This is a genomic window from Mesorhizobium sp. W016 (genome assembly GCF_054719485.1).
This window is the reverse complement of record NZ_JBTTIF010000002.1, coordinates 3,151,414-3,205,197: the sequence shown is the minus strand read 5'-3', so window position 1 is coordinate 3,205,197 and position 53,784 is coordinate 3,151,414. Positions and strand designations below refer to the sequence as shown.

The window sequence follows — 53,784 nt, the reverse complement described above, 5'->3', positions numbered from 1 at the left end:
CGTCTTGCAATTCGGGATCGGTAAGCACTCGCTCGCGAGGCGTCTCCTCAGTCGGTTTCGAGACTCCGTCACACGGCGACACGGCAATGACGTCCTCGTCGACCAGCCAGCCAAAGAACTTTCGCAACGTCGCAAAGACCCGATTTGCCGTGACCGGTGATCCGCGGGCGACGATAGCTTTTAAAAGGTCCTTCACGTCGCGCTTTGAAACGTGAGCAACGTGGCGGTCGCCTAGAACCGGGTTGATCTCGGCTTTGAATTGCCGCTCGACCTCGGGCCATGACCGGTTCTTTTGGGCCTTGCACCATCCTTCCACAAAGGCGGCGCCTTGCTTACGAACCAGATCGCGTTCCGCTTCGGCCTGCTTGTCGGCCAATGCTTCTTCGGAAACCGGCTTGGCGGCCTCAATAGCCGCCTTCTTGGCCTTAGCCGGGTCCACCCCCTCGGACACCGCCGTTAAAGCGCGCAAAGCTGCCACCCTGGCCTCGCCGAGCGTATGGCCCTGCCCCAATGCCGGGCCGCCAACCGGCGCGTCCGATAGTCGGGCGTGAAGCACATGGCCGATGGTCAGCTTTTGGGATTTGCCACCAAACCGATATCGAAGCGCCCACGATTTCGCGCCGCTCGATTGGATGACCAGATAGAGGCCACGACAGCCGCCGTCGGGGATCTCCCGCCGGCCGTTTGGGTCAGGCTTGGCGGCCTCGACGGCCTTCGCTGTGAGCACGCTTGCCATGGTCAAATGCCCTTCCGGGTAACGAGGGGTAACGCATTTGGTGCGTTTGACGGCGTTACCCGATGTTAGTATCATTCGCAGACATATCGCTCAACGCCTTGCATTGCAAGGCATACGGCGCGCTCTTGTGATGTGGATTGTTAGGCTTTGGGAGCCATGAGATTTGACTGGGGGTCAAGGGGTCGTCGGTTCGAATCCGGCCACTCCGACCATTTTTAGACAGGACTTGCCCCCAAAGGTCCTGCTTCTCAAATCACCAACATTCATCCTTGGCACACATCGACCCATTCGGCGCCGACAATCTGTGCCATGCGCTCAGGGCTGAGCCTTACAGCGGCGTTGGTGGCGCCGGCCGCGGGCACGACTTCATCGAAGGCGCGCAGCGAGACGTCGCAATAGACCGGCAGCGGCGCCGGCAGGCCGAATGGGCAGACGCCGCCGACGGGATGGCTGGTAATCGCGACAACCTCGTCGGCGTCAAGCATGCGCGGCTTGCCGCCGAAACGGTCCTTCAATTTGCGGTTGTCGAGCCTCGACATGCCGCCGGCCACGATCAGCATGGTCTCACCGCCGACGCGCAGGCAGATGGTCTTGGCGATCTGCGCCGGCTCCACGCCATGCGCCTCAGCCGCCAGCGCCACCGTCGCGGAACTCGCTTCGGTGACGAGCACTTCGACATCGGGCGCATGGGCAGCCAGGAAGGCGCGCACGGATTCAAGGCTCATCTCGGCATTGTCCCATTCGAAAACGGTTAGCGTTCACACTGGATAGCTTCACGCTCGGTCGGCGGCAACCTCCCCGCCCCTCGACGGCTGCAGCGATACCAGGCCAGGCGGGTCGCGCCGCATGTCGGCAACGCAAGGCGCATCCCCCGTGCGGGAGATGTGTTCGGGCTGCTGCCTTGGTAGGTCGCAATGGATCAGGGCCGGCGCTGATGCTGTGCTCCCACGACCAACCGGAGAGATCATCATGCTCAAGCTCGCCTCGGCTCTGGCGCTGCTGCTTATCGGGACGGCGCCGCTGCTTGCCGACGACATGCCGATGAACGCGGACGCCATCAAATGGGGTCCTGCTCCTGCTGTCCTGCCCGCCGGCGCGGACATGGCTGTCATCGCCGGGGACCCCTCGAAGGATGGCATCTACGTGCTGCGGTTGAAGCTGCCGGCCGGCTACAGGACTGCGGCGCACAACCATCCCACCTCGGAATATGTGACGGTGATTTCCGGCAATTTTCATATCGGCATGGGCGACAAGCTCGACGAGACCAAGGGCATCGAACTGACCGCCGGCGGCTTCGGCGTAGCCCCACAGGGAATGAACCATTACGCCTGGACGACAAGCGCTACGATCGTCCAGGTTCATGGCGAGGGGCCGTTCGCGATCACCTACGTCAACCCGGCGGACGATCCGAGCAAGAAGTGACATTCGCCGTTGGGCGAATGCAACAAGCCCGCCAGGGCAAACCATGGCGGGCTTGTTGAACGACGCTTGGCCGTTGTTTATGAAACGGACCGGTTTTCCACAGGCGCCGTGGGCGCCGGGGCATCGATCAGGGCCGTTTCCGGCAATTGCAATGCTGCGGCGATCCGGCGAAGTTTCGTCGGATCGGTGTCCTTGCCGCTCTCTATGTCGGCAATCTCGCTGGTCGACAGACCGCAGGTCAGGGAAAGCTCTTCAATACTGTATCCCTTTGTCTCCCGGATGGCTTTGAGGCCGGGGTGCTCGAGCGCAACGTCGGCCGCCAGCCTGGAGAAGGGTTCGTGTTTTGCAGTTTGGGGCATTGGCAACTCCATGGGGCTAAAGAGTTTTGGATCAAATGATAGGGTGTTGCCTGAGAGCCGGGACAATGCCCGCTTGACGGCGATTTGCCAAGGCCCAAACCGACCGTCACAGCTTCGTGAACCGGCGTCAAAACCGCAGGCGCCAGGGCACATATAGGATCTCCGCCCCGATCTCCCAATCAAGTTCTTTTGAAGGGCCGCACGCCGAAGTGTTCAGCGGTTTTGCGCCGCTCGCGCGTTAGCCTGATGTTGCTGGAAGCCGCATCGGGCCAGCTTTTCCCAAGAGGATCAGATCCATGACATTCAAGACATCAGCCATCGTGCTCGCCACGATTTCAGGCCTCGCTGGCGCGAGCATGGTCGCGGCGCAAGCCGCCAAGGCCGTGCGCATTCGCGGCACGGTGACCGCCTTTGCCGGAGCGACGCTGACGGTGAAGACCCGCGAAGGCGCTACCGACGCCATCGCGCTGGCTGAAGGGTGGAAGATTTCCGGCGTCGCCAAGGCGGATGCCGGGGATATCAAGCAAGGCGATTTCCTCGGCATTGCCTCTGTTTCGAAGGCCGATGGCGGCAGCGGCGCGCTTGAGGTGGTGATCTTCCCGGCCGCGCTGAAGGGCGCCGGCGAAGGCGACCGCCCGTGGGATCTCGAGCCCAACAGCCGGATGACCAACGGCACGGTCGCCGATGTCACCGAGATTGCAGGTCGCACGGTGACGCTGACCTACGACAATGGCCAGAAAAAGCAGATCGCGATCCCGCAGACGACGCCGGTGGTGACCTTCGCGCCGGCGACGCCCGCCGACCTCAAGCCTGGCGCTGTGGTGTTCGTCAACGCCGAGCGCGGCAGCGACGGCAAGCTGACCGCGGGCCGGGTCGTTGTCGGCACCAACGGCGTCATTCCGCCGATGTAGGTTGCCGACGAAGCCGCCAGACACAATCCAGAAACAAAATTCTACAGTCCGGAAAAACTGTCGAAAAGTTCGGAGGCGATAGTCATGACTGCGGGGTTCACCGGCACCGATCTTGCTCGGTGACGGCCAAATTCAGCCCGCGCAGAAAAGGAAACGAAGTCATGAAGAAGTCCCTCCTGTCGGCTCTCGGGCTGGCTTTTGCCCTGGCTGTCTCTCTGCCCCTCATCGGCGCCAGCAGCGCCGACGCAGCACCGCTGCACAAGAAGCATCACCACCATCATCATCATCACAACAAGCATCACCGCCATCACCACCACCACCACCACCACAACAAGGTGGAGGCCAAGAAGGCCTGACAGGGCCGACTTGCCCAACGGGAAGGCTGGCCCTGGAGTCCTCGCCAAGGCCGCCTTCCCGTTGGTTTTTGCCAGGCGACACGTGGAAAAGCTGAAGGCAGGATTCGATGGCGCCCATGCGCCAGAATGCGAGCAACCACAGCGCACCCAACGAACGTATCCGGCGCAAGGCCGACAACACAGCGGTAGCCAGTTGCAGGACACCCCGGGTCTCTCAATGCCGTCGGAACCCGCTAGGACGGCGCCGCGAACGCGAGCACTATTGCGATCAAAATCAAAAGCGGCCCCATCCATTTGAAATGCTTCGCGACCTGCAGCCACCATGGCTGCTGACCTTGCTGGGCCTGAAAAGGACTTTGGAGCAGCCCAAAACCAACGCCTGTCATCCACAACCCAGCGCAGAACATGATGAACTCGTCGATGTAATTTGCGACCACGCCCGTCTCCTCCGCCGGTACCTTTGGACTGGCGTTATAGTCGCAGCCGGGAGTGGCAGAAAGCGCGGTGCCAAGTGGCGGCAATGACTGCTGCCGCCACCTGACAAGAGCCGGGGGCGGACTAGGTCTTGGCTGGCCATTTGGGCACGCCACCGTGTGACCTTCGCATGGGATGCCGCGCTGCTACGTCAGCGCCCTTCACGCGAAATGCATGATCGATGCCGGCCCCGCCAGGCGCCGTCCGTTGGCGAAGGTTAAAAATCGACGTCGCGAAAAAACGCGAAGAAAATTCGAACCACGCATGAACCTTTGCTTTGGAGGCCGCACTAACCGGCATGGACGCCGAGAAGGCGATCCCAACACAGAAGGACGCCATGGTGGCGATCCTCGATCCAGAGAAGGAAATGCTCAAATGACCAACTTCAAGCGCATCACGCTCGCCGCGGCCCTCATCGTCTCGGCCTTCGGTTCGGCTTCCGTTCCGACCTCGGCTTTCGCCAACGGCACGCATCCCACGGGCGACGGCGGCGCGGTTTGCAAGGGCTCCGGTCATTGCCTGGTGCTCTCGATCGAGTGCAAAGGCACCTATACCGACGCCACGGACAAGAATGGCACTGTCTATGGCAAGTGCAGCCAGACCGCGCAGGTTTCGCCGCAGGCCAAGATCAAGCTCGCCAAGTAATCGGCCGGAGATCAGGGAAATGGCGGTCGTCCGCGGGACGGCCGCCATTTTCTTTTTGTTTTCGTGAATTGTTTTAGCGCCGGCTGAGCAACAAGCTGGCGAGAAGGCCGACCACGACCAACCCAACAGCAGCGGCTGTTGCCGGACGATCGCGCGCCGTCTTTTCGATCGCCCTGCCCTGCTTCCTGATCGCCGGCAGCGCATCGCTGACAAGGTCGGCAAGCTGCCCATAATAGTCCGAAGCGGCATCGCGCCCGTCCTCGTAGTAAGCACCGCCGCGTTTGGCCACGACTTTGCGCAACGCGGCGAGCTCTTTGGAAAGGGTCGCGACCTGCTTTTCGAGATCGAGATCGGAGAGGGTCGAAAGCGATACCATGATTGTTTTTCCTTCTTTTGAGAGAAGGCCAAACGCATGGCCGCAGAACCGGTTCCGGTCTGCTTGCCCGAGGGCAGCTGAAAGGTTAGCGCACCTGGTCGAGCAGGCGCTTGCACTCCAGGAGGTCAAACAGCGCCTCCTGCAGCAAGGCCCGGTTGTCGCGCGACAGTTTCGATGCGCCGGGCTGGACCGGACCTTCCTCCTCGGTCTTGCCCAGGCCGAAAAAGCGGCGGCTGGGTTTTACCTTGGGCTGACCGACCAGCATCTCGTCATCCATGCCGCGCGGCTGGGCGGCTGGCGTCAGCGGCACCTGATCGGCCTGCCTGCGCTGCGAGATCGCTTCGACGGCAGCCATGTCGCCATTGCCGATGGCGACCAGGAAATGGTTGCCGTTCTCGCGCAGCAGTTTCTGCACGCCCTTGATCGTGTAACCCTGGTCGTAGAGCATGTGGCGGATGCCCTTGATCAGTTCGACATCCTGTGGCCGGTAGTAGCGGCGGCCGCCGCCGCGCTTCATCGGCTTGATCTGGTTGAAACGGGTTTCCCAGAAGCGCAGCACGTGCTGCGGCAGATCGAGATCCTCCGCGACCTCGCTGATGGTGCGGAAAGCGTCGGGGCTCTTGTCCATGGGCGAAATCCTCACGCTGGACGGCGATCCGGCCCAGTCTACCGAATCGGGTATCATTTCAGCGGTTTATGAAACAATATTCAAGCCCGGCGTCAAAACGGCCCGGCGTTTTCAACCGAAGCCTGCGGCAGAACCTATTTGCCGCCCTTGGCCTTGCTGTTCTGGTGCGAGCGCAGGATACGGCTTTTCAGCACGTTCGACGACTTGAAGGTCATCACCCGGCGCGGCAGGATCGGCACTTCCTCGCCGGTCTTGGGATTGCGGCCGATGCGTTCGTTCTTGGAACGGACGTGGAAGGTGGCGAAGGACGACAGCTTCACCGTCTCGCCGCGTACGATGGCTTCACAGATTTCGTCCAGCACCGCTTCGACGAGTTCTGCCGATTCAGTGCGTGACAAGCCGACCTTACGGTAAACAGCTTCGGCAAGGTCGGCGCGCGTAAGTGTCTTTCCCCCCATGCGACCGTCCCATCAGTTCAAAAAACATAAATCGATACAGGTAAAGGCAGAGCCTAAGTAATTGATCCGGCAAGGTCAAGGACCGAAACCGGACCGTTCGGCACTTACCAGCGAACGAGAACCGCGCCCCAGGTGAAGCCTCCGCCCATCGCTTCCAGGAGCACGAGATCACCCTTCTTGATGCGACCGTCGGCGACGGCCACCGAAAGCGCCAGCGGCACGGAAGCAGCCGAGGTGTTACCGTGCAAATCGACGGTGACCACCACCTTTTGCTCAGCAATCCCGAGCTTCTTGCCCGAAGCGTCAATAATGCGTTTATTGGCCTGATGCGGCACGAACCAGTCGAGGTCGTCGGCGGTTATGCCGGCCTGCGAAAACGTCGCCTCGATGACATCGGTGATCATGCCGACGGCGTGCTTGAACACTTCGCGGCCTTCCATCCTGAGATGGCCGACCGTGCCGGTGGTCGAGGGACCGCCATCGACGAAAAGCTTGTCCTTGTGGGCGCCGTCGGAGCGCAGGCTCATCGCCAGCACGCCACGGTCGGCAATGCCGCCGGTGCCCTCATCCGCTTCCAGCACCAGCGCGCCGGCGCCGTCGCCGAACAAGACGCAGGTCGAGCGGTCGCTCCAGTCGAGGATGCGAGAAAAGGTCTCCGCGCCGATCACCAGCACGCGCTTGGCGAGGCCGCCTCTGATGTAGAGGTCGGCGGTGGTCACCGCATAGACGAAGCCCGAGCACACCGCCTGCAGGTCGAAGGCAAAGCCGTGATGCATGCCGAGCCGGTTCTGGATCTCGACGGCGGTCGCCGGAAAGGTGTTGTTGGGCGTCGAGGTCGCCAGCACGATCAGATCAATGTCGGCAGGCGTAAGACCAGCATTGTCGAGCGCTGCGCGCGCCGCCGCCTCGCCCAGCGACGCCGTCGTCTCGTCATCGGCGGAGATATGACGCTGGCGGATGCCGGTGCGCTGGGCGATCCACTCGTCCGAGGTCTCGACCATGCCTTCGAAATCGGCATTCTTCATGATGCGGCGGGGCAGCGCAGCACCGGTGCCGCGCACGACTGATCTGATCAAAGCTCTTTCCTATTCCTTTTCGTCGACGGTGGCGTCGGATTTCCTGTTTGCCTGGGCATGCGGGTTGCGCGCATGGAACAGGTCGAGATCGGCCTCGATGCGGTCGATCAGATTGTTGCGCACCATGTCGTAGCCAAGCTCGATGGCCGCCGCGAAACCGTCCGAATCGGCGCCGCCATGGCTCTTTACCACGATGCCGTTCAGACCCAGGAAAACACCGCCATTGGAGCGGCCCGGATCGAGCTTTTCGCGCAGGCGGTCAAAAGCGCCCTTGGCGAAGACATAGCCGATCCTGGCCATCAGCGTGCGGTTCATCGCGGCGCGCAGATAGCCTGAGATCTGGCGCACAGTGCCTTCTGCCGTCTTGAGCGCGATGTTGCCGGCGAAGCCCTCGGTGACGACCACGTCGACCGTGCCCTTACCGATGTCGTCACCCTCGACGAAGCCGTGATAATTCATCGAGGCCATGTTGGCCTCGCGCAGCATGCGCCCGGCTTCCTTGACCTCTTCCTGTCCCTTGATCTCCTCGACGCCGACATTGAGCAGGCCGACTTTCGGCCGGTCGATGCCGAACACCGAGCGCGCCATGCCGGTGCCGAGAATGGCAAAGTCGATCAGCTGGTGCGCATCGGCGCCGATGGTGGCGCCGACATCCAGCACCACGCTCTCGCCGCGCATCGTGGGCCAGATCGCCGCGATCGCCGGACGATCGATGGTCGCCATCGTGCGCAGGCAGAACTTCGACATCGCCATCAGCGCGCCGGTATTGCCGGCCGAAATGCAGGCCTGCGCGCTGCCACTCTTGACTGCTTCGACAGCCTTCCACATCGACGACTTCCAGCGGCCGTGGCGCAGCGCCTGGCTCGGCTTGTCATCCATCCTGACCGCGACTTCGCAATGGTGGAACTCGCTGACCTCGGCCAGTTTGGGAAATTTGGCGAGTTCGGGGCGCACCAATTCCTCGCGCCCATATATGACGAAGCGGATGTCGGGACGCCTGACGGCGACCGTCATGAGTGCCGGGATGACCACGTTTGGCCCGTGATCGCCACCCATGGCATCGATGGAAATCCTGATCACGCGGTCTTTATCTCACTAGCTTGGGCCAGGGCACATGGCCCGCGAAAGAAATACTAAACTCGCGAAATTCGGGGGCTCGCGAAGGTTCGGCGAAAATAGCGGTTTTGGGCTGCCGCACAACCGGCTTTTCTCCGATCGCTTCGTGTTTTAGGATTTTCCAAGCAAGGATCGCAGCTTTTGCTGGAATTCATTCTCGACGGGCTCGTCCGGGCCGGCGGCATCGAGAGAGGCGCCTGCCTTGCGCGGATAGGGATCGATCGCCAGCCCGAAGAACTGTTCGGCGAGCGCGCCGACGTCGATCGTGTCGCCGGAGAATGTTTCCGGGCCGTCTGGCCCGTCGGCGTCGAGCAGGATCTCGCCGCCGCCTTCGAAACCTTGCCGTCCGAGTTTGGATTGTTCGGGCAAGAACAGCGCCTCGACCTCCTCGTCGATATGGGCCGCGACCGGCTCAAGGGTGACGATGCAGGCCTGGGTGATATCAGCCTCGACGCGGCCGCTGACCTTGACGCCATTGCGCTTCCACGGCGCCACCAAAAGCTCAGCACGGTAGTTTTCGACCGAAAGCAGCTCGTGCTCGCGCGCAAGCATTGCGCGCTGCGCGGCGTCGGCGTCGATCACCACCTGCAAACCTTTGTGCGGCAGGCGGCCGACATTGGCCGCGAATGAGACCGGGCTAGGCGTGTCCACATGTTTCATCTTGGTCTCCCCTCCTCACTCCGCTTTCGCGACGGGAAACGCCACGGCACCGGAAACGATCGATTCGGACGGCTGTGCTTCAAGCTGCCTGGCGGCATCGATTACATAGGACGCCAGCGGCAAGGCTTGCGGCCAGGCGCCGGCATCGGGTCTGACATTGCGCGCCAGGGCGGCAGCAAGCGCGTCGCGGTCGCTGCGTCCCAGCGCGTCGTCATAGGCGGCGGTACGGCCGTAGAACATTTTGGCCAGCCTCTTCATGCGCTTGGGCACGCCGACATCGCCAACGCCCAGTTCCCGCAGCGAATGCTCGACATCGAGAAAGAACTCGTCGATCAGCACCTGCGCGACCTCTTGCGCGACGCCCTCTTCGCCGCGCAGCCGGTGCTGAAACAGGAACATGTGCAGCGACAACATCTCGAAACGGCCGAGCGGCGTATCCGGCACATTCCAGTGGGAATAAAACACGGTCTGCCGCGCCGCCGCCACGATTTGTGCGTAAAGCGCCTCGGTGATAGCGCGGTTGGCGTTGCGTTCGCGGCCAAAAAGGCGCTGGAACATTGAGGGTGGTCTCCTGGGGACCGATTGTTTGAATGGGCCTTGTTGCATCGGCAAGCAAGCTGGTTTACCGGTTTTGCCGCCCAGCGCAAGTTGCGGCCAGCTAATGGAGTTGTTGTTGCGCGCGCTGAAATTCAAGTCGACTTTTCTGCCTGGGGCCACCGCCGCGGTTTCGCTGGTGCTGGTGGCTTCCGCGCTGTCGGGCTGCAATTCGTCCAAGATGTTCGGCGACCTTAACCCTAGCGAGACGCTGACGCAGGGCTATGTTATCGACCAGCAGGCGGTCGATTCGGTGCCGGTGGGCTCCAGCCGCGAACAGGTGCTTCTGGCGCTCGGCACGCCATCGACGAAAGCCACCTTCGACAATGAGGCGTTCTATTACATTTCGCAGACGCGCAAGCGCTATGTCGCTTTCGACAAGCCGCGCCTGGTCGACCAGAAAGTGCTCGCGGTCTATTTTGGCGAGGACGGGCGCGTCACCCAGATTGCCAATTACGGTCTGAAGGACGGCAAGATTTTCGACTTCATCTCGCGCACCACGCCGACCGGCGGCAAGGACCAGAACTTCCTCAGCCAGATCATCAAAGGCGCCAGCAAGCTGGCGCCCCCCATTCCTGGCGGCGGCGCCTAAGAAGCGACCGCCTTCCTTAGATTTTTGCTTCCCCCGAAGCGACACCATCTCAGGCGACCAAAAGCCCGCGGGAGCGATCCTGCGGGCTTTTGTTTTGAGGTCATGCGGCCGCAACACCCGTCGCGCTTTGCCGCGCGTGGCCTGTTCGGCCGCCGGGCTCCAGCGAGGCGCGGTGCACAGCCGCACTCTGCCGCGCTTCCGAAGGCGTCATGCCGAAATGCCGGCGGAAGGCGTGGTTGAAGGTCGAGAGATCGCCGAAGCCGGCGTCGAAGGCGATGGCGCCGATGGTGCGGTGTGCCAGGCGCAGGTCGGCTAGCTTGCTGCAAACCAGCGCCAGCCGCCGGCCAAGCACGAACTGCGACAGCGAGGTACCCTCACCCTCGAACAGCTTTCTGATATAGCGCGCGCTGACGCGGTGGCGCCCGGCCAGGGCGTCCGACCCGACATCGCCGGAAGCCAGATTGCTTTCGATATCGGCTTTGATGGCGCGCAGCCGCGCGGCGCGTATGCCGCGGCCTGCGGCGACCTCAGTGGCGTCCTGCGTTGCCCCGACCACGACCGCGACAAGGTCCTGTATGTGCTTGGCGGCAAGCCAGCGCAATTCGGACGCGGCCAGGTTCGGCTCCTGCATCAGCAGACGGACATAGCTGGTCAGCAGCAAGAACTTTTCGCCCACGCATGACATCGGCGTCATCAGGGCGGCGTCCGCATTCGCAGCCATGGGCCCGAGCGCTGCCTTGGGGATGGTGATGAAGAGATGATGCGACATCGCCCGCTCGATCACATGCGGATCAGAGGAGGACAGAAGGATTGCCTGGCCGGCCTCGATGCTGGCCTCGCGGCCGAGATGCGAGAAGGTGGCAGCGCCCTCCAGACACATGAAGAAAATGTAATCATCGGTCCCCTTGGCCATGGCGCGGGAACGGATGGTGCGGAAGGCGGTGGTCCTCGAATCGGCAATGCCGACGCCCGGCAGCCGCAGGATGGTCGCGTCGACGGAGAGCTTTTCCTCCGTGACGTTAAAATCCATGTCGGTCACCATCCGGCGCAACAGGTCGCAATAGACGTTTCGCCATTCCGCTCGCGGCCACATGGAGGTCGAAAAGCGCGCATGCGCAAACTCGGGGGGTCGAATAGTCATGGGGTACTCCCAAGCGATTGTCTTCATTTCACTGTCGTTCGTAGTCGAGGCTCGTTCCATGAACGGCCTCTCATTCCGACGGCGGCAATCGGGGGGCAGTGGATGGCTACAATGATTTGCGCACTTGGACAAAAGACTATTTACGAAGCTATGGATGAGCTTAGTTCATTCATGCTAAGAAACCCAGGGGCAAGATAGGGTAACGGCAGATGACAAGACGGCTTCCACAACTGGAATCCATTCGGGCTTTCGAGGTCATTGCCCGGCTGGGCAGCTTCAAGCGCGCTGGCGATGAGCTGAATGTTACGCCAAGCGCGCTCAGCCACCGCATCGCCGATCTCGAAGCCGATCTCGGCGTGCTTCTGTTCACCCGCCATGTCCGCCGCGTCGAACTAACGCTTGAAGGCGAAAGATTGTCCGCGGGCGTGAGACGCGCACTGCTGGAAATCCAGAGCACGATCGCGAGTGTCGCGCGCAACGAGCGCACGAGGCTGAGGGTCACCGCCATTCCTTCGCATGCCGTGCGCTGGCTGGCCCCGCGTCTGCACAGGTTTCGCAAAAAGCATCCCGAAACAGAGATCGACATCAATGCGGATCTTGCAGTCGTCGACCTTTCGCAGCGAACAGTCGACATCGCATTGCGCTTCGGCGGCGGACACTATCCGGCCGTCGAGACCGAATGGCTGATGGCTGATGCGATCTTTCCTGTCGTCAGTCCCGACTATCTCGCCGCCAACGGCCCGGTCAGAGACCAGCACGATGTGCTGCGACTGTTTCGCATCCTCGACACGACGGCCGAAAATGACGAGAGCGGCGCCAATTGGCGCCACTGGTTCGAGAGAAACAATCTGCCGCTGGATACGGTTGGCGACGGCATGAATCTGAACGGCACCTTGCTGGCGGTCGAAGCGGCGGCCAGCGGTCTGGGCGTCGCTATCGCGAGGAAGTCGCTGGTCGAGAGCGATTTGCGCACCGGCAGGCTCGTGCGCCTCCTGACAACGGACATACCGACGAACTGGAACCACTACGTCGTCGTCCACCCGTCCATCTCCGCCTGGGAGCCTGCCAGATCGTTCATCAACTGGCTGAAGGCGGAAGCCGGCGACAGCGCCGGCGCCGGTTGACCTCGGCGGCCGTTTGGGAACTCTCCTCGGGAGGTCAGCAGAAGGTGCCCCCCGGTGCTCACGGACTCATTGCACCGGCCGGTTGCTCATCCTTGCGGCCCGACTGGTTCGCGGCCTTGGCGGCAAGCGCTGCCGCCATCTGGCTCTCCAGCTCGCGCAGCTTGGCGTCGAGTGTCGCCATGCCGCCCCAGCCGAATCTCGCGCGGTACAGCGGTGCGACCTCGGGCGTCAGGAATTCGACGAGGGTTTCGTCCTCGACCCAGACCTTGAGCACCTTGAACAGGCGCGCATCGATCAGCTCGCTATGCCAGCCCATGCGGGCGGCAATGCCCTGGATGGTTTCGGTCGAATTGGGCGTGCTGAGCAGCACATGCGAGCCGGAGCGCAGGCGCATGTTCGGGTCGAAGCCGATGCCGAGCGGCGCTTGCTGGTCCAGAACCGTGCCGCACGGTAGGATTTCGATCAGCGAGCCGAAATCGTCGCCGAGGCAGACAAACCATGCGCCCTCAGGAAATGGCGGCGACGGCGCACGAACCGCGGTGGCGACAAGCATTTCGGCAAGGACGCTGGCGACGGCCTGCGGATCGCGGGCGTTGAATGAAGCGTGATGCAGCATGGCAATACTCCTGTTTTCAACGGCGGCGGCCGGCAGAAGTGCCGACCCATGCCGCGGCGTTCCGCAAAAACTGAATCACCGGCTGAGCGTCAGGATGACCGCGGCAAACAGGCAGGCGTATTCGGCCAGTCCAAGCACAAGGCGCAAATTGTGGTTGGCCGCCCAGCTGTCGCGCGTCTGCGCCCAATCATCGGGGATGGTCACCGGCGTCCAGCTCTGCACCTGTTTGTTGAGCGGCACCTGACGGCTGACGGTGAAGCCAATGTCGATCACCACCAGCGCCGCGGCGACGATGGTCAGGATGCGCGGCAGGCCGGCATCGACCGCAAACATCGCCATCGCCGCGATCAGCACCAGCGTCGTCAGCCTGACTAACGGCATCACCCGGGTAAACGTCCGGTCGCGCATCTGATGCATGGCCATGTACTGGCCGGCGGTAAGATCATCGATGCGAAAATCGTGGATTACACCCGAGACGTAGATGCCGGCAATAATTCCAGCCAGCGCAAGCGAAGCCGCCATCAAGAAAATGTCCATGTCTTTTCCCTGCCCGAATGTCGTTTCCCTGGCCAAAATCGCCGCAGAGGCGAGCCCGACACCGCGTCGATCGCAATGTCCTGGCCAATGGCCGGGGTATTAAAGCAGGCGAACGGTCCGGGCTTGGGTAGGATGGAACGATGTTTTGGGCAATGCGGCCCTCCGATTGCGTCGGAAACATCAAGTGCGTGAGATCGAAGCCTATCAGCAAACCTTGACGCGTACTTGCCAGCGACCGGTCAAATTCGTATCAGACCGTGCTGGCCAATGGCGCATCACGCTGAATTGGGAGGAGCATCCGTGCCGGAAAAAACCCGGACAAAACCGACAGGCTGGATGGCGACCGGAACGGCTGACGGCCAGGTGGTCACGCCTGACTGGATACCCATCGAGCCGGTGGCGATCGATGGCGTGAGGGTCAAGGAGATCAGGCCGGTCGCAACCTCCACCGGCTATCTGACCGAGATCTTTCGCGAGGAGTGGGAGCTCGATTCGGAGCCGGTCGGCCAGGTCTTCCAACGGACCTTGTATGCCGGCGCGGTGACTGGCTGGCATGCACACGCGGTGACCACCGACCGGCTGTTCTGCTGCGTCGGCAGCGTTCGCATTTCGCTGTTTGACGGACGCAAGGCCTCGCCGACCTTCGGCGCCGTCTGGCACAAGATTATCGGCCCGTTGCGCCCGGCGGTCGTCATCATTCCACCCGGAATATGGCACGGTGTTGTTTCGCTCGGAGCGGAGACGGCGGTGCTGCTCAACCTCGTCGACAAGGCCTATGCCTACGATCAGCCCGACCATTGGCGCCTGCCGCCAGACACTGACCACATTCCCTACAGACTGGTGTAGCGTGGAAGCATCGGCGCAGCGCGATCAGGCCGGCGGCGAACCGCTGGTCTCGATCGTGATCGCGACGCACAACCGGCCGGCAGCACTGCGGCAGGCATTGACCAGCGTCATGCGCCAGACGTTGCAAGGCTGGGAAGCCTTGGTCATCGGCGACGATTGCAGGCCGGATACGGCGGCCGTTGTCGCTGAATTTGACGATGCCCGCATCGTCTACATCGATCTTCCTGTCAATTTCGGCGAACAGTCCGGTCCCAACAATATCGGCTTTGCCAGGGCGCGTGGCCGCTTCGTCGCCTTGCTCAACCACGACGATCTGTGGTTTCCCGACCATTTGGCGGCGATGACCGGCTGGATCGACGCCTCGGGCGCCGACGTGGTGCTGGCGCGCGGTGCCGTCATCCAGCCGCCGTCGGCGGCCGGCAATCCTGTCAATTCGATCTTCGGGATCGGCAAGGATGGTTTTTACGACCCCGTCACGACGGAAGGATTTGGCTCGGCACACATGTTTCGCCGCGCTTCGTTCAGCCTGCTCGGACCTTGGCGACCCGCCAGCCAGTGCTTTTGCGAAAGCTCGCAGGACTGGCTGTTTCGGGCATGGCGAAAGGGCGCGGTGATCGCGACGATGCCGCACCTCACGGTGATCAAGTTGCATTCCGGCATACGCAAGGGTTCCTATCTCGGCGACAATGCGCAGGAACAGAAGGATCTTCTGGATGCCATGCAGACGCCAGACGCCTTGCGCGTGAAAATCCTTGGCTGCGCGGGCGAACCCATTCGCCTGGCGGCATCGAGTTATCTCAGGCGCAGGCTGATGGCGGCTCTTGGCATCCATCCCCGCGCCCGCGCCTTCCGCCGCAAGTATAAGCGTGGCGCCTTCCTTGCCAAGCTGCGGCGCCTGCGTGGCCTGGCGCCGATGCCTGAGCGCGAACCTGGCGTGAGCGAATTGCTCGATCGCTACAGCAAGCGCGGCGATGCCGGGACCGAGCCGGATGAGGGTTGACTGCCACCAGCGTAAATCTCAAACAAAAACCCGCGGGATCGCTCCCGCGGGTTTGTTCCTGAAGCAGTGGCGTTGCCTTAGCCGTGCGCGAGCACGGCCAGCAGCAGAAGCGCCACGATGTTGGTGATCTTGATTGCCGGGTTGACCGCCGGGCCGGCGGTGTCCTTGTAGGGATCGCCAACCGTGTCGCCGGTGACCGAAGCCTTGTGCGCTTCGGACCCCTTGAGGTGCTTGACGCCGTCCTTGTCGACAAAACCGTCCTCGAACGACTTCTTGGCATTGTCCCAGGCGCCGCCGCCCGAAGTCATCGAGATGGCGACGAACAGGCCGTTGACGATGACGCCGAGCAACGAGGCGCCGAGCGCCGCAAAGGCGGACGCCTTGGAGCCCGAGATCAGCTGCACGCCGAAATAGACGACGAGCGGCGCCAGCACCGGCAGCAGCGAGGGGATGATCATTTCGCGGATCGCCGCCTTGGTCAGAAGGTCGACGGCGCGGGCATAGTTTGGCTTGGAGGTGCCGGCCATGATGCCCGGATCCTCGCGGAACTGCTTGCGCACTTCCTCGACGATGGCGCCGGCCGCACGGCCGACGGCCGTCATGGCGATGCCGCCGAACAGATACGGGATCAGACCGCCGAAGATCAGGCCGGCTACGACGTAGGGATTGGAGAGGTCGAAGGAGACATCGCCCATGCCCTGGAAGTACGGATATTTGTCGCCATTGGCGGCAAAGAACTTCAAATCGTTCGAATAGGCCGCAAACAGCACCAGCGCGCCGAGGCCGGCCGAACCGATGGCATAGCCCTTGGTCACCGCCTTGGTGGTGTTGCCGACCGCGTCGAGCGCGTCGGTGGAGTGGCGCACTTCCTTGGGCAGGCCGGCCATTTCGGCAATGCCGCCGGCATTGTCGGTGACCGGGCCGAAGGCGTCGAGGGCGACGATCGTGCCGGCAAGGCCGAGCATGGTGGTGACCGCGATCGCCGTGCCGAACAGGCCGGCGAGCTGGTAGGTCGAGATGATGCCGCCGACGATGACGATTGCCGGCAGTGCGGTCGATTCGAGCGACACCGCAAGTCCCTGGATGACGTTGGTGCCGTGACCGGTCACCGAGGCCTGGGCGATGGAGTTCACCGGGCGCTTGTTGGTGCCGGTATAGTATTCGGTGATCACCACGATAAGACCGGTCACAACGAGACCGATCAGGCCGCAGATGAACAGGTTCTTGCCGATGATGGTCATGCCGGCGACGGTGCCGACCTCGCCCCAGCCGACGGTTGCCGAGGTAGCGACACCGAGACCGACGATCGACAGCAGGCCGGTGACGATCAGGCCTTTGTAGAGGGCGCCCATGATCGAGCCGTTGGAACCGAGCTTGACGAAGAAGGTGCCGACGATCGAGGTCAGGATACAGGCGCCGCAGATCGCGAGCGGATAGAGCATCGCCGCACCCAGAGCGGCGGTTCCGCCGAAGAAGATGGCAGCCAGCACCATGGTGGCAACGACGGTCACCGCATAGGTCTCGAAGAGGTCGGCGGCCATGCCGGCGCAATCACCGACATTATCGCCGACATTGTCGGCGATGGTGGCCGGGTTGCGCGGATCGTCTTCGGGAATACCGGCTTCGACCTTGCCCACGAGATCGCCGCCGACGTCGGCGCCCTTGGTGAAGATGCCGCCGCCCAGACGGGCGAAGATCGAGATCAGCGAAGCGCCGAAGCCGAGCGAAACCAGCGCATCGATGACGATGCGGTCATTGGGCTGCAGGCCCATCGGGCCGGTCAGAATATAGTAGTAAATCGACACGCCGAGCAGCGCCAGGCCAGCCACCAGCATACCGGTGATGGCGCCCGACTTGAAGGCGATGTCGAGACCGGCGGCGAGGCTGTTGGACGCAGCCTGCGCGGTGCGCACATTGGCGCGCACCGAGACGTGCATGCCGATGAAACCGGCGGCGCCCGAAAGCACGGCGCCGATCAGGAAGCCGACCGCGGCGGTGATCGAAAGCAGCCACCAGGCGAGCACGAGCACCACCACGCCGACGATGGCGATGGTGGTGTACTGGCGCGCCAGATAGGCCTGCGCGCCTTCGCGGATGGCGGCGGAGATTTCCTGCATGCGTGCATTGCCCTGATCGGCTGCAAGAACCGATCGTGTCGCCCAGATGGCGTAAAGGATTGAAAGCAAGCCGCAGGCGATGACGGCAGAAATGATGGTCATTGCCGAATTTTCCTCGATTGATGGCCCAAAAGAACCCCTCCCTGGGCCGTTGGTGCGGGGAGCGGATAAGCCTAGGCGGAATCCGTCCTTCGCAGCGGTGTATGCGAAACAGGGCTCGGAACGTCAAGATATTGTTCGGTTTTTGCCCCGCTTTCAGCCAAAAGGTTTAGGCCACAACATTCCCATTGCCGATGCCCTGCTATTAGATCGATTGAAATGACGCCGCGTCAGTCAATGCTTTGCCCGCAGTCCAGCGAAGGTCAGTCGCCAGTCTCCTGCCCCATCTTGCGCGCCGTGTAGCGCTCGATGGCGGACAGTCCGTCATAGATCAGCACCGCCAGCGCCGCGACGATCAGGCCGCCTTGCAGGACGAAGGCGAGATTGTTGGACAGCAGGCCGGCGATGATCACCTCGCCCAGCGTCTTGGCGGCAACCGTCGAACCGATCGTCGCCGTGGCCAGGCTGATCACCACCGACAGCCTTATGCCGCCCAGAATGATCGGCGCGCTCAGCGGCAATTCGACCTTGATCAGCCTTTGCCAGCCCGTCATGCCGGCGCCGCGCGCGGCCTCCATGATGTTGCCGGGCAGTGTCGTGAGGCCGGTCAGCACGTTCTCGAAGATCGGCAGCAGGCCGTAGAGAAACAGCGCAATCAGCGTCGGCTTCTCGCCGAAACCGACGGCGGGCACCGCCAGCGCCAGCACCGCCACCGGCGGAAAGGTCTGGCCGATGTTCACCAGACTGCGCGACAGCGGCAGGAATTCGGCGCCCGCCGGCCTGGTCACCAGGATGGCAAGCGCCACGGCAACGATGGTTGCGGCGACGGTAGCGATCAGCACGGTCCTGAGATGCAGCAGGGTCAGCGTCAGCAGGCTGCCCTGATTGTAGATCGCCGGCGCATTGTTTTCGGTCAGCGGCTTCAACAGCGGCTCGAACCAGCCGGGATTGGTGACGAAGGCTATGAGAAGCACCACCAGGGCAAGCCTGAGCAGCGAAGGCAGCCAGGCTTTTAGACCGGCCCCTTTCATGCCGGCCTCGCCGCGCGCTTCACCAGCCCGTCGAGGGTGACGCGGCCGAGCAGCTTGCCGTCTTCGCCCTTGACCGGCAGCGCCGGCCGGCCCGACCACAGAAGCTCGGCCAGCGCGTCGCGCTGGCTGGCGTCGCCTGGGATCGCCTCGCCTTCGGCAGTCCCCTTTTCCACGGCGTCGCGCACGCGGCCGAGCGACAAGAGCCGGAACGGCTTTTCGCTGGCGCCGACCAGGGTTTCGACGAAGGCGTTCGCCGGCCGCGCCAGGATCTCTTCCGGCTTGGCGTATTGCACCAGCTTTCCGGCATCCATGACGGCGATCTTGTCGCCTATGTGGACCGCCTCCTCCATGTCGTGGGTAACGAGGATGATGGTGGTGCCGAAGCGCTTCTGGATTGCCAGCAGGTCCTCCTGCGCCTTGGTGCGGATGATCGGGTCGAGTGCGCCGAACGGTTCGTCCATCAGAAGCACATTGGGCTCGGCGGCGAGCGCGCGGGCGACGCCGACACGCTGCTGTTGCCCGCCGGACAGTTCGTGCGGGTAGCGCGGGCCATAGGCCTCGGGGTCGAGCTGGTAGAGTGTCATCAACTCATCGACGCGGGCCTTGATGCGGTCCTTGTCCCAGCCCAGCAGGACCGGCACGGTGGCGATGTTCTGCGCAACGGTGCGGTGCGGGAACAGGCCGTGGCCCTGGATAGCGTAGCCGATGCTGCGGCGCAGCTCGTAGCCGGGCAGCGTGCGGTTGTCGTTGCCGTCGAGCTTGATGACGCCGGCGGTCGGCTCGACCAGCCGGTTGATCATTCGCAGCAGCGTCGTCTTGCCGGAACCGGAGGTACCGACAATGACGCAAACCGTACGCGGCTCGACGACCATGGACACGTCGTCGACCACGGTCGTCGCGTCATAGCGCTTGGTAATGCCTTCGATCTCGATCATGCCGTTTCAACCCTGCGCCTGGTGGCGGTCATCTCGATTACTGCGTCGAGGATGATGGCCGCGGCGAAGGCCAGCGCCACCGTCGGCACGGCGCCGAGCAGCACCAGGTCCATTGCGGTCTGGCCGACGCCCTGGAAGACGAAGACGCCAAAGCCGCCGCCGCCGATCAGTGCGGCGATGGTGGCCAGGCCGATGTTCTGCACCAGCACGATGCGGATGCCGGTGAGGATCACCGGAAAGGCCAACGGAAACTCGACGCCGAACAGGCGCTGGCCATCGGTCATGCCCATGCCGCGCGCTGCATCATTGGCCGCGCGGGGTACGCCGGCAAGCCCGACCACGGTGTTGGCCACCACCGGCAGCAGCGAATAGAGGAACAAAGCCACGAAGGCGGGCGCGGTGCCGATGCCTCTGATACCGAGCGCTGCGGCACCCGGAACATGCGCGGCGACCCAGCCCAGCGGCGCGATCAGCAGGCCGAACAGCGCGATCGAGGGTATGGTCTGGACGATGTTGAGCACATTGAGCACGCCGGCCCGCAACCGTTCGACGCGGTGGCACAGGATGCCGAGCGGCAGGCCGACGATCACCGCCGCCGCCAGCGACCCCAGCGCCAGCGTGATGTGCTTGGAGCCTTCGGCCCAGAAACTATCGGCGCGGTTTGCATATTCCTTGAGGATCGACAGGCTGTCCCACTGCCCCGATATCAGCAACAAGCCGATGGCCAGCGCCGCGAGGACGAGCACGCCGACGCGGGCCGGTGGCGACAGATTGAGCCTGGTCAGCACGTCGGCGAGCAACAATGTGAAGGCAAAGATCAACAGCCAGAACCCGGAAGCCGGCGAGATGCGGGCGAAGGTGTTGCCGGCCGGCGTCAGGAAGGTGCCGGCGACACCGATCAGGATGGCAAGGGCGGCGAGCGCCACGACGCTTGCGGCCAGGCGCAGGACAAGCGGGGTTTTCAGCAAGGCAACAATTGCGGCCACGACGACGATCGCCAGCAGTAGCGGCCCGACTGTGGCCGGCAGCGCCTCCAGGATCGAGCGCGCCTGACCGGGAACGATACGATTGGCGCGGAAGGTGGCGAACGGAGCCAGAAACGCCGCATAGGCAACGATCGCCGCGATAACCATGCCGAGCTTGTCGAAACGCAGGGTCATGGATGCCCCTCATGAGGAGCGATTTTCCACGTTGCGCAGACTACGCTGGTGATCGGTGCAAGCCGACGCGAAGTCCGATCTCCCCCCTTGCGGGGGAGATGGCCGGCAGGCCAGAGGGGGGTGTGAAGGATCGTCAGCTCTCGAGCGTCGGCCTGTTCGGAAGCAACCCTGTCGAGGCACGCACCTGCTACCGGTTGTGAGGTCGGCGGGACAGCACCCCCCTCTGTCCTGCCGGACATCTCCCCCGCAAGGGGGGAGATCAGCAGCTTCCAGAGAGGGGTGTCTCGCACCAGCGTCACGATCAGCTATGCGCTGACTACTTCAAAAACCCGTTCTTCTTCAAAAAGTCCTCGGCGACACCCTTGACCGGCTCGCCGCCGACCTGGACGCGGCCGTTGAGTTCCTGCAGCGTGACGAGGTCGAGCTTGGCGAACACCGGCTTCAACAGCGTCTCGATCTCCGGATGCTCTTTCAGCACCGCTTCGCGGATGATCGGCGCCGGCTGGTAGACCGGCTGCACGCCCTTGTCGTCGGCGAGCACGACCAGGCCGGACGGCGCGATGCCGCCGTCGGTGCCGTAGACCATGGCGGCGTTGGCGCCGTTGGTCTGGTTGGCGGCAGCACCGATTGTCGCGGCGGTGTCGCCGCCCGAAAGCGTGATCAACTGCTCCGGCTTCAGCGTGAAGCCGTAAGTGGTCTGGAACGCCGGCAGGGCTGCCGCCGAATTGACGAACTCAGCCGACGCCGCCAAAACCACCGTGCCGCCGCCGGCGACGTATTTGCCGAAGTCGGTCAGGGTCGCCAGCTTGTTGGTCTCGGCAACCTCCTTGCGCAGCGCGATCGCCCAGGTGTTGTTGGCCGGTGACGGCGACAGCCAGACGATCTTGTTGGCGTCATAGTCGAGCTTCTTGGCGGTCTCATAGGCCTTGGCGGCATCCTTCCAGACCGGATCGTCGGCCTTCTCGAAGAAGAAAGCGGCATTGCCGGTGTACTCGGGATAGATGTCGATCTCGCCGGCGGTGATCGCCTTGCGTACCACCGGCGTGCCGCCGAGCTGGATGCGGTCGGTGGTCTTGATGTTGTTGGCGTTGAGCACAAGCTGGATGATGTTGCCGAGCACGCCGCCCTCGGTGTCGATCTTCGAGGAGACGACCACCTGGGCATTGGCGGAGGCGGCCGTGATGCCGAGCGCCAACGCCGCGCCGGCCAGAATCTTGACTGAAAACATTGTGAAAACCCCTTGCTTTGGACCGAAATGCGGTGGCCGCATATGAGCATGGCTTCAACGCCCCGTCGGGGCACACGGTTTCATAACAATGGGTACAGACGCAATAATTTTGTGCGGTCGCCGCGATTCGGTCGGCGCCATGCTGACAGGTCGTGCCAAGCCAAAGATAGAACCGGATCAGGCGCGGGCTTTGCGCGATCCGGTCAGTTTGAGCGCGCCAAGGGCGACGAAACACAGGGCGACGACCGGGAAAACCAGCCAGTTCAGCATCTCCCAGCCCCAGGCATTGTAGATGGCGCCCGACATTAGCGAGGCGAAGGCGACGGAGCCGAACAGGACGAAGTCGTGGAAGCCCTGCACCTTGCTCTTTTCGGACGGATGGTAGCTGTCGGCGACCATGGAGGTGGCGCCGATGAAGGCGAAATTCCAGCCGAGGCCAAGCAGGATCAGCGCCGTCCAGAACTGCCACAAATGCAGGCCGGACAATGCCACCGCGGCGCAGCCGATGAGCAGGACCAGGCCGGTGGCGACGATGCGTTCGGCGCCGAAGCGATGGATCAGCGATCCGGTGAAGAAGCTCGGCGCAAACATCGCCATCACATGCCAGGAAATGCCGAGCGTGGCGTCGTCTGTCGACAGGCCGCAGCCGACCATGGCCAGCGGCGCGCCGGTCATGACGAAACTCATCAGCGCATAGCTGCCGACGGCGCAAAACAGCGCCGCGACAAAACGCGGCCGGGTGACGATATCGGACAGCGGCCGGGCGTCGCTTGACGCGACTTCCGCGTGGCCGGGAGCCTTGGCCGGGATGCGCAGGAATGACAGGATGATGGCGCCGGCCGCCGCCAGAACCGGAATGGCCACGAACGAGCCGGCAAACATCACCGGCGCCAGCAATTCGCGGGTGAAGATGACGATCTGCGGCCCGAGGATCGCGGTGATGACGCCGCCGGCCAGCACGAAGGAAATGGCGCGCGCCTTGAATTCGGGCGGAGCATTATCGGCGGCGGCGAAGCGGAACTGCTGGACGAAGGCGCCGCCGACGCCGATCACCAGCAGCGCGAAAGCGAACAGCCAGAAGCTGGCGTGGAACAGTGCCAGCGTGGAGATGACGCCGCCAAGCGCGGTCACGATGGTGCCGGTCATGAAGCCGCCGCGCTGGCCGAGCCAGCGGATGATGGCCGCGGCCGGCAACGCGCCGAGCGCCACGCCGATGTTGAAGCCGGTGATTGGCGCCGTTGCCAGCGACTTATCGGGGCCAAGCAGATATTGCCCGGCCAGCCCGCCCATGGAAATGGCAATCGGCGCGGCCGAACCGATAATCGCCTGCGACGTCGCCAGGATGATCGCCGTGCGGCGCGCTTCCCTTGCTGCGCCGGGGACGGTGCCGGTCACAATGCGTCCTTGCCGCGCCCCTCGCCCCGCACCCGGCGCGACACACGGTCGAGCACGGCGTTGGTCAGCTTCGGCTCGTCTTCCTCGTAGAAGGCCTTGGCGATGTCGACATATTCCGAAACGATGACGGCCACCGGCACGTCGTCGCGCTTCATCAGTTCGTAGACGCCAGCCCGCAGGATGGCGCGCAACGTCGAATCGAGTCTGGACAGCGGCCAGTCTTCCGTCAGCGCCTGGCGTATAATCGGATCGATGGTCGTCTGGTTCTCGACGACGCCGGCCAGGATGGCGCGGAACCACTGCGCGTCGGCCTCGCGATAAAGCGCGCCGTCGACTTCCTTGCCGAGCCGGAACGCCTCGTATTCGGCGGTGATCTCGAAGACGCCGCTGCCGGCCACGTCCATCTGGTAAAGCGCCTGCACGGCGGCCAGACGGGCGGCGCCACGCTTGTTGGCGTGGCGTATCGCGGGCTGGCCGGGCGAAGCGGGTTCGCTCACGATTGCGCTCCCAGCTTCTCTTTGAGCGCGATCATGGTCAGCGCCGCGCGCGCGGCAAAGCCGCCCTTGTCACCCTCCGAGCGCTTGGCGCGCGTCCAGGCCTGCGCGTCGTTCTCGGTGGTCAGGATGCCGTTGCCGATCGCAATCGCTTCCTGGACCGAGAGATCCATCAGCGCGCGACTCGATTCATTGGCGACGATGTCGAAATGATAAGTGTCGCCGCGGATGATGGTGCCGAGCGCGACAAAACCATCATAGTCCTTGCCGCCCTCGCCCATGCCGTCGAGCGCAAAAGTGATCACGGCTGGAATTTCCAGCGAACCGGGAACGGTGACGACGTCATAGGTCGCGCTAGCTTCGTCGAGCGCGCTCGTCGCGCCGTCGAGCAGCGCGTCGGCAAGATCGTCATGAAAGCGCGCCTCGATGATCAGAAGGTGGGCCTTCTTCTTCGGGCGAATGAACGCTTTGCCGTGTTGGGATGTGCCAGCCATAAATGTCTCCGGGGGTAGCCGGTGACTTAGGCTGAAGCCGGTTTGATCGCAAGCGGAAGATTGCTGGAGGCGAAGCCTGGCCTAGCGCGTCTTTGGGCTGGGCGTCGGTAGCGGGCACTCGCTGCAGAGGCTTTCAGCCCAGACGAGAACAGCTTCGTGATCCACTACACGACCCCCGACTACATCGGCCATTGCTTCGCGCGTAAGCCGCTTTTTCTGTTCGATTGTGAGTCTTGCGGCCATCAAAGCCCCTCTTTCGCCGCCTCGACTAGGCGCGCGGCGTAGCGGGCCATGGTGTCGATCTCGAGGTTGACCTTGTCGCCGACCTTGCGCTCGCCCCAAGTGGTCACGGTCAGCGAATGATGGATCAAAAGCACGTCGAAACGGGTGCCCTCGACCTTGTTGACGGTAAGCGAGGTGCCATCAAGTGCGACCGAGCCTTTTGGCGCGATGAATCTCGCCAGTTCGCGCGGCGCCTCCAGCGTAAAGCGCACCGCATCGCCCTCTTCCTTGCGTTCGACGATTTCGGCCATGCCATCGACATGGCCGGAGACGATGTGGCCGCCGAGCTCGTCGCCGATCTTCAGCGCCCGCTCCAGATTGACCCTGGTGCCTGATTTCCAGCCCGACGCCGTGGTCAACCTCAGTGCCTCTTCCCAGGCTTCGACCTCGAACCAGCGGGCGTTCGAGCCATCGTCGGGCAAAGCCGTGACCGTCAGGCAGACGCCGCCGCAAGAGATCGAGGCGCCAATGGCGATGGTCGCGGGATCATAGGCAGTGTCGATGCGCAGGCCGACACCTTCGCTCAGCGGCTTGACGGCCGCGACGGTGCCGATATCGGTGACAATTCCGGTAAACATCGATGCTGATCCCTAGAGGTCCCTTATCCATTCCGCATAGACATCTTCCCCGAAGCGCATCTCGCGCAATTTGCGGAAGCCTGCCGGGATATGGTTGGCGTCGACGGGCGATACAATGCCGCCCTCGCCGATCGCTTCCGGCCCCTGGAACAGCACGATGCGGTCGATCAGTCCTTCGGCGAGGAAGGCGCTGGCCACCTTGGCGCCGCCTTCGACCAGAACGCTGGCCATGCCGAGCGCGCCGAGATCCTCGAGCAGTTCCGGCAAGGCCACGCCGCCTTCATGGGTTTCGGTGCCGATGAAGCGCACACCGGCACGCTCCAGCACCGACCGCCGTAGCGGATCGGCCCCCAGGCTCGCGGCGACATAGAGCGGCACTCGGTCGGTGCCGGAGACCAGCTTCGAGGCTTCCGGCAGCCTGATCTGGCGGTCGAGCACGATGCGCGCCGGCGAGCGGTTCTCCAGCCCCGGCAGCCGCACGGTGAGCGCCGGATCATCCTCCAGCGCCGTGCCGATGCCGACCAGTATGCCATCGGCTTCGGCGCGCATCAGATAGACTTCGCGGCGGGCGATATCGCCGGTGATCGCGACCTGGCCGGCGCCGTGCCTGCCGATCTTGCCGTCGCTGGAAAGCGCAAGCTTCAGAATCACTTCCGGGCGCTTTTTCAGGGACCGAATCAAATAGCCGGCCATCTGCTCGGCGGCTTCCTCGGCCAGCACCTTTTCGACCACTTCGATGCCGGCGGCGCGCAGGATGGCATAGCCTTTGCCGGAGACGCGCGGATCGGGATCGCTGGCGGCGCCGACGACCCGCGCCACTCCGGCATTGACCAGCGCGTTGGCGCAAGGCGGGGTGCGGCCATGGTGGGCGCAGGGCTCCAGCGTGACATAGGCGGTGGCACCGCGGGCCAACTCGCCGGCTTCAGCCAGCGCCTCGGTCTCGGCATGCGGCCGGCCGCCAACAGCGGTGACGCCGGTGCCGACGATCATCGGCCCGGCGCCATCGTCGCGAACGATGATGGTGCCGACCGAAGGGTTGGTCGAGGTGCGGCCGGCATTTCGGCGCGAGAGTCTCAGCGCTGCCGCCATGAAACCGCGATCGAGAGCCTGCTGATCGGCCTTCCCTGACGTTTGGGTTGCCATGCTCAGCCGGCGTCCTCTTCGCTCTTCAGCTCGTCGCCCTTGAGCTCGTCGCCTTTGAGCTCACCCAGCACATCGTGGAAATCCTTGGCCTCACGGAAATTGCGATAGACAGAGGCGAAGCGGACATAGGCGACGTCGTCGAGCGACTTCAGCGCTTCCATGACGAGCCGGCCGACCTCGCCCGAGGCGATTTCAGTCTCGCCGGAGCTTTCGAGCTGGCGCACGATGCCGGTGACGGCGCGGTCGATGCGCTCGGGATCGACATTGCGCTTGCGCACCGCGATCTCCACCGAACGCAAGAGCTTGTCGCGGTCGAACGGCACCTTTCTGCCGGACTTCTTGACCACCACGAGGTCGCGCAACTGGACGCGCTCGAAGGTGGTGAAACGGCCACCGCAATCGGGGCAAACGCGCCGCCGGCGGATCGCGGCGCCATCCTCGGCGGGGCGCGAATCCTTCACCTGCGTATCTTCGGACTGGCAATAGGGACAGCGCATGGAGAGCCTTCGGGTTGGCGATTCTGGCGGAACGATAGGCTTAGAGGTTTTTGCCGGGACGGCAAAGGTTCGGCAACGGCCGCTCGCGCCCTCAGAGATAGCGAGGCGGGAGGAAAATTGCCAGCCGCGCCAGATATGTCAGGGGGCGACGTCCTTGGTCGGGAAGCCGCAGGACGTTCCGAGGTTGCGGTAGGCCTTGGTGAAGCCATCCATCGGGATGCTGGCGACAGCCTGCTTGCCGAACGTCACATCGAGCGAGATGACCTGGCGCATGGCCCGCAACAAAGCGAGACTGGTCTTGGCCTGGTTGTCGACGGTCCAGCTCGGGCGGCCGGCATCATTGGAATAGACGGTCGCGGAAACCTTGACGCCGGGGTCGCCAAAGGTCGCGGCGATCTTCTTGCCGGTCGGCAGCTCCTTGTTGGCGATGGTGAACATGATCGCCGGATAGGCATCGGGCGGCAGGGCGTCGCCAGTCGAGATCGAAAGCGTCAGCGTGCCGGCATTGCCGTTGCCGTCGACAAAGGCTGTCGAGGCCGCACAGGTCTTGTGCGAATCCTGGCCGGTGTCGAGCGCATCGATGATGGTGGTCCACCTGCCAAAGGTGTTGGTGGCCGGGATATCCGTGCCCGGCTGCGTCTGCTCCTGGGCTATCGCGCCTGACGCGGTGAAAGCGGCAAGCGAGCCGATGAAGGCCAGAACGGCAGGACGGAACATGCGCATCGTCAGATCTCCAACAGGCCGCGCCGCCCGGACAGCAAGCGGCGCAGAGCGCGGGATAAAAGACGAAGCGCCGCTGGTGGTCAACCGAGATGGGGATAGAGCGGGAAACGATCGGTCAGCGCCACGACCTTTGCCTTCACCGCCGCCTCGACCGCCGCATTGCCTTCGTCGGAATTGGCGACCTTCAGCCCGTCCAGCACTTCGGCGATCAGCTTGCCGATCTCGCGGAACTCGGCCTGGCCGAAGCCGCGCGTGGTGCCGGCCGGCGTGCCCAGACGCACGCCAGAGGTGACGAAAGGCTTTTCCGGATCGAACGGGATGCCGTTCTTGTTGCAGGTGATGTTGGCGCGCCCGAGCGCTGCCTCGGCGCGCTTGCCGGTGGCGTTCTTGGGCCTGAGATCGACCAGCATCAGATGGTTGTCTGTGCCGCCGGAGACGATGTCGAGGCCGGTTTCCTTGAGGCTCGACGCCAGCGCCTTCGCGTTGGCGGCGACACTCTCGGCATAGAGTTTGAAGCTCGGCTTCAGCGCCTCGCCGAAGGCGACCGCCTTGGCGGCGATGACATGCATCAGCGGCCCGCCCTGCAGGCCGGGGAAAACCGCCGAGTTCATCTTCTTGGCGATGTCCTCGTCATTGCACAGGATCATGCCGCCGCGCGGGCCGCGCAACGATTTGTGCGTGGTCGTGGTCACGACATGGGCGTGCGGCAGCGGTGACGGATGCACGCCGCCGGCAACCAGGCCGGCGATATGGGCCATGTCGACCATCAGATAGGCGCCGACCGCATCGGCGATCTCGCGAAAGCGCTTCCAGTCCCAGATGCGCGAATAGGCGGTGCCGCCGGCCAGGATCAGCTTCGGCTTGGTCTCATGCGCGGTCTTTTCGATCGCGTCCATGTCGAGCAGATGGTCGTCCTTGCGCACGCCGTAGGAAACGACCTTGAACCATTTGCCGCTCATGTTGACGGGCGAGCCGTGCGTCAGGTGGCCGCCGGAATTCAGGTCGAGGCCCATGAAGGTGTCGCCGGGCTGCAAGAGCGCCAGGAAGACCGCCTGGTTCATCTGGCTGCCGGAATTCGGCTGGACATTGGCGAAGTTGCAGCCGAACAGCTTTTTGGCGCGCTCGATGGCGAGTTCCTCGGCGACGTCGACGAACTGGCAGCCGCCATAATAGCGCTTGCCCGGATAACCCTCGGCGTATTTGTTGGTCATGATCGAGCCCTGCGCCTCGAGCACGGCGCGCGAAACGATGTTTTCCGAGGCGATCAGCTCGATCTCGTGACGCTGGCGGCCAAGCTCGTTGCGGATCGAGCCGAAGATCTCCGGATCGGCATCTTCCAGCGTGGTTTCGAAGAAGGATTCGAACTTGTTCGACGCTGCCGCTGCAGTTGCCATGGCCTGAAATCCTTCGGTTCGGGGCATTTATCTATGCATATCGTTGTCCCGAAACCGCTGCACGGTTCCGGGCGACATGCATTGCCGCGCCATTAACACAGTTGTTTTCGCCTCGCCACGTTTGCAGCGCGAAATTTGCTGGCCGGATTGCGCCAGAGCGGCCCTGAACCGCTATTTTCGCTCCTGCCGCCCCTGCAGCAAGGCTTCGGTGAGCGTGATCTCGGTAAACAGCGCCCGCGCCGTATGGTCGTTGATCGCGCCGCTGCTTAACATGTCGCGCACGGCGATGCGCTCGGCCTCGATGCCGGCAAGCCGCATTTCGAGCTCCAGCCGCCCGGCTTCGCGGGCCTCCGCCCGGGCGTCGTCGGCCTCGTCCGAAGTGGCGATCCGGCGCCGGTAGCCGGCGACGATGTTTTCGGCGGCGGCAAGCCTGGCGCATGGCCGGCGCCACCAGCCCCGCCTCGTGGGACTTCGAACGGAAAAGGCCACCTTGCGGTGGCCTTTCCTGAAGGAGATCAGCCGCTTAGAGCGAAGAGGTGATCTGCAGTTCGCTGGCGCCATCGAGCGCGTAGACGTCGTCGCGGAACTGCACGACGCCCGGACCCGTCGACCAGGCCGACACATAGAGGAAGTGGACCGGAACCGGGTTGACGACCTGCACCGGCGTGTTCTCGCCGGTCTTGATGGTCGCCTCGAAATGCTGGCGGTCCCAGCCGGGTGTGTCGCGCAGGATCCATGTGACGAGGTCGCGCACGTTCTGCACGCGCACGCAGCCCGAGGAATCGAAGCGCATCATCTTGCCGAACAGGCTTTGCTGCGGCGTATCGTGCATGTAGACGCCGTCGGGGCTGGGGAAGTTGATCTTCACCGAGGCCATGGCGTTGCCGGAACCCGGATCCTGGCGGAAGCGGTATTTTGCGGCATCATCCGTCGACCAATCGACAGTCATCGGATCGACTTCGCTGCCATCCGGCGCAAACAGGCGGATATGGCTGTCCTTGAGATAGTCGGGGTTCTTCCGCATCAGCGGAATGATGTCTTTACGCACGATCGAGACCGGCGCGTTCCAGTAAGGATTGACGATGATCTCGTTGATCTTGGAATTGACCACCGGGGTCTGGCGGTCGATCTTGCCGACGATTGCGGTGTGGCGCAGCACGACGCGATCGTTCTCGACCGCCTCGATCTGTGCCGCCGGGATATCGACCAGCACATAACGGCTGCCCAGCGTGCCGGCCTTTTCGCGCAGGCGCTCCAGATTGGTCTGCAGCTGACCGAGGCGGATCTGCGCTGAAACGTTCATCGCCGCATAAGTGTACTTGCCCATGGCACCGTCGGTCGGCAGGCCATGGCGCGCCTGGAAGCGCTTGACCGCGGCGTCGACGTAGGAATCGAACGACGTCGAAATGCCGGCGCTCTGCGCCAGATCGCCCGAAACCATCAGCCGCTTGCGCAGCGGCACCACGTCCGGATCGTCGACGCCAAGCTGCAGCTTCTTTGTCGCCGGCACCTCGCCCCAGCCGCCCTGGGCGACGATGTTCTGATACTGCGCCACAGCCTGTTCGGTGAAGGCAACCGTCTGTAGGCTGAAGATCGGCAGCGTCGAGGCGACCTTGCCGCCTTCGGAGGCGCGGGCGTCGAACTGGTCGTCCCAATTGCCACGGTTCGACGATTTCAGGATATCGTCGATCACATCCTGCGCGCTGGCGGCATTGGCAACCATGGCAACGGCGAGCGCGGAAGCTCCGGAAAGGAAAAAGCGGCGGCTGGTTCTCATGGACGTTCCAGACATTCTTGTCGTGTTTGGCTTGTAGCGTTTGGCTGTTGCAGCGTTCGGCTACGTGCTCGATCTTGGGCGATATCGCCCGCACTTTAAAGTTGGCACTGTTAACTATTAGCCAACCATGACCTGCATCACCTGGCCGCGAAAAGCGGACGGCGATGAGACCTTACAGGCGCGCGAACAGCTTCCGCCGCCGCATACCCACACCCCTCGCTTCCACCGCGAATATGGCGGCAACGTGGCTTTGCGCCGAATTTGGAACGCCGGCGGCTCGAAAAGAAAAGGCCGGTGCTTTTCGGCACCGGCCTGTTGGCTGAGACTTTCCTCCGGCCGCGCTTCTTCCGGCGCAGCTGCTATTCAATGGCCCGCTGATTACATCCGGTAGGCGATGGTGTCGTTCCAGAAGCGGTCGAGGCGCTGCAGCGCGCGGTTCATCTGCTTGAACTCTTCGCTGTTGATGCCGCCGACCTGTTCGATCGAGCCGACATGGCGCTCATAGAGACCGGCGACGACTTCCGCCACTTCATTGCCCTTCGGCGTCAGCGAAACGCGGACCGAACGGCGGTCGATGCGCGAGCGCTGGTGGTTGATGAAGCCGAGATCGACCAGCTTCTTCAGATTGTAGGAGACGTTCGAGCCGAGATAGTAGCCACGCGAGCGCAGCTCGCCGGCGGTCAGTTCGGAATTGCCGATATTGAACAGAAGCAGCGCCTGGATGGCATTGATGTCGGAACGGCCGTTGCGGTCGAACTCGTCTTTGATCACGTCAAGCAGACGGCGATGCAGACGCTCGACCAGCTGCAGCGATTCCATGTAAAGCGAACGGATAGCCTCGCGGCGATCGTCGGATACGTTGGCGGTCTTCGCCGCCGGACGCGAATTGATCATTGTCTTTGCCTCTCGTTTGTCGCCCTGGTGATTTTTTGTTTTTCACCTTGATTGCGACACTATCGAATACTCATAAAATTCGACTTAAACGCTAGGGCTAACAAGAGCTTACCGGTAATAGGTTTCGCAAGACGCTTAACGAACGGTCACCCGAGCAAGGATAATTAACCTAAAGATTTAGCCAATGGCTGCGGGGCGGCGTTTCAGGCGCGCGCGGGGCGCTTGCGCATCCAGATAACGACGCGGAAGGCGATGTAGAGCAGCGCCACCGCGGCATGCGAGAAGACGATCAGCGGCCGGTGGCCGTACAGATCGGGGAAGCCGGCATACATGATGGTCTCGGTCACCGCGCAGATGAACCAGATCACCGGGCCCCATGACGCCAGCATCCACAGGCCCGCGGCGGCGAAGGGGAAGAACACGGCCAGCATCACCGCCACGACCTGCCAGTGCACCGGCATCAGGTCGAAGCGCCACAGCGGGCCGGGATAAAAGCCGATCAGCCGGATCCAGTACAGGATGCCGAACAGCAGGCAATAGCCCGCTATGACGCGCTGAAACCAGGCGAAGATGATCTCGACGCCCGAGGGCTGCAGCACGATGCGCCGCGACGTGACCTCGCTCACAGCTCGAGCTCCCGTTCGAGCGGCGCGAAATAGGCGTCCACCGAAGCAGCGTCGACCTCGGCCAGGCTTTCCGGCCGCCACTGCGGCGTCGAACCCTTGTCGACGAGGACGGCGCGGATGCCTTCATAGAAGTCGTGCCCGGCCAGCATGCGGTTGAGGATACGGAACTCCATCTTCATGCAGGCTTCCATCGACAGCGTCAGCCCGGCGCTGATCTGGCGCCACGCGACATTGAGGCTGGTCGGCGAGCGGGTGCGGATGGTGGCCAGCGTCTTGGCGGCAAACTCGTCGGCGCCTGCCGCCCGCTCCAGGCTCTCGAGGATTTCGGCGAGCGAGGGTTGGGAAAAATGCCGGGCGATGGCTTCCAGCACCGGCTGGGCGGTTTCGCGCCGGGCCGGCACGAAGAAGCCGCGCAGGACCGATTCCGGATCGCCATTGGCGCAGAGCCGGTCGAGAAAGGCAGCCTGGTCGGCGGCCTTGATGGTGTGGGTGGCCAGGCCCGACCATAATGCATCGCCATAGCGGATGCGGTTGCCGGTCAGCGCCAGATACATGCCGAAGCTGCCGCCGAGGTCAGGCAGCAGATGGCTGCCGCCCACGTCGGGGAAGAAACCGATGCCGACTTCGGGCATGGCGAACTGGGCGTTCTCGGTCAGCACGCGCTGCGAGCCGTGGAACGAGATGCCGACGCCGCCGCCCATCACGATCCCGTCGATCAGCGCGACGTAGGGCTTTTTGTAACTGTTAATGCGGGCGTTGAGCCGGTATTCGTCGGCGAAGAACTCGACCGGCGGCTTTCCGGCGCGGGCCTCGTAGACGTGCATGATGTCGCCGCCGGCGCAAAACGCCCTGCCCTCGGCCTTGACGATGACGACATCGACGCCGGTATCGCGCTCAAAAGCGTCGAGCGCCTTGTCCAGCGCCTTGATCATGCGATGTGTCAGCGCATTGAGCGCCTGCGGCCGCGTCAGCGTGACGACGCCCGCCTTGCCCAACCGTTCGAAGCGGATCTCGTCGCCGCCGCCAAAATCCATCGTCAGAGAATCCCTCCCCGCGCCTGCGGGACTGAAGTGCTAAAGGTGGCGCATGGGTGCGTCAACCGGCGGGCGCGGTTTGGATTTTCGCAAGGGAACGCGACCGTGTTTTGCCCCCGACAGAAATGCGCGCAAAATTGCCGGGCAAAATAGCCTTTCTTCTGATGCAGGGACAAACGCATGACGCTTGAAACCGCAGCGCCGAGCCATGGCTGGGAGATGCGAAAAAGTTCGACCCGGATGATGTTCTCAGCCGCCCGCTGATGGCCAATCTGGCGACCGTGACGCCTGACGGCGCGCCGCGCAACGCGCCGATGTGGTTCATCTGGGAGGACGCTGCGATCTGGCTGCTCGGCTCGACCGGGGCAAGTGCTGTCAAACACCTCGAACGTGACCCGCGCTGCGCCGTGGAGATCGTCCATTTCGACAATGAGGCCGGCATCCTGCTGCATCTCGGCCTGCGCGGCGTCGCCACCATCGAAGCGATGGCGCCGAACCGCTTCAAACGGCCGCTGCACAAATATCCGGTCTTATGTAGCAAACGCACCAAAGGTCGCGCGGTGATCGCGCGAGCGGCGGTGGCCGCACTAAGTTTGCTCGTTGCCAGCCTCGCAAGGGCTGAAGCCCACGTTGTCGTGAGCGATGTGCATTACATAGCGAAATCGGGTCCGGTGTTCGCGATGGAAAACGTCTTGGTACTCGATGACGCCAAAGATCCAAAACTTGAGCTTGCCATCGATCAAATCGGAGATCGCGTCCCTAGTAACTTTTACCCTGTCTGGTTTGTCGGGGTTGTTGGGTCGGACTGTCGCAAAGAAGGGCATGTCCGCGCCAACGGTCCCGCGACCGTCGACAGTGACGATGGCAGCGAAGTGCTTCGTCTCGTCAAATGGCGGAGGAGCCAATTCCCATTCCATATTGACGCGGACGTTTTGCGCGGGCGTCTGTCCAGCATTTTTGAAGGTGACTTGAACACGGATGTCCGGTTCGGGCTTGTCGGTTACCACAGAGTCGAAATGAAAAACGGAGAGATAGGCGCGCAACTGCGCTCTCGTCGTGCGTATTCCGACTATGGAGTTCCAAGTCCCGATAAAGAGCGCAACAATCGCAATTACCGTCCCAACGATGGCGAGCCAGATTTGGGTCCATGCCGGTATCTCTTGCCGCTCAGCGGTTGCCGCGCTTCGCTCAGCGGCATCAGCGGCCCTGCGCTGGGCATCCAAATCGGCAGCCTCGTGATCGTCGGATTGCTTTTCACGTTTGGCGGCGTTGGCGGCTTGTTCTGGAGTTTCCAGAATGGTGACCGGAAGTCCGTGGCTACCGGCATCGGGAACGCCGCTATCTGCGGGTTTGGCTTGTTCTTTTTCTATTGCTGGGCTTTCCTTGGTCACCCCTTGGGCTTCCTGCGCGCTTACGTGGGCGGCTAGCACCATGAACAGCGCGAAAAGCAAGACTCGCATTGCAATCCCCCCAGAATGCACAGGCATTCATCTTGCGGGAGAAGTGAAGACTCCACAACCTATGCGATTCCGGGCAATGTGCCGTGTATGGTTTTCAAATCGCGCATCTCAGCATTCGTTCGTTGGTTTCTCACATGGCCTATTTTGGTCGTGCTCGCCCTCAACATTGAAAGTTTTGCCTCGACTGAGGGATTTTCAGACGTTCTTGCTAAACACTGGTCTGGAGTAACGCCGGTGTTCAGTTTCATTTATATGGTATTGACTTCGAATGTCGTTCTCTACCCGGTATTATTCCTAAGTGGATGTGTTTTCTATGAATGGGTATCGCATGCCAGCAATAAGTTTGAACAGAAAAACTCTAAATATCGAAAATGGGTAGCAATGTTCTATGCTGACGCCACGTCCAACGCTTTTAAAAAGAAAGGGATGAGCAGAAAGGCGATCAAGGTTCCTGAGGGGTTGATCTTAATGAACAAGAGGCTTGAAAATGTCGAGATGCCTCTAGTTCCATTAGAATTTAACGACAATGAGGAAATCAACAAAATATATTCAACATATCTATATTACGTCAAAGAGGGAGATTTCGATCTCGCAAAGAAATTCATAGGGAGGATGGAGCCATTCGTAGCGGCGCCGTTAATTACAGTTGAAGATGCGATACCCCAATCGAATCCAGACATTGAAAAAGAAAAGCAGCAGTGAAGCCGCCACGGCTGATCTTGTTGTTTAGATTCCGTTCCGTTTCATGAATGCCCATGGCCGCCAGCTTTTCGGCCAGTTGGGCGTAGGTGACACCCTTTCGCTTCAACTCTGACTTCAAAAGGTTCTTGGCTCTCGTCTCGTATTCGACGGTCTGCGGGTCGTCCTTGCGTGCCATATCCTCGCCTCAAAAAATATCATCACATTCGATGATATAGGCCCTTGTATTTCGCGATACAAGTCCGCATATACGGTGAACAATATCACCGGATATGATGACAATGGCCCAACACTTCCTCCTTTCCGCCGAAAGCCGCACCCTTTCCCTCAAGGAAATTTACAAGGGTGGCGAGGAAAAGGCTTACGACACGTTCAAGCGCCTTCGCTGGGCTTCGACGCAAGGCGAGCCTGTTTGCCCGAAATGCGGGTGCCTGGATCATTACGACATTCCGACCCGTCGCAAGTTCAAGTGCGCCGCTTGTGGTGCGCAGTTCTCCATCACGTCCGGCACAATGTTTGCATCGCGCAAGCTGTCGTTTGTCGATCTGCTCGCCGCGATCTGCCTGTTTGTCAACGGCGCGAAGGGCATGTCGGCGGTCCAGTTCTCTCGCGATCTGGACGTGCAGTACAAGACCGCCTTCGTGCTGGCTCACAAGCTGCGCGAAGCCCTGTCGGCTGAAACCAAGAACGAAACCCTTGAAGGCGAGGTCGAGATTGACGGCGCTTACTTTGGTGGCGTGGTGCGCCCTGAGAACCGCGTAAATGACCGCAAGGACCGTCGCATGAAGCAGAACCAGTCAGACCGTCGCCGCGTTGTGATAGCCCTGCGCGAGCGCGCTGGCCGCACCCTGACGTTCGTCCGCAATCGCGAAGCCGAAGGCGTCGATATCGCCCGCGCCCGCATGTTGGCTGGCACCAAGCTGTTTGCAGACGAGGCGAGCCATTGGGACGTGCTGGAAGGCGAGTTCGCTTCAACCCGCATCAACCACTCGGAAAGCTACAGCGACGGCCACGGCAAGCACACCAACATGGTCGAAAGCTATTTCAGCCGCCTTCGCCGCATGGTCGCCGGTCAGCACCACCACGTCTCGCACCGGTATCTCTACCAGTACGCCAATCATGCCGCATGGCTTGAAGATCACCGTCGCCGGTCAAATGGCGGCAACGCCTTCGCTCTGCTTGGCGGCGCCCTAAATCATTCTGTAAGCCGTGTGTGGGCAGGATACTGAGGCAACGGGCGGAAGCCTAAGCCGTTGATAACGCCATCTAAAAACTAACATATTGATTCTTAACGACAATTATTCTACAAGTGACAGCACATGAGTATGATTCGATTTAAGTTCGCGCCTCGTAAGGCATACGCTGCGCTCCATTGGATGGTGTGCCAGACGAAGGATATTGATCTGCATACGGCTCTTAAAGCGTGCTATTTTGCAGATAAAGATCACCTAAACGCCTACCATCGGCCTATCTTCGGAGCCACCTATAAGGCGATGAAGTTTGGCCCTGTGCCTCTCGAAATATACGAGATGGCAAAAGGCGAGGCTCTTTGGCTTGCCGAAATTCATACCGATCATCTTCCGTGGAAATTGCAGGGCTATCGACTGCGCCTTGAGGGCAATTATGAGGTCGATCTGTCGGAGCTTTCACAGTCTGACCTAGAATTTCTTGGGGGTGCGCTAGGACGTTCATTGAAAATGTCTTTCAGTGAACGCACGGCAGCAACGCATGGTCCCGATTGGCAAAAGGCAAACCTTGGCCTTATGCGATATGAAGATATGCTGGACGAGACGGAAGATAAGCCGGCGATTATCGAATATCTGACCGAAAACGCGAGATTCATGCGGCTTTGAGCGATGATATCTCCTTTGCAGATCATTCGGATTCATGATGGAACCATTACGCCGCCCGGGCCTAAAATGGTGGTCTGTATCCATCCTGGGCAAGGCTGGTACTACCGCATCAATTCAAAAAATCACTGGAAGCCAGCCGTCCTAATTGCGCGCGACCCTCATCACAAATTCTTAGACCATGACAGCTATTTGGAATGCGGTGACCCGCTCGAACTTGATGACTTCGTGGTCGAGGAATTTATCCGATTCAAAGGTATCCTAGGTCAGATTTCTCCCGCTCTCTGCCCTGAAATTATCGCTGCGCTAAAGGATGCGCGATATCTGAAGGAAATCGACAAGGATGACATCCGCGCAATTTTGGGGAAGTGCTAGAGGCCAGCTTTAGCTTTTCGCCGTCGCCGCACCTTCGCGGTATTGACGCACTGCCTGATGCGCTCGACAACTGACGTATCCCAGCCCTTCATCGTGACAATGCGCTGGGCCGTTTCCTTGTTGGCCTTGCTGCCTTCCGCCTCGCACTTCAGGATCAGCCGGTAAAGCTCGCCCTTGCGGAAGCGGCTGGGCTGGTGATCTGCGACGGGTCGTCTTTGTAGCCTAGGATCAATAGCACCGCGTCTATGTGCTGTAGCTGGTCAGCCAGGTTCGCGCCGTTGAACCGGACAAGGCCGGAAATCTCCGCGCGCTTGGCAACAAGGGTGTTGATTGCGTGTTCGTATCGGGTGGAGCGGACGATAGGGGCAACTCTTGGCATCCCCGGATTTTAGGGGAACGAGCTGCCGCGTGCTTGGTCTATCTTGGTGCGTTTGCTACATAAGACCGCAAATATCTCGGCCCGGAGGCGACCTGGAACCGCTGGTTCATCGACAATGTGGCCGACATCGACCATCCGGACGGGCGCCTGATCCGGCTCGCCCCGGAGAGCATCTTCACCAACAATGTGTCGTTCTTCAAAACCGGCCCCGAGCTGGCGTGGCCGCCGAAGCCGTAAGCAGCGCGTTATCGACTGGCACAATCGTGTCGCATTGGTCAGCGGCAAGGCCTCGTGGTAAAAGCCGCCTCGACCCGGAGTTTTTGCGATGAACAAATTCACCCCCGCGACGAGCAACAAATTCGCGCCGGCAAAGCCCGGCGGTGCGCGCAGCGTCGACGAGATCACCGGCAGCCGCCGCTTGCGGCGCATGCGCAAGGCCGACTGGTCGCGCCGCCTGGTGCAGGAAAACCGGCTTACGGTGAACGATCTGATCTGGCCGATCTTCGTGATCGACGGCAAGAACACGCGCGAGCCGATCGCCGCCATGCCCGGCGTCTTCCGCCTGTCGCTGGACCTCGCCGTCAAGGAGGCCGAGCGGGCCGCTAAGCTCGGCATTCCGGCGATCGCCACCTTCCCCAATGTTGAACTCAGCCTGCGCGACCAGACGGGATCGCACATCCTCGACCCGGAAAACATCATCAACCGCGCCACCCGCGCCATCAAGGACGCGGTGCCGGAGATCGGCATCATCACCGATGCGGCGCTCGACCCGTTCACCTCGCACGGCCATGACGGCATCTTGCGCGACGGCATCATCGTCAATGACGAGACGGTGGAACAGGTGACCGCCGCGGCCGTCATCCAGGCGGCGGCCGGCGCCGACATCATCGCGCCGTCCGACATGATGGACGGCCGCATTGGCGCCATCCGCGACGCGCTCGACGCCAACGGTTTTTCGGATGTGGCGATCATGTCCTATGCGACGAAATTCGCCTCCGCCTTCTATGGCCCCTACCGCGAGGCGGTCGGCACCGCCGGCCTGCTCAAGGGCGACAAAAAGACCTATTATCTCGACCACGCCAATTCCGACGAAGCGGTGCGCGAGGCCGAGCAGGATATCGCCGAGGGCGCCGACATGCTGATGGTCAAGCCCGGCCTGCCCTATCTCGACATCATCCGCCGGCTGAAGGACGAGTTCCAGATGCCGACCTTCGCCTACCAGGTGTCAGGCGAATATTCGATGATCAAGGCGGCGGCCGCCAATGGCTGGATCGACGGCGAAAAGGCAATGCTGGAGAGCCTGCTCGCCTTCAAGCGCGCCGGCTGCGACGGCATCCTGACCTACTTCGCGCCGGAAGTGGCGCAAATGCTGAAGGGTTAGCCGGAACCTGGATGCTCCGGGTTCCGGCTTTTCCTCACGCCTTTGGCAAATAAGGAATCGTTCCGGCGAGATCGGTATCGTCGATCAGTTGGAAGCGGCTGTCGCTGCCCTTCCGGCGCTCCGCCACAAACGGAGCGTATTGCGGATCGTTGGTGAAGGCTTCGGCTGCCTTTGCCGACGGAAACGCCATGATGGCGATCAGGCTGGTGTCGAGCGGCTTGCCCTCCAGCGTCTTCACATTGCCGCTGCGGGCGAGATACTTGCCGCCATGCTTGTGGACGAGGTCATGCACCGAAGCGGCATAGGCCGGCACCCATTTGTCGTCCTTCACCTTGATGTCTGCGATCACGTAAGCGGTCATTGTCCAACTCCTCATGGATCGGCACCGGACTGCCCGGTGACGTGACCGCTGCCTCGCATGGCGGCGCCGGACCGCTCCAGTCACAGAACTGTACCGGGGGTGCCAGTACAGCTTCTGTACTGGCTGAACTCAGGTTTTCTGAATAAGGTCCGGCAACATCTTTTGGAGCTCACCACATGACACAAGCCGGTTACAAGCAATTCTGCCCGCTCTCCATGGCCGCCGAGCTGCTCTGCACACGCTGGACCATGGTGCTGCTGCGCGAACTGGTGGCGGGATCGACCCGCTTCAACGATTTGCGCCGCGGCGTGCCGAAAATGTCGCCAACCCTTCTGTCGCAACGGCTTAGGGATCTCGAAGCGGGAGGCATCGTCGAGCGGACCGAGATCGCGACCGAGAAGGGCGTGTTCGAATACCGGCTGACCGAGGCGGGCCGGGATTTGCGCCCGGTTGTCGAGGCGATGGGGTTTTGGGGCCAGAAATGGGTCGAGGCCAGGCTGTCGCTCAAAAACCTCGATCCGTCGCTGCTGATGTGGGACATGCGGCGCAATCTGAACCCCAGTCCGCTGCCGGACGGGCTCACTGTGATACAATTCCTGTACCATGACCTGCCGGCGTCAAAACGATCGTGGTGGCTGATCGTCGAAAAGCAGGGCGAGGTCGATCTTTGCTGGTACGATCCGGGCTTCGACGTCGATCTCTACGTCTCGACCGATCTGTGCACCATGACCTCGATCTGGATGGGGCTGACGACAGTTCACAAGGAACGCGACAAGATCAGCCTGACCGGCGATCTCGACGTCGCCGGCAAGATGCAGATCTGGCTTGGGCTCAGCCCGTTTGCGGTGATGCCGAAGCGCGTGGCGGCTTGAGGTCCCTGCGCATTCCACAGATCGGCTTGCCTCTAAAAATACTAGTTTCAAAATGCAATCAGTTTGAATACTGATTGCAAATCACAACTGGTCACCGAAAGGGAGTCTCCATGTCCAAACTTCGCGTCAATGCCTTCACCTTGTCGCTCGACGGTTTCGGCGCCGGTCCTGACCAGGACCTGCAAAATCCGCTCGGCGTTGGTGGCGAATATCTGCACAAATGGATGACCGGCACCCGCACCTTCCATGAGATGGTCGGCAAGGATGGCGGCACCACCGATGTGGACGACCGGTTCACTGTCCGCAGCTTCGACAATGTCGGGGCCTGGATCCTCGGCCGCAACATGTTCGGCCCAATCCGCGGCGAATGGCCAGACGAGAGCTGGAAAGGCTGGTGGGGCGACAACCCGCCCTATCACGTGCCGACCTTCGTGCTGACCCACTACAAGCGCGACCCCATTGTGATGGAAGGCGGCACCGTTTTCCACTTCGTTGCCGGCGGCATCCACGCCGCGCTCGAACAAGCAAAGGCCGCGGCCGGCGGCAAGGATGTCCGCGTCGGCGGCGGCGTTTCCACCATCCGGCAATATCTGCAAGAGAAGCTCATCGACGAGTTGCATCTGGCTGTGTCGCCAGTGTTGCTCGGGAGGGGCGAGAGCCTGTTTGCCGGGCTGGATATGCTGAAGCTGGGTTACCAGTGCACCGAGCAGGTGGCGACAGCGCTCGCCACGCATGTGACGATCAAGCGGGTGTAAGCCTCATTTGGGAAAATTGCGATCCGTCGCGCCCCCTCTGTCCTTCCGGACATCTCCCCCACGCCGGGGGAGATCGGATGTCGCGCCGGCTTTCGCCACTCATCAACGTAGCAAGAAGGGCGCCATCGGCGAAGCTGCCAATCTCCCCCCTTGTGGGGGAGATGTCCGGCAGGACAGAGGGGGGCGCGAAAGAATGCCGTCCTCTCGTGTCTTCAATTGCGAAGACGCTCAATACTTCTCCGGCACGTAAAGCTCGCGCGGCAGGACCTGGCGCTCGTACTCCGGGTTGAACACCCGCTCGGGCAGCGTGATTTCTTCGTGCGGCACGTCCTCATAGGGCAGCTGTTTGAGGAGATGGTCGATGCAGTTCAGCCGCGCCCGCTTCTTGTCGTTGCCTTCGACGATGTACCACGGTGCCTCTGGGATGTTGGTGCGGGCAAACGTCTCTTCCTTGGCCTTGGTGTACTGCTCCCAGCGCACGCGCGACTGCAGGTCCATCGGCGACAGCTTCCACTGCTTCATCGGATCGTGGATGCGCATCATGAAGCGCATCTGCTGTTCCTCGTCGGTGATCGAGAACCAGTATTTGACCAGCGTGACGCCGGAGCGGACCAGCATGCGCTCGAACTCCGGCACGTCGCGGAAGAACTCTTCGACCTGATCGGGTTCGGCAAAGCCCATCACCCGCTCGACGCCGGAGCGGTTGTACCAGGAGCGGTCGAACAGCACGATCTCGCCGCCGGCCGGCAGATGCGGCACGTAGCGCTGGAAATACCATTGTGACTTTTCGCGCTCGGTCGGCGCCGGCAGCGCCACGACGCGGCAGATGCGCGGGTTGAGGCGCTGGGTGATGCGCTTGATGACGCCGCCCTTGCCGGCGGAATCACGGCCCTCGAAAACCACCACTAGCTTCTTCTTGTGGTAGGCAACCCAGGACTGCAGCTTGATCAGTTCCGACTGCAAGCCGATCAGGTCGCGGAAATACTGCATGCGATCGATCGACGGCGGATGCGCGTTCTTGTAGATCTTGGCGATCTCCAACGACAGCGCCGGCTCCGAGATTTCCAGCTCATAGTCCTCGTCGAGCGTGTCGGCGAGTTCGGCTTCCAGCCAATCCCTGGCCGCAGAATTCTGCTTTAGCTCATTCATTTCCACTGCTCCGCTTGCCGGCTGACATGAAACCCTGAGCCGACTTGATATAGGCCGGCAATGACGGTTTTATTGCAAGCCGCCGGCCAGCCGGTCTTCACTGCAAAGCAGCGAGGCATTGCCGATCCAGCGCCCTGGCATGGCGACAAGCCGCTCAAATTGTCCTACAAATAGCGGACCCGTTCGGGCTTCCCCGCCCTTTCCTGCTAAAACCGCCTCCCCACCAAAACTACGAGGATCAGACATGGAATACCGCACGCTTGGCCGTTCCGGCTTGAAAGTTTCGGCGCTGACCTTGGGAACCATGACCTTCGGCGGCAGCGGGCCGTTCGCTGCCGTCGGCAATTCCGATCTCGCGGAGGCCTCGCGCATCATCGACACTTGCATCGATGCCGGCATCAATCTCATCGACACCGCCAATGTCTATTCCAACGGTCTGTCGGAAGAGATCATCGGCGAGGCGCTCGGCGGCAAGCGCAAGAACGACGTGCTGATCGCCTCCAAAGCGCGCATGCGGATCGGCAAGGGCCCCAATGACGAAGGCCTGTCGCGCCATCATCTGATCCGCGAATGCGAGAAGAGCCTGAAGCGCCTCAGGACCGATGTCATCGACATCTATTTCCTGCACGAATGGGACGGCGCGACGCCGCTCGAGGAAACCATCGCCGCGCTCGACACGCTGGTTGCCCAGGGCAAGATCCGCTATGTCGGCTGCTCCAACTATTCCGGCTGGCAGGTCATGAAGGCGCTCGGCATCAGCGACAGCCAGCACCAGCCGCGCTTCGTCACCCAGCAGATCCACTACACGCTGGAAGCACGCGAGGCCGAGTATGAGCTCTTGCCGATCTCGGTCGACCAGGGCCTTGGCGTTTTGGTATGGAGCCCGCTCGCCGGCGGCCTGCTGTCGGGAAAATACCGCCGCGACAGTCCGACGGCGCGCCAGATCGGCGGCTGGTCGGAACCCCCGATCCGCGACGAGGATCGGCTGTGGCGGATTGTCGACGTGCTGGTCGATATCGGTGCGGCACGCGGCGTTTCGGCGGCCCAGGTGGCGCTGGCCTGGCTGCTCGGCCGGCCGGCCGTCAGCTCGCTGGTGATCGGGGCGCGCAACGAAGCCCAGTTGAAAGACAATCTCGCCGCGGCGAGCCTGACGCTGTCCTTTGATGAACGCCAGCATCTCGATGCCGTCAGCCGGCCTCCGGTGCTCTATCCCTACTGGCACCAGCAGTTTACGGCGAAGGACCGCTTCGGCCCGGCCGATCTGGTTATGGACCGCAGCGTCATCTGACTTAAGGGCGCCGGAAGCCGCTAGCCCGCGATAAACCGCCAGACCTGCGGATCGGGCTCGATCTGGCCGCTGAGCACGAAATATTTGTAGAGCACGAGCAGGCAGATCGCCTGCTCGGCCCGCTCGTCGGCGAATTTGCGGCAATAGGCGTTGGCCGCCGCAACGATGCGCTGGGCCTCGGCCGGATGTTTCTCGAGATGGTGCACGCGCTCGGCCAGATCGCTGAAGTCGGGCGCCAGCGGCACATAATGGACATCGGGCTCGAGCTGCCCTTCCGCGAACCAGGTCTCATAGGTCGGCGGCGGCATCAGGCAGAGCGAGTTCGAGCTCATGATCCATTTCAGATTGGTCGCGACATCATTGCCTTCGAGCGAGATGATATAGCGGTAGCGGCGCTGCTGATCGATGCTGAGATAGGGCTTGCGGTATTCCGCAGGTGCTGTCGCCCTCGGCGTGCCGACATCGCAGAACGGCAGATTGCGGGCTGCATCCAGCAACAAGGTGCGGATCGGATTGTTGAGTTCGCCGCGCCAAACGACGAGCGGATGCTTGTCGGCGAAGGCGACATCGTCGGCCGGCATGTAGAAATGACGGAACTTGTTCAGCTTGAACAGGACGCCGTTGCCGTTGTCGCCCGCTATCGGCCGGTCCTTGACGATCGACGGCATCTTCGGCACTTCGATGACGTCGCCGAATTCCAGGTCGATGCGCAGATCTGGGTCGAAATAACGGGTGAACTCCTTCAGATCGTAATAGTACATGCTGCGGTCCGACGGCAGCCGGCTGACCGGCACGGCCTCGGGGCTGGGGCTAAAAGGCTCCCGCAGCGTGTTGTAGTAATTGAGCCGCTGGCGGACCGATGCGTCGGAAAGCCTGGCCTGATCGAGCAGCCGGCCGAGCCGGCGCCGGAAAAGAACCGGCGGCGCGATGTCGCGCATGGCGTTGCGCGCATAGTAGATCAGCTTCTGTGCGTTTCTTTGAAGCGTGGCCATCGGTCGTTTTGATTCGAAATCGGTCGGCGGCGGCTCCAGCAACTGTCCCGCAGCCTTTTCTAAACCATTGTGTTCGCCATCACGCAAGTCCAGAACCGCTGGCATCTGCCCTCGCGGCGCTGTTGTGTTTGCCGGCCAATGCTTCTAGGCAGGATCAGGCACAGCGAAAGGAAACGATATGGCTCGACCACCGAATTACGGTCAGGAACGCAAAGAGCGCGACCGGCAGAAGGCCGCCAAGAAGGCGGAGAAGCTCGCCGCCAAGGTCGCGGCCAAGGAGCGCGCCGAGCCTGAGAACGAGGCAAGTTCCAAAACCGACACCGAGACAGAAAAATAGGCAAGACAGGATCACCGGCCCGCGAAACGGGCCGGATCCTGGCAAAATGCCGGTCTGATCAGGCCGATGTGATCAGGCCGGGGCCTTGTCGCTGACGAAGACGTTGACCTCGCGCGCGGCGGCGATGAAGGCGCGTCTTGCAATCATCGCCGGCTTGTCGCCGGCCAGCGCGTCATGGCAGGCCTGCAGCGCTTCGCGGTGCTTGGGGCTGCGCTTGCCGGGCCAGCTGTTGAGCAGGTAATCGGAAGCCTCGCGCACCGTACGTAAGAGCTGAGTGCTTCCCTCCGTGCCCGACTTAACGGTCACGGGTGTTTCAAATCGGTTGTTTTCCATGGCCGCCTCTTACGCCATCGGCGTCCGCGAAGCGAGGCCGAAAGCGGATCGCGACGGCGTTCTTTCGTTTTCGTGACCGGTATCAAGCGGCGACGACGGCAAAACCCCTGGCGCGCAGGCCGCGCCGGTCATTGTGCAGCGACGTCACCAGGCGGGCGCGGCTGCCGGCGATATGGGCGGAAAGTCGCGCCGCCGCCGCATCGGCATCGCCGGCCCGCACCGCTGCCAGAATGGCGTGATGCTCGCTCCAGGCGCGGCCGAGCGCTGCCTCGTCGCGCACCTCCAGCCAGCGCGCCCGCGACAGCCGCGTCATGGCATCGCGCACGGCCCGAAACAGGAACTCGTTGCCGGAGAGCCGCGCCAGTTCGATATGGAACTCCATGCCGACGCGGTGCCATTCCTCGCGCGGCGTGGCAGTGTCGCAGGAGTCCAGCATCGCCTCGATGACATCGGCTGCGCTCCTGTCGGCCAGCGCCGAAGTCAGCCTGACCGCCGCGACCTCGACCGCTTCGCGGTACACCGCGATCTGTTCCAGTTCGGCAAGGTTGATGGGCGACACGGTCCAGCCGCGCCCGTCGCGGCAGATCAGCCCTTCCGTCTCCAGCCGCAGCAGGGCTGCCCTGACCGGCGTGCGCGAGGCGCCGAAGCGGCTCTCGATCCAGCGCTCCGTCAGCCGCTCGCCAGGACCGATCTCGAGGCCAAGGATCATCTCGCGAAGCGCTTTTTCGACGATCTGCATCTGCGACATAGTTGCTTCCATTGCTGGCGATCGGCCTTGCCCGTTGGTCTTGCCGCTCACATTGAGAGCGCCTGATTGACAGCAGCCGGGCTTTGCGTCCATGAGGTACCAAGTTGGTATCCCAAAATGGTATCCGCAGCAAGCGGACAGGACAGGACATGCCGCAGGACAGTGCAGCGCAGGCCGCCGAAGCGCCTTCCACCTACAACATTCATTGGCGGCGCAACCTGCTCGTGTGCTTTGCCGGATCGTTCAGCACGCTTGTGGCGATGACGCTGTTGCTGCCGTTCCTGCCGCTCTATGTCGAACAGCTGGGCGCCGTGGGCCACGCGGCGATCGTGCAATGGTCCGGCATCGCCTTCGGCGCCACCTTCCTTGCCGCGGCCCTTGTCGCACCGCTGTGGGGGCGGCTCGGCGACCGCTACGGCCGCAAGGTGATGCTGGTGCGCGCCAGTTTCGGCATGGCGATCTGCATGTCGCTGACCGGCATGGTGCAGACCGTCTGGCAATTGGTGCTTTTGCGCCTGCTGATCGGCTTTGCCGGCGGTTATTCCTCAGGCTCGACGATCCTTGTCGCCATGCAGACGCCGAAGAAGCGCTCCGGCTGGGCGCTCGGCGTGCTGTCGGCCGGCATCACCGCAGGCTCCCTGGTCGGCCCGTTGCTTGGCGGCGCGCTGCCGCCATTGATCGGTATTCGCGCCACCTTCCTCATCGCGGGCGGCGTCATTTTCCTGGCGGCGCTGGCGACGACGTTCCTGATAAAGGAGATGCCTCGCCCGCCAATGCAGGCAAAACGCGAGGAGAAACCAAAGGGAAGTTGGGCGCAGATCCCCGACAAACGCCCTGTCGTGGCCATGCTGGCGACCGGCATGCTGTTCACCTTCGCCAACATGTCGATCGAGCCGATCATCACCGTTTACGTCCAGCAACTGGTCGCGGACGCAAGCCGGGTGACCCTGGTCTCAGGTGTCGTCATGTCGGCGGCGGCGCTGGGCGCCATCCTGTCGGCGTCACGGCTGGGCAAACTCGCCGACCGCATCGGCCACTGGAACGTCATCGTCGCATCGCTGGCCGTCTCGGCGCTGCTGTTGATACCGCAGGCCTTCGTCACCGAGAGCTGGCAGTTGGTCGGGCTGCGGTTCCTTATGGGTCTGGTGCTGGGCGGGCTGTTGCCCTGCATCACCAGCGTCATCCGCCACAATGTTCCCGACGGCGTCGGCGGCAATGTGCTCGGCCTGGCAATCTCGGCGCAATATGTCGGCCAGGTCGCGGGGCCGCTGCTGGGCGGCTTCGTCGGCGGCCATTTCGGCATGCGCGCGGTGTTTCTCGGCACGTCGGTGCTGATGGCGGGCGGTGCCGTGTATAATTGGCTGGCACAGGCGCGCCGCACGCGCGACATGCTGGCGATATCGGAAAAATCCTGACAGACAGGTTGCGCCGCCTATCGTCAATCACGGAGCCCGAGACATGAGCATAGCCGAGTCAGCACCAGCAAACAGCGCGCGCATCCTCGTTTTCGCCGGCGGCCTCGCCGGCGCGGCGGGCGTGGCGCTGTCGGCGGCATCAGCGCATCTCGGCGGCGCCTTCGTCGGCACTGCGGCATCCTTCCTGATCATGCATGCGCCGGTGTTTTTGGCCGTCGGCCTCGCCGGCGCAAGCCGGATCTTGCGGATCGGCAGCCTGGTGCTGCTCGTCGGGCTTGTTCTGTTCTGCGGCGATCTGCTGGCACGGGATTTCGTGGGATCGCGGCTGTTCCCGATGTCGGCGCCGATCGGCGGCACCTTGCTCATCGCGGGCTGGCTGGTGATCGCGGCCTCGGCGCTCGTGCGACAACGGACCTGACGGGGCAAGAACCCTGCCCCATCAAATATCGCAGATTTAATCCTGCCGGCTTTCCGGCAGCAGGTCGCGGTTGCGCTTGGCAGGCTTGGTCGGCCGCCGCCGTTGCGGCTGCTCCGTGGCAGGCGAGATACCCCAGTAATTGCGATAAATGTCTTCGAACAGATGTTTCACGGGATGCATGGTCGTTCCTCTTCAAGAACTTGAATCGATCCAATCAGCTGGCACGAAAATGTCTGGCCGATCAGCTGCGCTTGCGTTTCACAAGGTATTGCAGGTCACGCCTCCACGGCCCGACCTTGTCGCGGCGCCTGCGGGTGGCGGCGTCGGAGACTATGCCCCAATCATTGCCGTAGATGTCTTCGAACAGATAATTCACGGGATGCATGGCACCGTCCTCTTGAATCGATCCAAGTTGTACTTGATGAATCCCTTGGATCGATTCAAATATAGACCCTCTCCGCCGTCCGATCAAGGGAAAATTTGAACCGATCCAACGAAAGTGCTAAACAGGCTCCGGTTCAGGAGACGAAAATGACGGCATTGACCTCCGGCAAGACGAGACCAGTGCGGCTTGCCGACATCGCCAAGGCGGCCGGGGTCTCGCACGGTACCGCGTCCAACGTGTTCGCTCGCCCGGAAATCGTGCGCGAAGAGGTCCGCGAGCGGGTCAAGGCGGCGGCGGAAGCGATGGGCTATGCCGGCCCGGATCCCAAGGGCCGGCTGCTGCGCGCCGGCAAGGTCAACGCCATCGGCGTGGCAACGGCGGAACCATTGTCCTATTTCTTCGACGATCCCTTTGCCCGCGTCATGATGGCCAGCATTTCGCAGGCCTGCGACGCCACCGGCGCCGGAATTTCGCTGGTCTCGGCCGCCAACAGCGAGCAGCTCGCCTGGAACATCCAGAGCGCCCTGGTCGACGGCTTCATCGTGTTCTGCATCGAGGGTGGGTCGCGGCTGGTCGAACTGGCGCGCGAACGCAAACTGCCTTTCGTGGCGCTTGATCTCGATTCGGAAAATGAGGCGGTCGCTGCGATCGGCGTCGACAACGTCGCCGGCGCGGGTCTGGCGGCGCGCCATCTGGCCGAGTTCGGCCATCGCAGCTTTGCCGTACTCGCCCTGGAATCTGCCGACGCTGGCTTTGGTCCCGTCACGCAGGAGCAAGTCGAGACGACATCCCTCTACTCGGGCACACGCGACCGTCTGCGTGGCTATTTCGGCGAGCTCTCCCGCTTCGGCATCGACGTCTCGCAAGTGCCAATCTACGAAACCCTCAATGACGAGGCGAGCGTGCGGGCCGGCCTCGATCATATTTTCGCGCTGCCGCAGACGCCGACGGCAATCCTGGCCATGTCGGACAAGATTGCGCTGCATGCGCTCGACTGGCTGCGCGAGCGTAACATTGCCGTGCCGGGCGATGTGTCCATCGTCGGCTTCGACGGCGTGCCGGAAGGCGCCGACTCCGAGCCGCCACTAACCACCGTCGCCCAGCCGATCGCCGAGATGGGACGCCTGGCCGTCAAGGCGATCCTCGAAAATGACGGCTCGCAGCACCGGCAATTGCTGCCGGTCGATCTCGTGGTGCGGGGGTCGTCCGGCCCCTCGCCTGCTAGCCAGGCGGCTGATGTGGGATCATCGGCTTAGCCTTGGCATCGCGGGCATGCCGAAGGTCTGGTGAACGGCTGGCGCTTCTTTGCGAACCGGCTTTTTGCCCAAGCCGATGCCGGACAGCCACTCAAGATAGAAGGCGAGCGCGAATTGCATGGCGATGCCGGCCGAAATCAGCAAGACGTCATAGGCAAAGCCGCCCGGATTGATCAGCTTCATCACCTGCGCCGCCATGGCGATCAGCGTGCCGGCGAGGAACACCGGCAAGGAGCGCTTGCCGAGCAGGGCAAGCGGATGGTCCGGGCTGAGACGGAACAGGTTCGAGAAAGCCGGCAGGGCGACGATCAGATAGCTCACCGCCAATATGTGCAGGAGCCGCGGCAGCGACAGGAACGTCTTGTCGAAGCCGCCGATCACCACGGGCAGGTTAAACCACGTTATCTCGCCCCAGAGCGGGCTGTGCACCCAGACCGCCGCTGCCGCGACATAGGTCGCCGCGGCGCCCACCAGCCAACGATTGACGGGAATTGTGCCGCCGCGCCTGACATGCAGCATGCCGGCAAGGCCGATGTTGAACAGGAATTGCCAGGACAGCGGGTTGAGGAACCAGAAGCCGGGCTCGGGATAGTTCGGCGGCGCGATCTGCCAGAGGCCGGCGGCAAGCCACAGCGCGCCGGAAAAGACCAGCGCCGGGAGCGGCCGGTAGCTGACGAAGAGCAGGAAAAGCGGCGCCATCAACAGCAGCGCCGCATAGACCGGCAAAATGTTGTTGTAGCCAAGCTGGTGGCCGAGCGTGACAATGCCGATCATGACCTCCGGCGTGTTCTTCATCAGCGGCTCGATGTTGATCAGCTTGAGCAGTTCCGGCCGCCGGCCGTACACCGCCGCGGCGCAGAACAACGCCATCACAACCATGGTGGTGACGATGTGGGCACTGTAAAGCACGCCGGCCCGGCGCCACATCTTCAACATCGCCAGCAGCCGGCCGCCCGGCTGGAACTTGTTGCCATAGGCGAGTGCGACCGACATGCCGGAAATCAGCACGAAGGCTTCCGCCGCGTCCGAGAATCCGAAATTCTTGTAGGTCAGCGTTTCGAAGACGGTGCCCGGCACGTGGTCGATATAGATGGTCAGGAGTGCGAGCGCACGGAACACGTCAATGCGCGTGTCGCGATCGGCGATACGCGGGGCGCGATCGGGCGGAACTGGCAGGGTCATCGACAAAAGGCCTCAAAGGAGAGCAAGGGTGCTCGCGTTGTTCATGCCGGGATGCGACCATCGGCGCACACCGCTTCGATTCCTCCCGCAGGGAGCATATCGGCGCAGAAACGGTCTGAAATGAGCCTGTTGCAATCACATTTGGCGGAGCGTGAAAATATTCCGTTTTGAAGCTGGCAAAGGACCAATGTCTCCGTGAAAACAACGAGATATGAGCGTGCATCGATATAGCGACGAGAACGCCTTTCTGCACCAGGATCTGGCCTTTCCCTACCGCCTCCTCAAGCCGGAGAATGCCGGCGGCGAGAGCCTGTTTTTACTGCACGGATCGGGTGTCGACGAAACGACGATGGTCCCGATTGCGAGGCAGATCGCCCCTAACGCCACGCTGGTCGCGGTGCGTGGCCGCATCCGCCAAGAAGACGGCTTCCGCTGGTTCGAGCGGATCACGCCGACCAGTTTCGAACAGGCGAGCATCCGTGCCGAAACATCGTACTTTGCCGCCTTCGCAAGCGAGGCCGCAAAGCGCCACGGGCTCGACCTCGCCCGGGCGACTTTCCTCGGCTATTCCAACGGCGCCAATCTGGTTTCCAGCCTGATGCTGCTCAACTCCGGCCTCGTCCGAAAAGCGGCGTTGCTGAGAGCAATGCCCGTGCTTGACGATGCGCCGGCAACCAATCTGACCGCAACGCGCGTCCTGATTGTCGCCGGTGCCGCCGATGAGACCTACGGGCCGTTTGCGCCGCCACTGGTGACGCTGCTCAACAAACATGGCGCCGAGGTCGATGCGCGCATCGTGCCTTCAGGTCACGAAATCGGCGACCCGGATGCCGCCATCGTCCGGCAGTGGCTTGCGGGACCAGCATTGGCCGCACGCCAGGCAGGCTAGGAGACCTTGGTAGACCGCATCGGCGCCCGGCGGAACAGCTGAGCAGATGCTCGTCGCCTAGCCCTGTCCCATCCGGTTCCAAGCATCGAGCCCGGCGATCTTGTAGGCTTCGGCCAGCGTCGGATAGTTGAAGGTGTTGTTGACGAAGAAATCAACCGTGCCGCCGAGGTTGATCACCGCCTGGCCGATATGGATCAGTTCGGTGGCGCCTTCGCCGACGATGTGGGCGCCGAGCAGGCGGCGCGTTTCGACCGAGAACAGCAGCTTCAGAAAGCCGGAGTTGACGCCCATGATGTGGCCGCGCGAGGTTTCGCGGAACCGCGCCAGACCGACTTCATAAGCAGCGCCGCTCTCGCGCACCTGCTCCTCCGACTGACCAACGGTGGAGATTTCCGGCACGGCGTAGATGCCATAGGGGAAGGTTTCCGGCGGCGGTGGCAGTTGCACGCCGAAGGCGTGGCAGGCGGCCACCCTGCCTTGCTCCATCGATGTCGAGGCAAGGCTGGGGAAACCGATGACGTCGCCGGTGGCATAGATGTTGGGCGCACTGGTCTGGAAGGTCTGCGGATCGACCTTGATGCGGCCCCGGGAATCGGCCTCGATGCCGACCATGTCGAGGCCGAGGCTGCCGAGATTGCCGCTGCGGCCGGCGGCGTAAAGCACGATCTCGGAGCGGATGGTGCGGCCATCGGCGAGCGTCACTTCGGCATAGTCGGGTTTTGAGACGATTTCCTTGACCGTACTGCCGAGGCGAATGGTCATGCCGCGGTCGCGCATCTGGTGGATGAAGTCGTCGACGATCTCGCGGTCGACGAAATCGAGGATGGTGTTGCGCGGCTCCACCAGCGTCACCGGTACGTCGAGCGCCGAAAAGATCGTCGCATATTCAACGCCGATGACGCCGGCGCCGATCACCGTCAGCGTGCGCGGCAGATGGTCGAGTTCCAGCATCTCATCGCTGTCGAAGACGCGGATCTTGTCGAAAGGCACGTCGCGCGGCCGGTGCGGCCTGGTGCCGACCGCGATCAGCGCATTGGTGAAACCAACCTCCGAGTAGTCGCCATTGTCTGCCGTCAGGCTGACCTTGTTTGGGCCGACGAATTTCGCCATGGCGCGGACGCTTTTGACGGCGTTGCGCATAAACTGGTGCTGCAGCACCTCGACCTCGTGGTCGAGCGTCTTGTGCAGCCGCTCGACCAGGTCGGCGATGGAGATGTCCTGCTTGACCCGGTAGCCGCGGCCGTAAAAGCCCCGCTCGCGCCAGCCGGACAGGTTCAGCACCGTCTCGCGCAGCGTCTTCGACGGGATGGTGCCGGTGTGCACCGAGACGCCGCCGAGGCGCCGGCCCCTGTCGACCACCAGCACCGATTTGCCGAGCTTTGCCGATTGCACCGCGGCGCGGCGCCCGGAAGGGCCGCTGCCGATGACCAGCATGTCGTAATCCATGTAACCCCGTCCCCTCGGCGTCTTGTTGCGCCGCAGCAAGCTAACGCCATCCGTCCACCAAATTCAATCGGCTCAACCGCGCCACACTGCCGACCCGGACCGATGGACGAACCGATCTTGATTCCGCCCGCGGTCTTCACCATTTCAGTGGCGGCGCACCCTAGCGTGGCGCCTGTTACGAGGACATGACATGAACGCGCGCGTACTTGACGGCGAAATCATCACCAGCAGGCTCGACGACGTCAG

General features: G+C 62.4%; 65 protein-coding genes (2 of these 65 cut by a window edge). 23 read left to right on the top strand and 42 right to left on the bottom strand.

All coding sequences use genetic code 11. The features are described from left to right. Together ACYG9V_RS16000 and ACYG9V_RS15995 are read right to left on the bottom strand one after the other, a co-directional pair. Positions 1-736, bottom strand: the 5' end (the start) of a protein-coding gene (locus ACYG9V_RS16000; protein WP_352764253.1) for a tyrosine-type recombinase/integrase. Its footprint begins 794 nt before the window's first position; only the first 736 of its 1,530 coding nucleotides appear in the window; it begins with the start codon at positions 734-736; its stop codon lies beyond the left edge, outside the window. Between the two features lie 263 nt (positions 737-999). Then, a complete protein-coding gene (locus ACYG9V_RS15995) occupies positions 1,000-1,461 on the bottom strand; it encodes a YbaK/EbsC family protein (protein ID WP_352764255.1) in 462 nt (153 codons plus the stop codon). A gap of 244 nt (positions 1,462-1,705) precedes the next feature. Here ACYG9V_RS15995 and ACYG9V_RS15990 point away from each other — a divergent pair, with 244 nt between their 5' ends. Beyond that, positions 1,706-2,158 carry a cupin domain-containing protein gene (locus ACYG9V_RS15990; protein WP_352764258.1) on the top strand — a complete coding sequence of 151 codons (453 nt, stop codon included), beginning with the start codon at positions 1,706-1,708 and terminating at the stop codon, positions 2,156-2,158. A 77-nt stretch (positions 2,159-2,235) separates the two neighbouring features. On the opposite strand, the gene ACYG9V_RS15985 is transcribed toward ACYG9V_RS15990, so the two are convergent. After that, on the bottom strand, positions 2,236-2,517 hold the full coding sequence (locus tag ACYG9V_RS15985; RefSeq protein WP_023689492.1) for a helix-turn-helix domain-containing protein: 282 nt from the start codon (positions 2,515-2,517) through the stop codon (positions 2,236-2,238). A 296-nt stretch (positions 2,518-2,813) separates the two neighbouring features. Between ACYG9V_RS15985 and ACYG9V_RS15980 the strand changes: the two genes are divergently transcribed. Both ACYG9V_RS15980 and ACYG9V_RS15975 read left to right on the top strand, forming a co-directional pair. Then, a complete protein-coding gene (locus tag ACYG9V_RS15980; protein WP_352764260.1) occupies positions 2,814-3,428 on the top strand; it encodes a hypothetical protein in 615 nt (204 codons plus the stop codon). Between the two features lie 161 nt (positions 3,429-3,589). Beyond that, positions 3,590-3,784: a hypothetical protein gene (locus ACYG9V_RS15975; RefSeq protein ID WP_352764261.1), complete on the top strand. Its 195-nt coding sequence runs from the start codon at positions 3,590-3,592 to the stop codon at positions 3,782-3,784. A 233-nt stretch (positions 3,785-4,017) separates the two neighbouring features. Here ACYG9V_RS15975 and ACYG9V_RS15970 read toward each other — a convergent pair whose 3' ends face one another. Next, complete coding sequence (locus tag ACYG9V_RS15970; protein ID WP_023697438.1) at positions 4,018-4,221, bottom strand: hypothetical protein; 204 nt, start codon at positions 4,219-4,221, stop codon at positions 4,018-4,020. A gap of 412 nt (positions 4,222-4,633) precedes the next feature. Between ACYG9V_RS15970 and ACYG9V_RS15965 the strand changes: the two genes are divergently transcribed. Next, positions 4,634-4,903 carry a hypothetical protein gene (locus tag ACYG9V_RS15965; RefSeq protein WP_023669376.1) on the top strand — a complete coding sequence of 90 codons (270 nt, stop codon included), beginning with the start codon at positions 4,634-4,636 and terminating at the stop codon, positions 4,901-4,903. Positions 4,904-4,976: 73 nt separating this feature from the next. Here ACYG9V_RS15965 and ACYG9V_RS15960 read toward each other — a convergent pair whose 3' ends face one another. From ACYG9V_RS15960 to ACYG9V_RS15930, 7 genes are all read right to left on the bottom strand, one after another. After that, on the bottom strand, positions 4,977-5,279 hold the full coding sequence (locus ACYG9V_RS15960) for a hypothetical protein (protein ID WP_023669375.1): 303 nt from the start codon (positions 5,277-5,279) through the stop codon (positions 4,977-4,979). Positions 5,280-5,364: 85 nt separating this feature from the next. Further along, positions 5,365-5,907, bottom strand: a complete 543-nt coding sequence (locus tag ACYG9V_RS15955; RefSeq protein WP_023669374.1) for a MerR family transcriptional regulator — start codon at positions 5,905-5,907, stop codon at positions 5,365-5,367. A gap of 134 nt (positions 5,908-6,041) precedes the next feature. Further along, positions 6,042-6,365 (bottom strand): integration host factor subunit alpha, encoded by a 324-nt coding sequence (locus ACYG9V_RS15950; protein ID WP_006201891.1) that lies wholly within the window; start codon positions 6,363-6,365, stop codon positions 6,042-6,044. 104 nt (positions 6,366-6,469) lie between these two features. Further along, a complete protein-coding gene (locus ACYG9V_RS15945) occupies positions 6,470-7,441 on the bottom strand; it encodes a beta-ketoacyl-ACP synthase III (RefSeq protein ID WP_352764263.1) in 972 nt (323 codons plus the stop codon). Positions 7,442-7,450: 9 nt separating this feature from the next. Continuing rightward, positions 7,451-8,521, bottom strand: a complete 1,071-nt coding sequence (gene plsX / locus ACYG9V_RS15940) for a phosphate acyltransferase PlsX (RefSeq protein ID WP_023669372.1) — start codon at positions 8,519-8,521, stop codon at positions 7,451-7,453. A 147-nt stretch (positions 8,522-8,668) separates the two neighbouring features. Next, entirely contained in the window at positions 8,669-9,217 is a 549-nt protein-coding gene (locus ACYG9V_RS15935) for a YceD family protein (protein ID WP_023669370.1), read from the bottom strand. A gap of 15 nt (positions 9,218-9,232) precedes the next feature. Then, positions 9,233-9,775, bottom strand: coding sequence for a ubiquinol-cytochrome C chaperone family protein (locus ACYG9V_RS15930; RefSeq protein ID WP_023689497.1), 543 nt, complete (start codon positions 9,773-9,775; stop codon positions 9,233-9,235). Positions 9,776-9,890: 115 nt separating this feature from the next. Between ACYG9V_RS15930 and ACYG9V_RS15925 the strand changes: the two genes are divergently transcribed. After that, a complete protein-coding gene (locus tag ACYG9V_RS15925; RefSeq protein WP_023669368.1) occupies positions 9,891-10,403 on the top strand; it encodes an outer membrane protein assembly factor BamE in 513 nt (170 codons plus the stop codon). A 100-nt stretch (positions 10,404-10,503) separates the two neighbouring features. Here ACYG9V_RS15925 and ACYG9V_RS15920 read toward each other — a convergent pair whose 3' ends face one another. After that, positions 10,504-11,544 (bottom strand): helix-turn-helix domain-containing protein, encoded by a 1,041-nt coding sequence (locus ACYG9V_RS15920; RefSeq protein ID WP_198037304.1) that lies wholly within the window; start codon positions 11,542-11,544, stop codon positions 10,504-10,506. 209 nt (positions 11,545-11,753) lie between these two features. Between ACYG9V_RS15920 and ACYG9V_RS15915 the strand changes: the two genes are divergently transcribed. Then, a complete protein-coding gene (locus tag ACYG9V_RS15915) occupies positions 11,754-12,668 on the top strand; it encodes a LysR substrate-binding domain-containing protein (RefSeq protein WP_023669366.1) in 915 nt (304 codons plus the stop codon). 58 nt (positions 12,669-12,726) lie between these two features. On the opposite strand, the gene ACYG9V_RS15910 is transcribed toward ACYG9V_RS15915, so the two are convergent. Further along, the gene (locus ACYG9V_RS15910; protein ID WP_352445117.1) at positions 12,727-13,284 is read right to left on the bottom strand and encodes a hypothetical protein; all 558 of its coding nucleotides are present in this window, start codon (positions 13,282-13,284) and stop codon (positions 12,727-12,729) included. Positions 13,285-13,359: 75 nt separating this feature from the next. Further along, entirely contained in the window at positions 13,360-13,821 is a 462-nt protein-coding gene (locus tag ACYG9V_RS15905) for an anthrone oxygenase family protein (protein WP_023739315.1), read from the bottom strand. Between the two features lie 300 nt (positions 13,822-14,121). Here ACYG9V_RS15905 and ACYG9V_RS15900 point away from each other — a divergent pair, with 300 nt between their 5' ends. Further along, complete coding sequence (locus ACYG9V_RS15900; protein WP_245259899.1) at positions 14,122-14,667, top strand: dTDP-4-dehydrorhamnose 3,5-epimerase family protein; 546 nt, start codon at positions 14,122-14,124, stop codon at positions 14,665-14,667. A 1-nt stretch (position 14,668) separates the two neighbouring features. Continuing rightward, positions 14,669-15,667 carry a glycosyltransferase family 2 protein gene (locus tag ACYG9V_RS15895; RefSeq protein WP_352498379.1) on the top strand — a complete coding sequence of 333 codons (999 nt, stop codon included), beginning with the start codon at positions 14,669-14,671 and terminating at the stop codon, positions 15,665-15,667. Positions 15,668-15,744: 77 nt separating this feature from the next. Here ACYG9V_RS15895 and ACYG9V_RS15890 read toward each other — a convergent pair whose 3' ends face one another. The 18 genes from ACYG9V_RS15890 to ACYG9V_RS15805 form a co-directional block, all read right to left on the bottom strand. Next, complete coding sequence (locus ACYG9V_RS15890) at positions 15,745-17,886, bottom strand: sodium-translocating pyrophosphatase (protein WP_352764266.1); 2,142 nt, start codon at positions 17,884-17,886, stop codon at positions 15,745-15,747. A 260-nt stretch (positions 17,887-18,146) separates the two neighbouring features. Then, positions 18,147-18,914, bottom strand: coding sequence for an ABC transporter permease (locus tag ACYG9V_RS15885; RefSeq protein WP_023689502.1), 768 nt, complete (start codon positions 18,912-18,914; stop codon positions 18,147-18,149). Further along, positions 18,911-19,849: an ABC transporter ATP-binding protein gene (locus ACYG9V_RS15880; RefSeq protein WP_352764267.1), complete on the bottom strand. Its 939-nt coding sequence runs from the start codon at positions 19,847-19,849 to the stop codon at positions 18,911-18,913. Before ACYG9V_RS15880 ends, ACYG9V_RS15885 begins: the two co-directional genes overlap by 4 nt. Next, positions 19,846-21,009, bottom strand: coding sequence for an ABC transporter permease (locus tag ACYG9V_RS15875; RefSeq protein ID WP_023689504.1), 1,164 nt, complete (start codon positions 21,007-21,009; stop codon positions 19,846-19,848). Before ACYG9V_RS15875 ends, ACYG9V_RS15880 begins: the two co-directional genes overlap by 4 nt. Before the next feature lie 316 nt (positions 21,010-21,325). Further along, entirely contained in the window at positions 21,326-22,237 is a 912-nt protein-coding gene (gene osmF, locus ACYG9V_RS15870) for a glycine betaine ABC transporter substrate-binding protein OsmF (RefSeq protein ID WP_023689505.1), read from the bottom strand. Between the two features lie 177 nt (positions 22,238-22,414). Beyond that, positions 22,415-23,632: an MFS transporter gene (locus ACYG9V_RS15865; protein ID WP_023682389.1), complete on the bottom strand. Its 1,218-nt coding sequence runs from the start codon at positions 23,630-23,632 to the stop codon at positions 22,415-22,417. After that, positions 23,629-24,129: a transcription antitermination factor NusB gene (nusB, locus tag ACYG9V_RS15860; protein WP_023682390.1), complete on the bottom strand. Its 501-nt coding sequence runs from the start codon at positions 24,127-24,129 to the stop codon at positions 23,629-23,631. Before nusB ends, ACYG9V_RS15865 begins: the two co-directional genes overlap by 4 nt. Further along, the gene (gene ribH, locus ACYG9V_RS15855) at positions 24,126-24,620 is read right to left on the bottom strand and encodes a 6,7-dimethyl-8-ribityllumazine synthase (RefSeq protein WP_023682391.1); all 495 of its coding nucleotides are present in this window, start codon (positions 24,618-24,620) and stop codon (positions 24,126-24,128) included. Before ribH ends, nusB begins: the two co-directional genes overlap by 4 nt. Positions 24,621-24,862: 242 nt before the next feature. Beyond that, entirely contained in the window at positions 24,863-25,480 is a 618-nt protein-coding gene (locus ACYG9V_RS15850; protein ID WP_352653476.1) for a riboflavin synthase, read from the bottom strand. 12 nt (positions 25,481-25,492) lie between these two features. Beyond that, on the bottom strand, positions 25,493-26,623 hold the full coding sequence (gene ribD, locus ACYG9V_RS15845; RefSeq protein WP_023711541.1) for a bifunctional diaminohydroxyphosphoribosylaminopyrimidine deaminase/5-amino-6-(5-phosphoribosylamino)uracil reductase RibD: 1,131 nt from the start codon (positions 26,621-26,623) through the stop codon (positions 25,493-25,495). A 2-nt stretch (positions 26,624-26,625) separates the two neighbouring features. Then, positions 26,626-27,120 (bottom strand): transcriptional regulator NrdR, encoded by a 495-nt coding sequence (gene nrdR, locus ACYG9V_RS15840; RefSeq protein WP_023669351.1) that lies wholly within the window; start codon positions 27,118-27,120, stop codon positions 26,626-26,628. A gap of 138 nt (positions 27,121-27,258) precedes the next feature. Then, a complete protein-coding gene (locus tag ACYG9V_RS15835; RefSeq protein ID WP_023689508.1) occupies positions 27,259-27,843 on the bottom strand; it encodes an invasion associated locus B family protein in 585 nt (194 codons plus the stop codon). Positions 27,844-27,923: 80 nt separating this feature from the next. Continuing rightward, positions 27,924-29,237 carry a serine hydroxymethyltransferase gene (gene glyA / locus ACYG9V_RS15830; protein ID WP_352764270.1) on the bottom strand — a complete coding sequence of 438 codons (1,314 nt, stop codon included), beginning with the start codon at positions 29,235-29,237 and terminating at the stop codon, positions 27,924-27,926. Positions 29,238-29,408: 171 nt separating this feature from the next. After that, positions 29,409-29,726, bottom strand: a complete 318-nt coding sequence (locus tag ACYG9V_RS15825; RefSeq protein WP_352764271.1) for a hypothetical protein — start codon at positions 29,724-29,726, stop codon at positions 29,409-29,411. A gap of 34 nt (positions 29,727-29,760) precedes the next feature. Beyond that, positions 29,761-31,014, bottom strand: coding sequence for a L,D-transpeptidase family protein (locus tag ACYG9V_RS15820; protein WP_352764272.1), 1,254 nt, complete (start codon positions 31,012-31,014; stop codon positions 29,761-29,763). Positions 31,015-31,392: 378 nt separating this feature from the next. Then, a complete protein-coding gene (gene ldtR, locus ACYG9V_RS15815; protein ID WP_023672997.1) occupies positions 31,393-31,908 on the bottom strand; it encodes a transcriptional regulator LdtR in 516 nt (171 codons plus the stop codon). Positions 31,909-32,111: 203 nt separating this feature from the next. Then, positions 32,112-32,534: a DUF6163 family protein gene (locus ACYG9V_RS15810; RefSeq protein WP_023682398.1), complete on the bottom strand. Its 423-nt coding sequence runs from the start codon at positions 32,532-32,534 to the stop codon at positions 32,112-32,114. Then, positions 32,531-33,568 carry an enoyl-CoA hydratase/isomerase family protein gene (locus tag ACYG9V_RS15805; protein ID WP_352764274.1) on the bottom strand — a complete coding sequence of 346 codons (1,038 nt, stop codon included), beginning with the start codon at positions 33,566-33,568 and terminating at the stop codon, positions 32,531-32,533. Before ACYG9V_RS15805 ends, ACYG9V_RS15810 begins: the two co-directional genes overlap by 4 nt. A gap of 263 nt (positions 33,569-33,831) precedes the next feature. Between ACYG9V_RS15805 and ACYG9V_RS15800 the strand changes: the two genes are divergently transcribed. Together ACYG9V_RS15800 and ACYG9V_RS15795 are read left to right on the top strand one after the other, a co-directional pair. Next, complete coding sequence (locus tag ACYG9V_RS15800) at positions 33,832-34,995, top strand: pyridoxamine 5'-phosphate oxidase family protein (protein ID WP_352764275.1); 1,164 nt, start codon at positions 33,832-33,834, stop codon at positions 34,993-34,995. A gap of 183 nt (positions 34,996-35,178) precedes the next feature. After that, positions 35,179-35,730: a hypothetical protein gene (locus ACYG9V_RS15795; RefSeq protein WP_352764276.1), complete on the top strand. Its 552-nt coding sequence runs from the start codon at positions 35,179-35,181 to the stop codon at positions 35,728-35,730. On the opposite strand, the gene ACYG9V_RS15790 is transcribed toward ACYG9V_RS15795, so the two are convergent. Continuing rightward, positions 35,669-35,905: a DUF6471 domain-containing protein gene (locus ACYG9V_RS15790; RefSeq protein ID WP_352764277.1), complete on the bottom strand. Its 237-nt coding sequence runs from the start codon at positions 35,903-35,905 to the stop codon at positions 35,669-35,671. The two genes, ACYG9V_RS15795 and ACYG9V_RS15790, sit on opposite strands and share 62 nt — an antisense overlap. 103 nt (positions 35,906-36,008) lie before the next feature. Here ACYG9V_RS15790 and ACYG9V_RS15785 point away from each other — a divergent pair, with 103 nt between their 5' ends. The 4 genes from ACYG9V_RS15785 to hemB all read left to right on the top strand — a co-directional run bounded on the left by ACYG9V_RS15785 (position 36,009) and on the right by hemB (position 39,712). Beyond that, complete coding sequence (locus ACYG9V_RS15785; RefSeq protein WP_352764279.1) at positions 36,009-36,956, top strand: IS1595 family transposase; 948 nt, start codon at positions 36,009-36,011, stop codon at positions 36,954-36,956. 96 nt (positions 36,957-37,052) lie between these two features. Further along, positions 37,053-37,580 carry a Panacea domain-containing protein gene (locus tag ACYG9V_RS15780; protein WP_352764281.1) on the top strand — a complete coding sequence of 176 codons (528 nt, stop codon included), beginning with the start codon at positions 37,053-37,055 and terminating at the stop codon, positions 37,578-37,580. A gap of 15 nt (positions 37,581-37,595) precedes the next feature. Beyond that, a complete protein-coding gene (locus ACYG9V_RS15775; RefSeq protein WP_460221972.1) occupies positions 37,596-37,952 on the top strand; it encodes a hypothetical protein in 357 nt (118 codons plus the stop codon). A 704-nt stretch (positions 37,953-38,656) separates the two neighbouring features. After that, on the top strand, positions 38,657-39,712 hold the full coding sequence (hemB, locus tag ACYG9V_RS15770) for a porphobilinogen synthase (RefSeq protein ID WP_352764284.1): 1,056 nt from the start codon (positions 38,657-38,659) through the stop codon (positions 39,710-39,712). Positions 39,713-39,746: 34 nt separating this feature from the next. Here the strand turns inward: hemB and ACYG9V_RS15765 are convergent, their stop codons facing one another. After that, the gene (locus ACYG9V_RS15765; RefSeq protein ID WP_023673003.1) at positions 39,747-40,073 is read right to left on the bottom strand and encodes a DUF1330 domain-containing protein; all 327 of its coding nucleotides are present in this window, start codon (positions 40,071-40,073) and stop codon (positions 39,747-39,749) included. A 176-nt stretch (positions 40,074-40,249) separates the two neighbouring features. Between ACYG9V_RS15765 and ACYG9V_RS15760 the strand changes: the two genes are divergently transcribed. Further along, positions 40,250-40,945 carry a winged helix-turn-helix transcriptional regulator gene (locus ACYG9V_RS15760; RefSeq protein ID WP_023673004.1) on the top strand — a complete coding sequence of 232 codons (696 nt, stop codon included), beginning with the start codon at positions 40,250-40,252 and terminating at the stop codon, positions 40,943-40,945. A 110-nt stretch (positions 40,946-41,055) separates the two neighbouring features. Continuing rightward, entirely contained in the window at positions 41,056-41,700 is a 645-nt protein-coding gene (locus ACYG9V_RS15755) for a dihydrofolate reductase family protein (RefSeq protein WP_023697456.1), read from the top strand. A gap of 228 nt (positions 41,701-41,928) precedes the next feature. Here ACYG9V_RS15755 and ppk2 read toward each other — a convergent pair whose 3' ends face one another. Next, the gene (ppk2, locus tag ACYG9V_RS15750) at positions 41,929-42,849 is read right to left on the bottom strand and encodes a polyphosphate kinase 2 (RefSeq protein WP_023689516.1); all 921 of its coding nucleotides are present in this window, start codon (positions 42,847-42,849) and stop codon (positions 41,929-41,931) included. Positions 42,850-43,093: 244 nt separating this feature from the next. Between ppk2 and ACYG9V_RS15745 the strand changes: the two genes are divergently transcribed. Continuing rightward, positions 43,094-44,137, top strand: coding sequence for an aldo/keto reductase (locus ACYG9V_RS15745; RefSeq protein ID WP_352764286.1), 1,044 nt, complete (start codon positions 43,094-43,096; stop codon positions 44,135-44,137). A gap of 20 nt (positions 44,138-44,157) precedes the next feature. Here the strand turns inward: ACYG9V_RS15745 and ACYG9V_RS15740 are convergent, their stop codons facing one another. After that, a complete protein-coding gene (locus ACYG9V_RS15740) occupies positions 44,158-45,129 on the bottom strand; it encodes a glycosyl transferase family 90 (protein WP_023697459.1) in 972 nt (323 codons plus the stop codon). A 178-nt stretch (positions 45,130-45,307) separates the two neighbouring features. On the opposite strand from ACYG9V_RS15740, the gene ACYG9V_RS15735 reads away from it, so the two are divergent. Further along, positions 45,308-45,466: a hypothetical protein gene (locus ACYG9V_RS15735; protein WP_023673009.1), complete on the top strand. Its 159-nt coding sequence runs from the start codon at positions 45,308-45,310 to the stop codon at positions 45,464-45,466. Positions 45,467-45,538: 72 nt separating this feature from the next. Here the strand turns inward: ACYG9V_RS15735 and ACYG9V_RS15730 are convergent, their stop codons facing one another. Both ACYG9V_RS15730 and ACYG9V_RS15725 read right to left on the bottom strand, forming a co-directional pair. Continuing rightward, positions 45,539-45,799: a DUF982 domain-containing protein gene (locus ACYG9V_RS15730; RefSeq protein ID WP_023682408.1), complete on the bottom strand. Its 261-nt coding sequence runs from the start codon at positions 45,797-45,799 to the stop codon at positions 45,539-45,541. An 82-nt stretch (positions 45,800-45,881) separates the two neighbouring features. Then, the gene (locus tag ACYG9V_RS15725; protein ID WP_352515208.1) at positions 45,882-46,547 is read right to left on the bottom strand and encodes a GntR family transcriptional regulator; all 666 of its coding nucleotides are present in this window, start codon (positions 46,545-46,547) and stop codon (positions 45,882-45,884) included. 149 nt (positions 46,548-46,696) lie between these two features. Between ACYG9V_RS15725 and ACYG9V_RS15720 the strand changes: the two genes are divergently transcribed. Together ACYG9V_RS15720 and ACYG9V_RS15715 are read left to right on the top strand one after the other, a co-directional pair. Then, the gene (locus ACYG9V_RS15720) at positions 46,697-47,962 is read left to right on the top strand and encodes a multidrug efflux MFS transporter (RefSeq protein ID WP_352515207.1); all 1,266 of its coding nucleotides are present in this window, start codon (positions 46,697-46,699) and stop codon (positions 47,960-47,962) included. Between the two features lie 43 nt (positions 47,963-48,005). Next, positions 48,006-48,380 (top strand): DUF423 domain-containing protein, encoded by a 375-nt coding sequence (locus ACYG9V_RS15715; protein WP_023697462.1) that lies wholly within the window; start codon positions 48,006-48,008, stop codon positions 48,378-48,380. A gap of 36 nt (positions 48,381-48,416) precedes the next feature. Here the strand turns inward: ACYG9V_RS15715 and ACYG9V_RS15710 are convergent, their stop codons facing one another. Further along, complete coding sequence (locus ACYG9V_RS15710) at positions 48,417-48,560, bottom strand: hypothetical protein (protein ID WP_023697463.1); 144 nt, start codon at positions 48,558-48,560, stop codon at positions 48,417-48,419. 61 nt (positions 48,561-48,621) lie between these two features. Next, entirely contained in the window at positions 48,622-48,765 is a 144-nt protein-coding gene (locus ACYG9V_RS15705; protein WP_023673015.1) for a hypothetical protein, read from the bottom strand. A gap of 146 nt (positions 48,766-48,911) precedes the next feature. Between ACYG9V_RS15705 and ACYG9V_RS15700 the strand changes: the two genes are divergently transcribed. Continuing rightward, entirely contained in the window at positions 48,912-50,021 is a 1,110-nt protein-coding gene (locus tag ACYG9V_RS15700) for a LacI family DNA-binding transcriptional regulator (RefSeq protein ID WP_023743624.1), read from the top strand. Here the strand turns inward: ACYG9V_RS15700 and ACYG9V_RS15695 are convergent. Then, on the bottom strand, positions 50,010-51,203 hold the full coding sequence (locus tag ACYG9V_RS15695; RefSeq protein ID WP_352764287.1) for an OpgC family protein: 1,194 nt from the start codon (positions 51,201-51,203) through the stop codon (positions 50,010-50,012). The genes ACYG9V_RS15700 and ACYG9V_RS15695 overlap by 12 nt on opposite strands. A gap of 217 nt (positions 51,204-51,420) precedes the next feature. On the opposite strand from ACYG9V_RS15695, the gene ACYG9V_RS15690 reads away from it, so the two are divergent. Further along, complete coding sequence (locus tag ACYG9V_RS15690; RefSeq protein WP_245263482.1) at positions 51,421-52,092, top strand: alpha/beta hydrolase; 672 nt, start codon at positions 51,421-51,423, stop codon at positions 52,090-52,092. 57 nt (positions 52,093-52,149) lie between these two features. On the opposite strand, the gene sthA is transcribed toward ACYG9V_RS15690, so the two are convergent. Beyond that, a complete protein-coding gene (gene sthA, locus ACYG9V_RS15685) occupies positions 52,150-53,538 on the bottom strand; it encodes a Si-specific NAD(P)(+) transhydrogenase (RefSeq protein WP_352764288.1) in 1,389 nt (462 codons plus the stop codon). Positions 53,539-53,728: 190 nt separating this feature from the next. Between sthA and ACYG9V_RS15680 the strand changes: the two genes are divergently transcribed. Then, a protein-coding gene (locus ACYG9V_RS15680) for an RDD family protein (RefSeq protein WP_023673020.1) crosses the window boundary here: on the top strand, positions 53,729-53,784 show its beginning. 415 nt of this gene lie beyond the right edge of the window; 56 of the gene's 471 nt are visible here — the first part of the coding sequence; the start codon lies at positions 53,729-53,731; the stop codon falls past the right edge of the window.

Excerpts from the sequence above, each read along its gene's own strand:
- ACYG9V_RS15755 (WP_023697456.1), top strand. The coding sequence starts at position 41,056 with ATGTCCAAACTTCGCGTCAATGCCTTCACCTTGTCGCTCGACGGTTTC.
- ACYG9V_RS15930 (WP_023689497.1), bottom strand. The coding sequence starts at position 9,775 with ATGTTCCAGCGCCTTTTTGGCCGCGAACGCAACGCCAACCGCGCTATC.
- ACYG9V_RS15875 (WP_023689504.1), bottom strand. The coding sequence starts at position 21,009 with ATGACCCTGCGTTTCGACAAGCTCGGCATGGTTATCGCGGCGATCGTT.
- ACYG9V_RS15990 (WP_352764258.1), top strand. The coding sequence starts at position 1,706 with ATGCTCAAGCTCGCCTCGGCTCTGGCGCTGCTGCTTATCGGGACGGCG.
- ACYG9V_RS15805 (WP_352764274.1), bottom strand. The coding sequence starts at position 33,568 with ATGGATTTTGGCGGCGGCGACGAGATCCGCTTCGAACGGTTGGGCAAG.
- ribD (WP_023711541.1), bottom strand. The coding sequence starts at position 26,623 with ATGGCAACCCAAACGTCAGGGAAGGCCGATCAGCAGGCTCTCGATCGC.
- ACYG9V_RS15995 (WP_352764255.1), bottom strand. The coding sequence starts at position 1,461 with ATGAGCCTTGAATCCGTGCGCGCCTTCCTGGCTGCCCATGCGCCCGAT.
- ACYG9V_RS15790 (WP_352764277.1), bottom strand. The coding sequence starts at position 35,905 with ATGGCACGCAAGGACGACCCGCAGACCGTCGAATACGAGACGAGAGCC.
- ACYG9V_RS15885 (WP_023689502.1), bottom strand. The coding sequence starts at position 18,914 with ATGAAAGGGGCCGGTCTAAAAGCCTGGCTGCCTTCGCTGCTCAGGCTT.
- ACYG9V_RS15975 (WP_352764261.1), top strand. The coding sequence starts at position 3,590 with ATGAAGAAGTCCCTCCTGTCGGCTCTCGGGCTGGCTTTTGCCCTGGCT.
- ACYG9V_RS15785 (WP_352764279.1), top strand. The coding sequence starts at position 36,009 with ATGGCCCAACACTTCCTCCTTTCCGCCGAAAGCCGCACCCTTTCCCTC.
- ACYG9V_RS15890 (WP_352764266.1), bottom strand. The coding sequence starts at position 17,886 with ATGACCATCATTTCTGCCGTCATCGCCTGCGGCTTGCTTTCAATCCTT.
- ACYG9V_RS15725 (WP_352515208.1), bottom strand. The coding sequence starts at position 46,547 with ATGTCGCAGATGCAGATCGTCGAAAAAGCGCTTCGCGAGATGATCCTT.
- ACYG9V_RS15850 (WP_352653476.1), bottom strand. The coding sequence starts at position 25,480 with ATGTTTACCGGAATTGTCACCGATATCGGCACCGTCGCGGCCGTCAAG.
- ribH (WP_023682391.1), bottom strand. The coding sequence starts at position 24,620 with ATGGCTGGCACATCCCAACACGGCAAAGCGTTCATTCGCCCGAAGAAG.
- ACYG9V_RS15920 (WP_198037304.1), bottom strand. The coding sequence starts at position 11,544 with ATGACTATTCGACCCCCCGAGTTTGCGCATGCGCGCTTTTCGACCTCC.
- ACYG9V_RS15710 (WP_023697463.1), bottom strand. The coding sequence starts at position 48,560 with ATGCATCCCGTGAAACATCTGTTCGAAGACATTTATCGCAATTACTGG.
- ACYG9V_RS15780 (WP_352764281.1), top strand. The coding sequence starts at position 37,053 with ATGATTCGATTTAAGTTCGCGCCTCGTAAGGCATACGCTGCGCTCCAT.
- ldtR (WP_023672997.1), bottom strand. The coding sequence starts at position 31,908 with ATGATCAATTCGCGTCCGGCGGCGAAGACCGCCAACGTATCCGACGAT.
- ACYG9V_RS15955 (WP_023669374.1), bottom strand. The coding sequence starts at position 5,907 with ATGGACAAGAGCCCCGACGCTTTCCGCACCATCAGCGAGGTCGCGGAG.
- ACYG9V_RS15760 (WP_023673004.1), top strand. The coding sequence starts at position 40,250 with ATGACACAAGCCGGTTACAAGCAATTCTGCCCGCTCTCCATGGCCGCC.
- ACYG9V_RS15935 (WP_023669370.1), bottom strand. The coding sequence starts at position 9,217 with ATGAAACATGTGGACACGCCTAGCCCGGTCTCATTCGCGGCCAATGTC.
- ACYG9V_RS15730 (WP_023682408.1), bottom strand. The coding sequence starts at position 45,799 with ATGGAAAACAACCGATTTGAAACACCCGTGACCGTTAAGTCGGGCACG.
- ACYG9V_RS15745 (WP_352764286.1), top strand. The coding sequence starts at position 43,094 with ATGGAATACCGCACGCTTGGCCGTTCCGGCTTGAAAGTTTCGGCGCTG.
- ACYG9V_RS15765 (WP_023673003.1), bottom strand. The coding sequence starts at position 40,073 with ATGACCGCTTACGTGATCGCAGACATCAAGGTGAAGGACGACAAATGG.
- ACYG9V_RS15880 (WP_352764267.1), bottom strand. The coding sequence starts at position 19,849 with ATGATCGAGATCGAAGGCATTACCAAGCGCTATGACGCGACGACCGTG.
- ACYG9V_RS15950 (WP_006201891.1), bottom strand. The coding sequence starts at position 6,365 with ATGGGGGGAAAGACACTTACGCGCGCCGACCTTGCCGAAGCTGTTTAC.
- nrdR (WP_023669351.1), bottom strand. The coding sequence starts at position 27,120 with ATGCGCTGTCCCTATTGCCAGTCCGAAGATACGCAGGTGAAGGATTCG.
- ACYG9V_RS15695 (WP_352764287.1), bottom strand. The coding sequence starts at position 51,203 with ATGACCCTGCCAGTTCCGCCCGATCGCGCCCCGCGTATCGCCGATCGC.
- ACYG9V_RS15910 (WP_352445117.1), bottom strand. The coding sequence starts at position 13,284 with ATGCTGCATCACGCTTCATTCAACGCCCGCGATCCGCAGGCCGTCGCC.
- hemB (WP_352764284.1), top strand. The coding sequence starts at position 38,657 with ATGAACAAATTCACCCCCGCGACGAGCAACAAATTCGCGCCGGCAAAG.
- ACYG9V_RS15985 (WP_023689492.1), bottom strand. The coding sequence starts at position 2,517 with ATGCCCCAAACTGCAAAACACGAACCCTTCTCCAGGCTGGCGGCCGAC.
- ACYG9V_RS15980 (WP_352764260.1), top strand. The coding sequence starts at position 2,814 with ATGACATTCAAGACATCAGCCATCGTGCTCGCCACGATTTCAGGCCTC.
- ACYG9V_RS15820 (WP_352764272.1), bottom strand. The coding sequence starts at position 31,014 with ATGAGAACCAGCCGCCGCTTTTTCCTTTCCGGAGCTTCCGCGCTCGCC.
- sthA (WP_352764288.1), bottom strand. The coding sequence starts at position 53,538 with ATGGATTACGACATGCTGGTCATCGGCAGCGGCCCTTCCGGGCGCCGC.
- ACYG9V_RS15720 (WP_352515207.1), top strand. The coding sequence starts at position 46,697 with ATGCCGCAGGACAGTGCAGCGCAGGCCGCCGAAGCGCCTTCCACCTAC.
- ppk2 (WP_023689516.1), bottom strand. The coding sequence starts at position 42,849 with ATGAATGAGCTAAAGCAGAATTCTGCGGCCAGGGATTGGCTGGAAGCC.
- ACYG9V_RS15700 (WP_023743624.1), top strand. The coding sequence starts at position 48,912 with ATGACGGCATTGACCTCCGGCAAGACGAGACCAGTGCGGCTTGCCGAC.
- ACYG9V_RS15835 (WP_023689508.1), bottom strand. The coding sequence starts at position 27,843 with ATGCGCATGTTCCGTCCTGCCGTTCTGGCCTTCATCGGCTCGCTTGCC.
- glyA (WP_352764270.1), bottom strand. The coding sequence starts at position 29,237 with ATGGCAACTGCAGCGGCAGCGTCGAACAAGTTCGAATCCTTCTTCGAA.
- ACYG9V_RS15715 (WP_023697462.1), top strand. The coding sequence starts at position 48,006 with ATGAGCATAGCCGAGTCAGCACCAGCAAACAGCGCGCGCATCCTCGTT.
- ACYG9V_RS15800 (WP_352764275.1), top strand. The coding sequence starts at position 33,832 with ATGGCCAATCTGGCGACCGTGACGCCTGACGGCGCGCCGCGCAACGCG.
- ACYG9V_RS15915 (WP_023669366.1), top strand. The coding sequence starts at position 11,754 with ATGACAAGACGGCTTCCACAACTGGAATCCATTCGGGCTTTCGAGGTC.
- ACYG9V_RS15960 (WP_023669375.1), bottom strand. The coding sequence starts at position 5,279 with ATGGTATCGCTTTCGACCCTCTCCGATCTCGATCTCGAAAAGCAGGTC.
- ACYG9V_RS15965 (WP_023669376.1), top strand. The coding sequence starts at position 4,634 with ATGACCAACTTCAAGCGCATCACGCTCGCCGCGGCCCTCATCGTCTCG.
- ACYG9V_RS15735 (WP_023673009.1), top strand. The coding sequence starts at position 45,308 with ATGGCTCGACCACCGAATTACGGTCAGGAACGCAAAGAGCGCGACCGG.
- ACYG9V_RS15740 (WP_023697459.1), bottom strand. The coding sequence starts at position 45,129 with ATGGCCACGCTTCAAAGAAACGCACAGAAGCTGATCTACTATGCGCGC.
- osmF (WP_023689505.1), bottom strand. The coding sequence starts at position 22,237 with ATGTTTTCAGTCAAGATTCTGGCCGGCGCGGCGTTGGCGCTCGGCATC.
- ACYG9V_RS15705 (WP_023673015.1), bottom strand. The coding sequence starts at position 48,765 with ATGCATCCCGTGAATTATCTGTTCGAAGACATCTACGGCAATGATTGG.
- ACYG9V_RS15905 (WP_023739315.1), bottom strand. The coding sequence starts at position 13,821 with ATGGACATTTTCTTGATGGCGGCTTCGCTTGCGCTGGCTGGAATTATT.